General features: G+C 59.8%; 53 protein-coding genes and 1 pseudogene (1 of these 54 running past the window's edge). 25 read left to right on the top strand and 29 right to left on the bottom strand.

What is annotated here, in order from left to right; all coding sequences use genetic code 11:
- Positions 1-1,058 carry the 5' portion of a C4-dicarboxylic acid transporter DauA gene (gene dauA, locus ABYA88_RS02930; protein WP_373185372.1) on the bottom strand. Its footprint begins 685 nt before the window's first position, so only the first 1,058 of its 1,743 coding nucleotides appear in the window; the start codon lies at positions 1,056-1,058; the stop codon falls past the left edge of the window.
- Between the two features lie 203 nt (positions 1,059-1,261).
- On the opposite strand from dauA, the gene ABYA88_RS02925 reads away from it, so the two are divergent.
- The 3 genes from ABYA88_RS02925 to ABYA88_RS02915 all read left to right on the top strand — a co-directional run bounded on the left by ABYA88_RS02925 (position 1,262) and on the right by ABYA88_RS02915 (position 3,097).
- Positions 1,262-1,552 carry a PA4642 family protein gene (locus ABYA88_RS02925; protein ID WP_373185370.1) on the top strand — a complete coding sequence of 97 codons (291 nt, stop codon included), beginning with the start codon at positions 1,262-1,264 and terminating at the stop codon, positions 1,550-1,552.
- 55 nt (positions 1,553-1,607) lie between these two features.
- Positions 1,608-2,192 (top strand): YajG family lipoprotein, encoded by a 585-nt coding sequence (locus tag ABYA88_RS02920; protein ID WP_373185368.1) that lies wholly within the window; start codon positions 1,608-1,610, stop codon positions 2,190-2,192.
- Positions 2,193-2,470: 278 nt separating this feature from the next.
- The gene (locus ABYA88_RS02915; protein WP_373185366.1) at positions 2,471-3,097 is read left to right on the top strand and encodes an alternative oxidase; all 627 of its coding nucleotides are present in this window, start codon (positions 2,471-2,473) and stop codon (positions 3,095-3,097) included.
- 62 nt (positions 3,098-3,159) lie between these two features.
- Here the strand turns inward: ABYA88_RS02915 and gatB are convergent, their stop codons facing one another.
- The 3 genes from gatB to gatC all read right to left on the bottom strand — a co-directional run bounded on the left by gatB (position 3,160) and on the right by gatC (position 6,444).
- A complete protein-coding gene (gene gatB / locus ABYA88_RS02910) occupies positions 3,160-4,605 on the bottom strand; it encodes an Asp-tRNA(Asn)/Glu-tRNA(Gln) amidotransferase subunit GatB (RefSeq protein WP_373185364.1) in 1,446 nt (481 codons plus the stop codon).
- Positions 4,606-4,623: 18 nt separating this feature from the next.
- Positions 4,624-6,075: an Asp-tRNA(Asn)/Glu-tRNA(Gln) amidotransferase subunit GatA gene (gene gatA, locus ABYA88_RS02905; RefSeq protein ID WP_373185362.1), complete on the bottom strand. Its 1,452-nt coding sequence runs from the start codon at positions 6,073-6,075 to the stop codon at positions 4,624-4,626.
- 81 nt (positions 6,076-6,156) lie between these two features.
- On the bottom strand, positions 6,157-6,444 hold the full coding sequence (gene gatC, locus ABYA88_RS02900) for an Asp-tRNA(Asn)/Glu-tRNA(Gln) amidotransferase subunit GatC (RefSeq protein WP_373185360.1): 288 nt from the start codon (positions 6,442-6,444) through the stop codon (positions 6,157-6,159).
- A gap of 322 nt (positions 6,445-6,766) precedes the next feature.
- Between gatC and mreB the strand changes: the two genes are divergently transcribed.
- From mreB to tldD, 8 genes are all read left to right on the top strand, one after another.
- The gene (gene mreB, locus ABYA88_RS02895; protein ID WP_096344701.1) at positions 6,767-7,804 is read left to right on the top strand and encodes a rod shape-determining protein MreB; all 1,038 of its coding nucleotides are present in this window, start codon (positions 6,767-6,769) and stop codon (positions 7,802-7,804) included.
- A 129-nt stretch (positions 7,805-7,933) separates the two neighbouring features.
- On the top strand, positions 7,934-8,866 hold the full coding sequence (gene mreC, locus ABYA88_RS02890; protein WP_373185358.1) for a rod shape-determining protein MreC: 933 nt from the start codon (positions 7,934-7,936) through the stop codon (positions 8,864-8,866).
- Entirely contained in the window at positions 8,856-9,329 is a 474-nt protein-coding gene (gene mreD, locus ABYA88_RS02885) for a rod shape-determining protein MreD (RefSeq protein ID WP_373185356.1), read from the top strand. The genes mreC and mreD overlap by 11 nt, the downstream gene beginning before the upstream one ends.
- Positions 9,319-9,951 carry a nucleoside triphosphate pyrophosphatase gene (locus tag ABYA88_RS02880; protein ID WP_373185354.1) on the top strand — a complete coding sequence of 211 codons (633 nt, stop codon included), beginning with the start codon at positions 9,319-9,321 and terminating at the stop codon, positions 9,949-9,951. Before mreD ends, ABYA88_RS02880 begins: the two co-directional genes overlap by 11 nt.
- 67 nt (positions 9,952-10,018) lie before the next feature.
- The gene (gene rng, locus ABYA88_RS02875) at positions 10,019-11,476 is read left to right on the top strand and encodes a ribonuclease G (protein WP_373185352.1); all 1,458 of its coding nucleotides are present in this window, start codon (positions 10,019-10,021) and stop codon (positions 11,474-11,476) included.
- 14 nt (positions 11,477-11,490) lie between these two features.
- The gene (locus ABYA88_RS02870) at positions 11,491-15,360 is read left to right on the top strand and encodes a YhdP family protein (RefSeq protein ID WP_373185350.1); all 3,870 of its coding nucleotides are present in this window, start codon (positions 11,491-11,493) and stop codon (positions 15,358-15,360) included.
- Positions 15,361-15,365: 5 nt separating this feature from the next.
- The gene (locus ABYA88_RS02865) at positions 15,366-16,217 is read left to right on the top strand and encodes a carbon-nitrogen hydrolase family protein (protein ID WP_373185348.1); all 852 of its coding nucleotides are present in this window, start codon (positions 15,366-15,368) and stop codon (positions 16,215-16,217) included.
- Positions 16,218-17,660: a metalloprotease TldD gene (gene tldD / locus ABYA88_RS02860; protein ID WP_373185346.1), complete on the top strand. Its 1,443-nt coding sequence runs from the start codon at positions 16,218-16,220 to the stop codon at positions 17,658-17,660.
- Positions 17,661-17,701: 41 nt separating this feature from the next.
- Here the strand turns inward: tldD and ABYA88_RS02855 are convergent, their stop codons facing one another.
- Positions 17,702-18,184 carry an asparaginase domain-containing protein gene (locus ABYA88_RS02855; protein ID WP_373185344.1) on the bottom strand — a complete coding sequence of 161 codons (483 nt, stop codon included), beginning with the start codon at positions 18,182-18,184 and terminating at the stop codon, positions 17,702-17,704.
- 29 nt (positions 18,185-18,213) lie between these two features.
- Between ABYA88_RS02855 and ABYA88_RS02850 the strand changes: the two genes are divergently transcribed.
- The 7 genes from ABYA88_RS02850 to ABYA88_RS02820 all read left to right on the top strand — a co-directional run bounded on the left by ABYA88_RS02850 (position 18,214) and on the right by ABYA88_RS02820 (position 24,270).
- On the top strand, positions 18,214-18,573 hold the full coding sequence (locus ABYA88_RS02850) for a GIY-YIG nuclease family protein (protein ID WP_373185342.1): 360 nt from the start codon (positions 18,214-18,216) through the stop codon (positions 18,571-18,573).
- Between the two features lie 13 nt (positions 18,574-18,586).
- Entirely contained in the window at positions 18,587-19,522 is a 936-nt protein-coding gene (locus ABYA88_RS02845; protein WP_373185340.1) for a glutathione S-transferase family protein, read from the top strand.
- A 246-nt stretch (positions 19,523-19,768) separates the two neighbouring features.
- Complete coding sequence (locus ABYA88_RS02840) at positions 19,769-20,320, top strand: hypothetical protein (RefSeq protein ID WP_373185338.1); 552 nt, start codon at positions 19,769-19,771, stop codon at positions 20,318-20,320.
- A 106-nt stretch (positions 20,321-20,426) separates the two neighbouring features.
- On the top strand, positions 20,427-21,395 hold the full coding sequence (locus ABYA88_RS02835) for an ABC transporter ATP-binding protein (protein ID WP_373185336.1): 969 nt from the start codon (positions 20,427-20,429) through the stop codon (positions 21,393-21,395).
- Positions 21,392-22,153: an ABC transporter permease gene (locus ABYA88_RS02830; protein WP_373185334.1), complete on the top strand. Its 762-nt coding sequence runs from the start codon at positions 21,392-21,394 to the stop codon at positions 22,151-22,153. Before ABYA88_RS02835 ends, ABYA88_RS02830 begins: the two co-directional genes overlap by 4 nt.
- Positions 22,154-22,256: 103 nt before the next feature.
- Positions 22,257-22,943, top strand: a complete 687-nt coding sequence (locus tag ABYA88_RS02825) for a phosphoribosyltransferase (RefSeq protein ID WP_373185332.1) — start codon at positions 22,257-22,259, stop codon at positions 22,941-22,943.
- Entirely contained in the window at positions 22,915-24,270 is a 1,356-nt protein-coding gene (locus ABYA88_RS02820) for an erythromycin esterase family protein (RefSeq protein ID WP_373185330.1), read from the top strand. Before ABYA88_RS02825 ends, ABYA88_RS02820 begins: the two co-directional genes overlap by 29 nt.
- On the opposite strand, the gene ABYA88_RS02815 is transcribed toward ABYA88_RS02820, so the two are convergent.
- The 6 genes from ABYA88_RS02815 to ABYA88_RS02790 form a co-directional block, all read right to left on the bottom strand.
- Complete coding sequence (locus tag ABYA88_RS02815; RefSeq protein WP_373185402.1) at positions 24,271-26,229, bottom strand: ATP-dependent DNA helicase RecQ; 1,959 nt, start codon at positions 26,227-26,229, stop codon at positions 24,271-24,273.
- A 74-nt stretch (positions 26,230-26,303) separates the two neighbouring features.
- Positions 26,304-27,314, bottom strand: a complete 1,011-nt coding sequence (gene yejK / locus ABYA88_RS02810; RefSeq protein WP_373185328.1) for a nucleoid-associated protein YejK — start codon at positions 27,312-27,314, stop codon at positions 26,304-26,306.
- A 59-nt stretch (positions 27,315-27,373) separates the two neighbouring features.
- Positions 27,374-30,238 (bottom strand): valine--tRNA ligase, encoded by a 2,865-nt coding sequence (locus ABYA88_RS02805; RefSeq protein WP_373185401.1) that lies wholly within the window; start codon positions 30,236-30,238, stop codon positions 27,374-27,376.
- A 129-nt stretch (positions 30,239-30,367) separates the two neighbouring features.
- Positions 30,368-30,991, bottom strand: a complete 624-nt coding sequence (locus ABYA88_RS02800; protein WP_373185326.1) for a hypothetical protein — start codon at positions 30,989-30,991, stop codon at positions 30,368-30,370.
- 3 nt (positions 30,992-30,994) lie between these two features.
- Positions 30,995-31,426: a DNA polymerase III subunit chi gene (locus ABYA88_RS02795; protein ID WP_373185324.1), complete on the bottom strand. Its 432-nt coding sequence runs from the start codon at positions 31,424-31,426 to the stop codon at positions 30,995-30,997.
- Positions 31,427-31,468: 42 nt separating this feature from the next.
- Positions 31,469-32,959 carry a leucyl aminopeptidase gene (locus ABYA88_RS02790; protein WP_373185322.1) on the bottom strand — a complete coding sequence of 497 codons (1,491 nt, stop codon included), beginning with the start codon at positions 32,957-32,959 and terminating at the stop codon, positions 31,469-31,471.
- A gap of 150 nt (positions 32,960-33,109) precedes the next feature.
- Here ABYA88_RS02790 and lptF point away from each other — a divergent pair, with 150 nt between their 5' ends.
- Positions 33,110-34,222, top strand: a complete 1,113-nt coding sequence (lptF, locus tag ABYA88_RS02785) for an LPS export ABC transporter permease LptF (protein ID WP_373185320.1) — start codon at positions 33,110-33,112, stop codon at positions 34,220-34,222.
- Positions 34,209-35,270 (top strand): LPS export ABC transporter permease LptG, encoded by a 1,062-nt coding sequence (gene lptG, locus ABYA88_RS02780; protein ID WP_373185318.1) that lies wholly within the window; start codon positions 34,209-34,211, stop codon positions 35,268-35,270. The genes lptF and lptG overlap by 14 nt, the downstream gene beginning before the upstream one ends.
- A 21-nt stretch (positions 35,271-35,291) precedes the next feature.
- On the opposite strand, the gene ABYA88_RS02775 is transcribed toward lptG, so the two are convergent.
- From ABYA88_RS02775 to folM, 6 genes are all read right to left on the bottom strand, one after another.
- On the bottom strand, positions 35,292-35,786 hold the full coding sequence (locus ABYA88_RS02775) for an RDD family protein (protein ID WP_373185316.1): 495 nt from the start codon (positions 35,784-35,786) through the stop codon (positions 35,292-35,294).
- A 32-nt stretch (positions 35,787-35,818) separates the two neighbouring features.
- Positions 35,819-36,154 carry a HopJ type III effector protein gene (locus tag ABYA88_RS02770; RefSeq protein WP_373185314.1) on the bottom strand — a complete coding sequence of 112 codons (336 nt, stop codon included), beginning with the start codon at positions 36,152-36,154 and terminating at the stop codon, positions 35,819-35,821.
- Positions 36,151-36,456 (bottom strand): DUF1244 domain-containing protein, encoded by a 306-nt coding sequence (locus ABYA88_RS02765; protein WP_373185312.1) that lies wholly within the window; start codon positions 36,454-36,456, stop codon positions 36,151-36,153. The genes ABYA88_RS02770 and ABYA88_RS02765 overlap by 4 nt, the downstream gene beginning before the upstream one ends.
- Positions 36,457-36,536: 80 nt before the next feature.
- Entirely contained in the window at positions 36,537-36,914 is a 378-nt protein-coding gene (folX, locus tag ABYA88_RS02760; RefSeq protein WP_373185310.1) for a dihydroneopterin triphosphate 2'-epimerase, read from the bottom strand.
- Between the two features lie 2 nt (positions 36,915-36,916).
- Positions 36,917-37,474, bottom strand: coding sequence for a GTP cyclohydrolase I FolE (gene folE, locus ABYA88_RS02755; protein ID WP_373185308.1), 558 nt, complete (start codon positions 37,472-37,474; stop codon positions 36,917-36,919).
- 19 nt (positions 37,475-37,493) lie between these two features.
- On the bottom strand, positions 37,494-38,195 hold the full coding sequence (gene folM, locus ABYA88_RS02750; RefSeq protein WP_373185306.1) for a dihydromonapterin reductase: 702 nt from the start codon (positions 38,193-38,195) through the stop codon (positions 37,494-37,496).
- A 187-nt stretch (positions 38,196-38,382) separates the two neighbouring features.
- Here folM and ABYA88_RS02745 point away from each other — a divergent pair, with 187 nt between their 5' ends.
- The gene (locus tag ABYA88_RS02745; protein ID WP_373185304.1) at positions 38,383-38,640 is read left to right on the top strand and encodes a hypothetical protein; all 258 of its coding nucleotides are present in this window, start codon (positions 38,383-38,385) and stop codon (positions 38,638-38,640) included.
- Here ABYA88_RS02745 and ABYA88_RS02740 read toward each other — a convergent pair.
- Positions 38,637-39,071: a thiol-disulfide oxidoreductase DCC family protein gene (locus ABYA88_RS02740; protein WP_373185302.1), complete on the bottom strand. Its 435-nt coding sequence runs from the start codon at positions 39,069-39,071 to the stop codon at positions 38,637-38,639. The genes ABYA88_RS02745 and ABYA88_RS02740 overlap by 4 nt on opposite strands.
- 145 nt (positions 39,072-39,216) lie before the next feature.
- Between ABYA88_RS02740 and ABYA88_RS02735 the strand changes: the two genes are divergently transcribed.
- Positions 39,217-40,185 (top strand): MerR family transcriptional regulator, encoded by a 969-nt coding sequence (locus ABYA88_RS02735; RefSeq protein WP_373185300.1) that lies wholly within the window; start codon positions 39,217-39,219, stop codon positions 40,183-40,185.
- 347 nt (positions 40,186-40,532) lie between these two features.
- Positions 40,533-41,768 (top strand): HD-GYP domain-containing protein, encoded by a 1,236-nt coding sequence (locus tag ABYA88_RS02730; protein WP_373185298.1) that lies wholly within the window; start codon positions 40,533-40,535, stop codon positions 41,766-41,768.
- Between the two features lie 11 nt (positions 41,769-41,779).
- On the opposite strand, the gene ABYA88_RS02725 is transcribed toward ABYA88_RS02730, so the two are convergent.
- Positions 41,780-42,226, bottom strand: a complete 447-nt coding sequence (locus ABYA88_RS02725) for a PAS domain S-box protein (RefSeq protein ID WP_373185296.1) — start codon at positions 42,224-42,226, stop codon at positions 41,780-41,782.
- Between the two features lie 122 nt (positions 42,227-42,348).
- Here ABYA88_RS02725 and ABYA88_RS02720 point away from each other — a divergent pair, with 122 nt between their 5' ends.
- Positions 42,349-42,807 carry a flavodoxin domain-containing protein gene (locus ABYA88_RS02720; protein WP_373185294.1) on the top strand — a complete coding sequence of 153 codons (459 nt, stop codon included), beginning with the start codon at positions 42,349-42,351 and terminating at the stop codon, positions 42,805-42,807.
- Here ABYA88_RS02720 and ABYA88_RS02715 read toward each other — a convergent pair.
- Entirely contained in the window at positions 42,804-43,502 is a 699-nt protein-coding gene (locus ABYA88_RS02715; RefSeq protein ID WP_373185292.1) for a Crp/Fnr family transcriptional regulator, read from the bottom strand. The two genes, ABYA88_RS02720 and ABYA88_RS02715, sit on opposite strands and share 4 nt — an antisense overlap.
- A 151-nt stretch (positions 43,503-43,653) precedes the next feature.
- Between ABYA88_RS02715 and ABYA88_RS02710 the strand changes: the two genes are divergently transcribed.
- On the top strand, positions 43,654-44,427 hold the full coding sequence (locus ABYA88_RS02710; protein ID WP_373185290.1) for a class II aldolase/adducin family protein: 774 nt from the start codon (positions 43,654-43,656) through the stop codon (positions 44,425-44,427).
- Positions 44,428-44,520: 93 nt separating this feature from the next.
- Here the strand turns inward: ABYA88_RS02710 and yaaA are convergent, their stop codons facing one another.
- The 9 genes and pseudogenes from yaaA to ABYA88_RS02665 form a co-directional block, all read right to left on the bottom strand.
- Entirely contained in the window at positions 44,521-45,303 is a 783-nt protein-coding gene (gene yaaA / locus ABYA88_RS02705) for a peroxide stress protein YaaA (RefSeq protein WP_373185288.1), read from the bottom strand.
- Between the two features lie 164 nt (positions 45,304-45,467).
- Positions 45,468-46,850: a PhoH family protein gene (locus tag ABYA88_RS02700; protein ID WP_373185287.1), complete on the bottom strand. Its 1,383-nt coding sequence runs from the start codon at positions 46,848-46,850 to the stop codon at positions 45,468-45,470.
- A 302-nt stretch (positions 46,851-47,152) separates the two neighbouring features.
- The gene (locus ABYA88_RS02695) at positions 47,153-47,518 is read right to left on the bottom strand and encodes a hypothetical protein (protein WP_373185285.1); all 366 of its coding nucleotides are present in this window, start codon (positions 47,516-47,518) and stop codon (positions 47,153-47,155) included.
- A gap of 332 nt (positions 47,519-47,850) precedes the next feature.
- A pseudogene (rhlB, locus tag ABYA88_RS02690) lies at positions 47,851-49,353 on the bottom strand (ATP-dependent RNA helicase RhlB); the annotation flags it as partial.
- A gap of 120 nt (positions 49,354-49,473) precedes the next feature.
- On the bottom strand, positions 49,474-50,130 hold the full coding sequence (locus ABYA88_RS02685) for an alpha/beta hydrolase (protein WP_373185283.1): 657 nt from the start codon (positions 50,128-50,130) through the stop codon (positions 49,474-49,476).
- Positions 50,131-50,151: 21 nt separating this feature from the next.
- The gene (yeiP, locus tag ABYA88_RS02680; protein WP_373185281.1) at positions 50,152-50,718 is read right to left on the bottom strand and encodes an elongation factor P-like protein YeiP; all 567 of its coding nucleotides are present in this window, start codon (positions 50,716-50,718) and stop codon (positions 50,152-50,154) included.
- 99 nt (positions 50,719-50,817) lie between these two features.
- Positions 50,818-54,252, bottom strand: coding sequence for a mechanosensitive channel MscK (mscK, locus tag ABYA88_RS02675; protein WP_373185279.1), 3,435 nt, complete (start codon positions 54,250-54,252; stop codon positions 50,818-50,820).
- Between the two features lie 151 nt (positions 54,253-54,403).
- Positions 54,404-56,206: an acyl-CoA dehydrogenase gene (locus tag ABYA88_RS02670; protein ID WP_373185277.1), complete on the bottom strand. Its 1,803-nt coding sequence runs from the start codon at positions 56,204-56,206 to the stop codon at positions 54,404-54,406.
- Between the two features lie 86 nt (positions 56,207-56,292).
- Positions 56,293-57,164, bottom strand: an 872-nt coding sequence (locus tag ABYA88_RS02665) for a serine/threonine protein kinase (RefSeq protein WP_373185275.1), incomplete at its 5' end; no start/stop codon positions are given.

Genomic DNA, 57,164 nt, shown 5'->3' with positions numbered 1-57,164 from the left:
GCGACTGGCGTGCGTGCACCGGAGCGCACGCTGGCCGCGGTACGCGCTATCGCCGCAGTGGCAGGTATGCCGCCAAAAAACGGCACCACGAGATTGCCCAGACCCTGACCCATCAACTCGACATTGGGATCATGCCGGGTGCTGGCCATCCCGTCTGCGACTACCGCGCACAGCAGGGACTCGATCGCACCAAGCATTGCCACCGCCAGGGCGAAGGGCAGAAGTTCGCGAAACAGATTGAAACTGATCATCAGCGGCTGCCCGTCAGCGCCGGGCAGCGTCCATGGGAGCAGCCACCGGGGGGCAAAGGGCGGAATGCCCCCGTGAGTTACGCCGTCCAGCTCATAGCTGAAGCGCGACCCCAGGGTACTAACCTGCATATCCATGTTGAGGAGGATAGCCGCCAGGAGGCTGCCCGCCAGTAGCGCGACGAGATGGCCGGGTATGCGCCGGGTCAGGTATGGCCAGGCTATCAGCACCCCCAGGGTCAGCGCACCGACCAATGTATCGCCGGCCTGGATGCCCGGCAGCGCGGTCGCAAGTGCCTGCAGCTGGTTCAGATAGCCCTCATGCTGCCCCACCCCATGCAAGCCGAAAAAGTCCTTTACCTGAAGCGTGGCGATGACTATTCCGATGCCTGCGGTAAACCCCAGGACCACCGGGTAAGGGACGAACTGAATGAGATTGCCCATCCGCGCGAAACCCAGTATCAGCAGAATAACACCGGACATCGCGGTTACCAGCAGGAGCCCGCCGATACCGTATTGCTGGGTAATGGGCAGCAGGATCACGACGAAGGCCGCAGTCGGCCCGGATATATTGAAACGCGAACCGCCGGTGAGTGCGATGATCAGGCCGCCAACGATCCCGGTATAGAGTCCGTGCTCGGGAGCCACACCTACGGCGATCGCCAGGGCCATCGCCAGCGGGATGGCGATAATGCCTACAGTGAGGCCGGCGACGAGATCGCCGCGCAGCATCTGCAGGCTATAGCCTTTTCCCAGGCTCTCGCGAAGGGCCGCGAAGAAGACCGGTCGGCGGTTTTTACCTGAAGCCACTTTGTATGTTCCCCGGAGAAAGCCCGATAGCTGCATCGGAACCCTTGATAGCATACTCCTGCAATCATGCGTATTGGACTTAACGCCAGCATGCAGGCTGGCGGCCTGGTCAGAGGAGCGAGCGTTAACCCCTAGTGAGGCGTGCCTCGGCTGGGTACAATGCGTCGATTCGAATTCAGCCTATGGCAGAGAAGGGGTAGCACGTGCGTAAAGACAAGCAGAAGGTAATCGGCGAGCCGATGACGGACGAACAGATCGCCGCGTTTTTGAGTGCACGGCCTTACGCCGGCGAATCGGTCGAACAGCATATTCTCACCCGGGCCTATCGCGGCCTGCGCGCCCACGATTTCGAGCGTTTTATCGACATGTTCCGGCAGGAGGGTTTCGATCTTGACGCGCGCGACGCGCAGGACAAAACTTTTCTGCAGAATATCCGCGAACACGCTCAGGCCGAGGATTATATTGCTGCGCTGGAGCGCGCGGGCGCACACTGACGCAAAGCCCGAAGCGGCTAATGCCTTCCCATCGCTTTCCTGCAGGAGTGTCAACATGATGAATCGTTTGTCCATGCTAATGGTCGCTGGCCTTGCGCTGGTTCTGGTGGGCTGCGCCCACAGTCCGCAGCAGCTCAGTGTGCAGCCGCAAGTGCAGGTTCCGCTGAATGCGGTGGCAAGTCGGCAGCCGGTGGTGGTCTCGGTGCGCGATACCCGTTCTTCCAAGATCCTCGGAACGAGGGGCGGTATCTACCCTGACTCCAGCAGTATTACTATCAGTGAGGAAACCCTGCCCAAGATTCGCCAGCAGGTGGAGCAGTCGCTGCGGCAGTTGGGCTTCGATATCGTGCCCGAGGGCACTCCCAACGCGAATAACCTGACTGTCAGCCTGGCCGAGCTCAAGTACCAGACGCCTTCGGTATCAACCTATGTTACCGAGGCGAATATTGCCGCCACCTTCGTCGCCGAGGCGCAGGCAGCCAATAATCGTTACCAGGGCCGCTACGGTGCATCCGCACAACATCGCTTTGGCTACGCGCCCAATCAGGCAACCAATACCCGACTGGTCAGCGAAGTAATGAGCGATGCGCTGACGCGCGTCTTCAAGGATGCAGAAATAATCCGCGTGCTGCAGCGCTGACCCCCGGCGGGCTGCAGAGCGCCTCCAGCGCTTCAGCCCTGCCATTTGCGCACTTTCAGGTCAGTCCTTGACCTCCTTCGAAGTTGAATCTCTGAGCATTGCATCACGCTCGGCTATCTCTGCTGTATCAGACTCTGCGCGTCTTTCGCCGCGTTTCATGGCGCCAACACCCAAGATGTCTTGAAGGGTCGGGCAGGGGCCTTGAGAGGTGCGACAATCGGTCTGTGTCTATTGTTTTGCCGGAAAGGGACAATGTGGTTCTAAGCAGAGGTGAATGAATGGCTGAGAAACAGAAGTTACTGCAACATCATGCGCCCGGGTGTCTATCCGATAGGATCGCCCTCGGGACGGTGAGATTCATGCGTTTCTTTGCCGATGCATTTTTCTCCAATCGGTATGGAAATCGGGCCGTCGTGCTGGAAACGATTGCCGCAGTGCCCGGAATGGTCGGCGGAGCGATCCAGCATCTGAATTCGCTGCGGCGGATGAAGGATGACGACGGCTGGATCCATCAACTGCTGGAGGAAGCGGAAAACGAACGGATGCACCTGCTGACGTTCGTGCAGATTGCCCAGCCATCACGGTTGGAGCGGGCGCTGGTGATTATCGCCCAGGGAGTTTTCTACAACCTGTTCTTCATCCTCTATCTGTGTTCTTCACGCACGGCGCACCGTATTGTCGGTTACCTCGAGGAGGAGGCTGTCTACAGCTATACGCAGTATCTGGAGGGGGTGGATAACGGCACCTACGAGAACATACCGGCACCGCAGCTGGCCATCGACTACTGGGATCTGCCAGCCGATGCGCGTTTGCGCGAGGTGATAGTGGCGGTGCGCGCAGACGAGGCTGGGCACCGCGATGTGAATCATGGTTTTGCCGACACTCTGCAGGCGAAAACAGCCTGACAGGCCGGCGTTAGCAGCGGGCTCCGGGCTTGCGCCCGCAACCCGCCCTTCCGGCAGTTGTTTCAGCCTTCGAGCTTCTTGCGTAGCAGTTCGTTGACCTGTTGCGGGTTGGCCTTGCCCTTCGATGCCTTCATCGCCTGGCCGACGAAGAAGCCGAACATCTTGCCACGCTTGTTCTCGTCGCTGGCGCGGTACTGTTCGACCTGTTCAGCATTGGCTGCCAGCACTTCGTCGAGCATCGCGTCGATCGCGCCCGTGTCGGTGACCTGCTTGAGACCGCGTTTCTCGATGATCTCGTCGGCGTCGCCTTCACCCGAAGCCATCGCCTCGAACACCGTCTTGGCGATCTTGCCGGATATGGTGTTGTCCTTGATCCGCGCGATCATGCCGCCCAGTTGGGAAGCGGTGACAGGTGACTGGCTGATATCCAGATCTTCGCGGTTGAGCAGACTGGACAGCTCGCCCATGACCCAGTTGGCGGCCAGCTTGGCATCGCCGCATGCCTGCTGGACCTGCTCGAAGTAATCGGCCAGCTCGCGCTGGGCCGACAGCACGCTGGCATCGTAGGCAGACAGATCAAACTGGCTTTCGAAGCGTTCGCGCTTCTGTTGCGGCAGTTCCGGCAATTCCGCGCGGATCTCCTCAAGAAATGCCGGCTCGATCACCACAGGCAGCAGATCGGGGTCGGGGAAGTAGCGGTAATCATTGGCTTCTTCCTTGCTGCGCATCGAACGGGTCTCGTCCTTGTTCGGGTCGTACAGGCGCGTTTCCTGAGTCACCGTGCCACCGTCCTCGATCAGCTCGATCTGGCGCTGGACCTCGGTGTTGATCGCCTTCTCGATAAAGCGGAAGGAGTTGACGTTCTTGATCTCGCAGCGTGTGCCGAAGGCCTCCTGACCCTTGGGCCTGATCGATACGTTACAGTCGCAGCGCAGCGAACCTTCGGCCATGTTGCCGTCACAGATGCCCAGGTAACGCACCAGCGAGTGCATGGTCTTGGCATAGGCCACCGCTTCCTTGGCGCTGCGCATGTCCGGCTCGGACACGATTTCCAGTAGCGGCGTGCCCGCGCGGTTCAGATCGATACCGCTCATGCCGTGGTAGTCTTCGTGCAGACTCTTGCCCGCATCTTCTTCCAGATGCGCGCGGGTGACCCCGACGCGCTTGATGGTGCCGTCGTCGAGGGTGATGTCGACAAACCCCTTGCCGACGATCGGCAGGTCCATCTGGCTGATCTGGTAACCCTTGGGCAGGTCGGGGTAAAAGTAGTTCTTGCGCGCAAACACGTTGGTCGGCGCAATCTCGGCGTTGATCGCCAGGCCGAACTTGACCGCATTACGTACCGCCTGGGCATTGAGCACCGGCAGCGTGCCCGGCATGCCCAGGTCAATCAGGCTGGCCTGGGTGTTGGGCTCGGCGCCAAAGGCGGTTGCGCTGCCGGAAAAGATCTTCGAAGCGGTGGTGAGCTGGGCATGGATTTCCAGGCCGATAACAATTTCCCATTGCATAGTCTGTTCTCGATCCTCTCAGTAGCCGGCCGGAGCGCGGCTGTGCCAGTCAGTCACTTGCTGGTATTGGTGTGCGATATTCAGCAGGCGTGCTTCGCTGAAATAGTTGCCCAGCAACTGCATGCCCAAAGGCAGCCCGTTGGCGAAGCCGGCTGGCAATGCGACGCCTGGCACGCCGGCCAGGTTGGCGGTGATGGTGTAGATATCGGTCAGATACAGGCTGACAGGGTCGTCGATCTTCTCGCCGATCTTGAACGGGGGCGTTGGCGAAGTCGGGCAGAGGATGACATCGACCTCTTCATAGGCTGCCATGAAGTCATTCTTGATCAGACGACGGATCTTTTGTGCCTGCAGGTAGTAGGCATCGTAATAACCGGCCGACAGCGCATAGGCGCCAACCATGATGCGCCGCTTCACCTCCGGCCCGAAGCCCTCGCCACGCGAGCGCTTGTACAGGTCGGTCAGGTCCGCCGGATCTTCACAGCGGTAGCCGAAGCGCACGCCATCAAAGCGTGACAGGTTGGAGGAAGCTTCAGCGGGCGCGATAACGTAGTAGGCCGGAATCGCCAGTTCGGCATTGGGCAGGCTGATCTCTTTGACCTCAGCGCCCAGGGACTGGAACTGTTTGACCGCAGCATGGATTGCGTCGGCGGTCTCGGCGTCCAGACCATCGCTGAAATATTCCTTGGGCAAGCCGATGCGAAGGCCCTTCAGCGAGTCGTTCAGCCCTGCGCTGTAATCGGCCACCGGCACGTCGACGCTGGTCGAATCACGCTCGTCGAAGCCGGCCATCACCTGCATCATCAGGGCGCAGTCCTCGGCGGTACGTGCCATCGGGCCGGCCTGGTCGAGGCTGGAGGCATAGGCGATCATGCCCCAGCGAGACACCCGGCCATAGGTCGGCTTGAGGCCGGTCAGCGCAGTGAAGCCGGCGGGCTGGCGGATCGAACCGCCCGTATCGGTGCCGGTGGCGGCGGCGCACAGGCGAGCGGCAACAGCCGAGGCCGAGCCTCCGGAAGAGCCACCTGGCACATGCTCAGTATTCCAGGGGTTGCGTGTCGGGCCGTAAAAGCTCGACTCGGTGGAGGAGCCCATTGCGAACTCGTCCATGTTGGTCTTGCCCAGTGTCACTGCTCCAGCGTCGATAAAACGGGAAGTCACTGACGACTCATAGGGCGCGATAAAATTGTCGAGCATCTTCGAGCCGCAGCTGGTGCGCAGGCCCGTGGTGCAGAACAAATCCTTGTGCGCCAGCGGGATACCCGTCAGCGCGGTGGCTGTGCCGCCGGCGATGCGCGCGTCTGCCGCCTTGGCCTGGGCCAGAGCCAGCTCGGGGGCCACGGTGATAAAACTGTTGAGTAGTGGGTCCAGTTGCTCGATGCGCTTGAGGTAGTGCTCGGTTAGTTCGACACTGGACAGTGTCTTGCTCTGCAAGGCCCGGGAGAGCTGGGCCAGGGTGTGCTCATGCATGGGATTGTCTCATTGCTGGGCGCAGCCGGGTGCGCAATGGCATGGTGCCGCTGACTGGGGCTCGATATGGTTTGGGACGTTTCACTCTATGACGCGGGGCACAAGATAGAGCCCATCCTCTGTAGCGGGCGCGATAGCCTGCAGTGCGTCGCGCTGGTTGGTCTCGGTGACCTGGTCGGCGCGCAGACGCTGTGTCGTTTCCAGGGGGTGCGCGAGTGGTGCAACACCAGCGGTGTCGACCGCCTGCATGCGGTCGATCAGGTCGAGAATGCCGGAGAGTTTGGCCGTGGTGGCAGGAATGTCATCCTCGTTCAGGGCTATCCGGGCCAGGTGGGCGATATCTTCCACCGCCTTGCGGTCTAATGCCATGGTGCTGTTCTCCGTGAAACAGGGCTGAGCCGGCTGAATTTACCTGATGTGCTCAACATATGGTGGTTTTGTCGCATAAAACCGGACAAAGGGACGAATTTACCACAGTCTCGCCTTGCCCAAAAACCCCGCCGTTGTTAGAGTTGCGACACTTCTGGAAGTACCGATCAGCTACCTGCGAGCGCAACCATTATCGCCGCCCTGCCAGTTAGGCCGCTCGTCCCCTGCGAATGCATTCTCGGGGTGGCCAGGCTCAGCCGACAGATAGCTTATCAGTGTTTCTATTACGATTAACCCACGCGTCCTAGGGTGTACTCAACGCATGTTCAAAAAAATCCGCGGCATGTTTTCCAGTGATTTGTCCATCGACCTGGGCACTGCCAATACGCTTATCTATGTCCGCGACCGCGGCATTGTACTCAACGAACCCTCCGTAGTGGCTATTCGCACTCACGGCAACCAGAAAAGTGTAGTGGCGGTCGGTACCGACGCCAAGCGCATGCTCGGCCGAACGCCAGGAAATATCCAGGCGATCCGACCGATGAAGGACGGCGTGATTGCCGACTTCAGCGTATGCGAAAAGATGTTGCAGTACTTCATCAACAAGGTGCACGAAAACAGCTTTATCCAGCCAAGTCCGCGGGTGCTGATCTGCGTGCCGTGCAAGTCTACCCAAGTCGAGCGTCGTGCAATTCGCGAATCTGCGCTGGGAGCCGGTGCCCGCGAAGTGTTTTTGATCGAGGAACCGATGGCAGCTGCAATCGGTGCCGGACTGCCGGTTGAAGAAGCCCGTGGCTCGATGGTTGTGGATATCGGTGGCGGTACAACCGAGATCGCGCTGATTTCACTCAACGGCGTGGTCTATGCCGAGTCGGTCAGAGTCGGTGGTGACCGCTTCGACGAAGCGATCGTGACCTATGTGCGTCGCAACTATGGCAGCCTGATCGGCGAATCGACGGCTGAACGCATCAAGCAAGAAATCGGTGTCGCCTTCCCTGGTGGTGAAGTGCTTGAAGTCGACGTTCGCGGCCGCAACCTGGCCGAAGGCGTGCCGCGTGCCTTCACGCTGAATTCCAACGAAGTTCTCGAGGCGCTGCAGGAGTCGCTGGCGACCATCGTCCAGGCGGTCAAGAGCGCCCTGGAACAGTCTCCGCCGGAGCTGGCTTCGGATATCGCCGAACGCGGCCTGATCCTGACCGGCGGCGGTGCGTTGCTGCGTGACCTGGACAAGCTCCTGACCCAGGAAACCGGCTTGCCGGTGATCGTGGCAGAAGAGCCGCTCACCTGTGTCGCCCGCGGTGGCGGCAAGGCATTGGAAATGATGGATCAGCACACCATGGATCTGCTCTCTACCGAGTGACCAGATGCCGGCCAGCGCATCCGCAGGCGGTCAGCCGCTGCCTGGCAGGATTTCCGCTGACAGGCCGAGGCTTGCAGCTGAGAGGAGCTCGCCATCAAACCGCTGTTTATCAAAGGTCCTTCGCTGGGCGTGAGGGTATTGGTCCTGTCGGTGCTTTCCATAGCGCTGATGGTGGTCGATGCCCGGGTTGCCGCGTTGCAGCCGTTGCGCTCGCACTTGAATCTGCTATTGACCCCGGTCTATTACGCGGCGGATTTCCCCGTGCGGGCCTGGAACACTGGCTACCAACTGCTGGCCAGCAGGGTTGATCTGCTCGCCGAGAACGAACGGTTGCGCGCCGAGGCTCTGCTCACCAAGCGCAAGCTGCAGAAGCTCGCAGCGCTGACAGAACAGAACGTGCGTCTGCGCGAACTGCTCAATTCCTCCTCACTGGTCGACGAAAGAGTGCTGGTTTCCGAACTGGTCGGTGTCGACCCGAACCCCTTTACCCAGCGTATTCTGATCAACAAGGGGGAACGTGATGGCGTGTTTCTCGGGCAGCCGGTGCTTGATGCCACCGGCCTGATGGGTCAGGTGGTGGAGGTCATGCCATACACCGCACGGATTCTGCTGATCACCGACGCTACCCACAGCTTACCGGTCCAGGTGAACCGCAATGGCCTGCGCGCGATTGCCAGCGGGACAGGTAACAACGAATGGCTGGAGTTGCGTTTCATTGGCGACACCGCGGACATCCGGGTGGGCGACATCCTGGTCAGTTCGGGCCTGGGGCAGCGCTTTCCCGCAGGATATCCGGTGGGTCGGGTGATCTCGGTCAGTCAGGATCCCGCTCAACCGTTCGCCGATGTGCGTGTAGCGCCCACCGCGCAGCTTAATCGCAGCCGATACATGCTGCTGGTCTTCAGCGCCGAGTCCGGCTATGGGGAAGTGGTGCCCGCGCTTGATCTGGATCCACCGGTACCCCAATCGGAGTTACCAGATTCTGCGGTGAATAATGAGTCGGATGGTGCCGACGCAGAACCGACCACTCAGGGCGAGCAGGAGAGCAGTGATGCGCAGTAGCCTGATCATCGGCCTGACCTTTGTCGTGGCACTGCTTCTGAGCGTGATGCCGATGCCTGCAATGCTGGAGATGGGAAGGCCGATGTGGCTGGCGATGGTGCTGGCATACTGGGTCATGGCATTGCCCCACCGTGTCGGTCTGCTGACGGCCTGGGTAACGGGTCTGGCCACCGACGTACTCTATGGCCAGCTGTTTGGCCAGCATGCGCTGGTGATGACGCTGGTCGCATGGATGATTCTTCTGCTACACCAGCGGATACGGCGTTTCCCGCTCTGGCAGCAGAGCCTGGTGATGCTGCCGGTGCTGGGGATCGCGCAGATGCTGCTGCTGTGGCTCAACAGTCTGACCGGAAATCGCCCGCCAACGTTGCTGTTTCTTTTTCCGGCCGTGGTCAGCGCCATCCTGTGGCCTTGGGTATATTCGGTACTCCACGTTGTTCGCAAGCGCTTTCATGTACTCTGATACCGGTTGCTCGCCATTGTATCTCGCTTCCGCATCACCGCGACGCAGTGCGCTGTTGACCCAGGTCGGTATCGTGCATCAGCAGTTTGGCTGCAGCATTGATGAAAGCGTGCTTGCCGGCGAAGCCGCCGAACACTATGTGGCGCGGGTTACCCGGGCCAAGGCCGTGGCAGGTCAGGCACAGGTGCCGCATGGCGCCGTGGTGCTGGCAGCCGATACAGTGGTAGTCGTTGATGGCCGGATTCTCGGCAAGCCCCTGGATGAGGGGCACGCGGCTACAATGCTGCGTGCATTGTCCGGCCGTGTACACAGGGTCATGACCGCGGTTGCGGTAGCAAGCGCGGAGCGAATGAAAGTGGTCAGGGTGGATACGCAGGTCTTTTTTCGCCCGATTGAAGAGCCAGAGATAACAGCCTATTGGGCCACCGGGGAGCCAGCGGATAAGGCCGGCGGTTATGCCATCCAGGGTCTGGGTGCGGTTTTCGTCAGTGCGATAGAGGGGAGTTACAGCGCAGTAGTCGGGCTGCCGCTGCCAGAGACGGTGCAGTTGTTGGCCGAGTATGGTATCGGTTATTGGCAAGGCCTCGAGGCGGAAAACGCATCCGGATCATCGCAAGCATAATATCCAGGTCGCCAGAGTATCGCGATCGACGCCGCTTCCTGGTGATCTGGTGTGGAGAGCAGAGCCTGTGAGCGAAGAAATACTGATCAATATCACGCCGATGGAAACCCGGGTTGCCCTGGTGGAGAACGGCGTGCTGCAGGAAGTGCATATCGAGCGCACCATGCGCCGCGGCATTGTGGGCAATATCTACAAGGGCAAGGTAGTGCGTGTGCTGCCGGGGATGCAGGCGGCTTTTGTCGACATCGGCCTGGAACGTGCCGCTTTCATACATGCCTCGGAAGTCTCGGATCGGGAAGGGCAGGCGGTCGAGGCAATCAATGCACTGTTGCACGAGGGCCAGGCTCTGGTCGTCCAGGTAACCAAGGATCCGATCGGCACCAAGGGTGCGCGTCTGACCACGCACCTGTCGATACCCTCGCGTTTTCTCGTTTACATGCCACGCACCTCCCATGTCGGTATTTCTCTGAAAATCGAGGATGAAGACGAGCGCGAGCGCCTCAAGCAGGTGGTGGCCGCGTGCGTCGAAACCGAAGGGATCGACGAGGCGGGCGGCTTCATTCTGCGCACTGCTGCCGAAGCTGCCCGGGAAGAAGAGATACTCGCCGATATCCGCTATGTGCGCCGCCTCTGGTTGCAGATTTCGCAACAGACCAAGGTCGCAGCGTCGCCATCTGTGATTTACGAGGACCTGCCGCTGGCCCTGCGCACGTTGCGCGATCTGGTCAGCCCGCGCACGGAAAAGATTCGTGTCGACTCACGCGAGACCTTTCAGAAAGTCGAGGTTTTCGTCCAGGAGCTGATGCCGGCGGTACAGAAATACCTGGAACATTACCCGGGCGAGCGACCGATCTTTGATCTATACGGAATCGAGGACGAGATCCAGAGGGCACTGGAGCGGCGTGTCATGCTCAAATCCGGCGGCCATCTGGTGATCGACCAGACCGAAGCCATGGCAACCATCGATGTGAATACCGGTGCATTCGTCGGCCACCGCAATCTCGAGGAAACCATCTTCAAGACCAACCTGGAAGCCGCGATGGCGATTGCCCGGCAGCTGCGACTGCGCAACCTGGGTGGCATCATCATTATCGACTTCATCGATATGGTCGACGAAGAGCACCAGCGCCAGGTATTGCGGACGCTGGAAAAACAACTGGAGCGCGATCACGCCAAGACCAACATCATCGGCATCACCGAGCTCGGCCTGGTGCAGATGACCCGCAAACGCACCCGTGAAAGTCTCGAGCAGATACTCTGCGAGGCCTGCCCCTGCTGTACCGGGCGCGGCATACAGAAGACGCCGGAAAGTGTCTGTTACGAGATTTTCCGCGAGATCCTCCGTGAGGCTCGTGCCTATCAGGCCGGAGCCTACACGGTTCTCGCGTCGCAGGCAGTTATCGACCGTCTGCTGGACGAGGAGTCGGGCAATGTAGCCGAGCTGGAAATCTTCATCGAACGCCCCATTCGCTTCCAGGTGGAAACCGTCTACACCCAGGAACAGTACGATGTGGTGCTGATGTGATGTCGGCCTGATCCATGCCCAGTCAACGCTGGTTGATCCGTATCCTCGATGGGTTGATCGTCATGCTGGTGGTCTGGCTGCTGGCGGCTGCCGCTTACGTGAGTCTGGGCCGGCAGTTCGTTCCGGCAATCGCTGACTACCGCGAAGAACTGCTGACCTGGGCACAGGAGAATACCGGCCGATTCATCTCCCTGGATGAGTTGCGTGGCGAGATGCAGGGTTGGCAGCCGGTACTGGAGATGCGCGGTTTGCGCGTCCACGAGCAGCACGATCCAGCCAGTCCTACGCTCCTGGCCCTGGATAACGTCACGGCCCGTATCGATGTCTGGACCAGCCTCTGGCAGCGTCAGCTGGTCATGGATGCGCTGCAGATCGAAGGGCTAGAGCTGGAATTGATCGAGGATGCGCGGGGACGGTGGCGGCTGCATGGCCTGGGCGCCCGCCCGGCGGGTGATTACGACCTGGATGCCGGATTGAAGATGCTGTTCGAGCAGCGGCGAATAACCCTGCTCGATACACGCATCGTGATCAGTCCCGAGGACCGGCCCCAATGGGTTTTTCGAGAAGGCCAGATAACCCTGCTCAACGGTCCCGGCTGGCACCGACTGGATGGCAGGGTGGACCTGCCTGAGGGACGTAGCGTCAGCTGGCAGTTCAGCGCCCTACCGGACGGAGACCGTTGGCAGGACATGTCAGTGGGTTTCTATATCGATCTGCCGCCGATTGACTGGGCGGAACAGCTGCCGCAGTCCTGGCTGGAGCTGGTCCGGCTGGACCAGATCGTAGCTGGCGGGCAGTTCTGGGGCGGCTGGCAGGGACAGCAATTGCAGTACCTGCGCGGCCGGCTCGACGCACCGCTGGTGCGGTTGGAGCAAGAACCGGGCATGCCGGGATTGCGCGATCTGGTCGCCGAATTTGCATTGGATCTGGGAGAGCGTCAGCGGCTCCGGGTGCAGGGGCTGAGCTTCGATCTGGGTGAGCAGCAGTGGCCAGTCAGCCGCATGACGTTCCAGCGCGATACCACCAGTAAGCAATGGCAATTCCAGGCTGACCGGTTGTCGCTCGGTCTGTTGGCACAGATGGTTCCCACACAGCGCCTACCCGAACGCGCTTCAGCCGCTCTCGCCAGTCTGGCGCCAAGCGGTGCGCTGACGGCGGTTTCGCTGCAGGGCAGCGGGTCGGCAAGCGATTGGCAGAGCATAAGCCTGAGTACGATGCTCGACGATGTCAGCGTAGCCGCCTGGCAGGGAGCTCCTGCAGTCCAGGGAATCAGTGGCAGCCTGATCGGCAGCCCGGCGCGAGGTGAGCTGAGAGTGTCCAGTGATGACTGGACGATACATCTGCCCCGACTGTTTCCCGATAAATGGGCTTACCAAGAGTTGGTGGGCCGCATGAACTGGCAGTGGTCGGACTCGGACGGTTTGCGGTTGCATGCGCCCGGCATGCGCATACGGGGTGAAGAGGGCATGGCAGCAGCTGCACTTCGGTTGCACCTCCCACTGAGCGACGTGGCGCCGACGATGGAGCTCAGGGTTGCGCTGAATGATTCGCTGGCAAGATTCAGTCAGCGTTACCTGCCCACCCTGTCGCCAGCCTTCAATCCGAGGCTGGCCCGATGGTTGGATCAGGCCGAAATTGATGGCAACGTGCCGTTGGCCATCTTCGAGTATCGTGGCTCGCTCGGACGCAAGGCGACAGCCGATGAGCGAAAACTGTCCCTGTTTGCGCAATTCGATTCGGGTAGCCTGGAATTCGATCCCCGCTGGCCTCGGCTCGAGCAGGTCAGTGGGATCCTGCGGCTGAACAATCAGCACCTGCTGGTCGATCAGGCCGCTGCGCGGCTGTGGAACACGGAGCTTGCCGATGTCAGGGTAAATACGGACCCCGAACTACCTGGCGGCTTGCAGTTGAGTGTGGAGAGCGATTTTTCCGGCCCGTTACAGGACGCGCTGCGTTTGATGCAGGAGACGCCGCTGGCCGCCGCGACAGATGACAACCTGCAGGGCTGGACCGGTGAGGGCCAGGTTCAAGGCCGGTTAGAGCTGCAATTTCCGTTGCAGGCCGGCGGTGTGCCCGCGGTTGACAGCAGCTGGAGACTCGACGCGCAGAGCCTTTCCATTCCGTTGCTGCAGGCATCCCTGCACGATCTTTCCGGGCGGTTTGCCTATACATCCTCGACTGGCTTGCAAGCCGCTGATCTCGGCGGCCGGTTTCTTGGCCGCACTGTCTCGGGCGCCATAGACCGTCAGGATGGCGCACAGATAGCGACAATCAGTGGTCTTCACAGCATTGAGGAACTGAAAGGGTGGCCGGTGCTTGCTGATCTTCCGTCGGGGCTCATCAGCGGCGAGCTTCCCTGGCGGGCGCGGGGCAGAGTTGGGGCGGGTATCACATCACTGCAGATCGACAGTGACCTGCAGGGCACGACTATCAGTCTGCCAGGCTCCCTGGTCAAGCCGGCAGAGCAATTACTGCCCAGCAGGTTGTTGCTGACCCTGGAGGGCGAACGCGGTAACTGGGAATTCAACCTCGGACCGGATCTTCGCGGTCTGGTGCAGACAGGCGCCACGCAGCTGGGTGGCGACATTCGTTATCGCAGTGGTGTCCCGGCCCTTGGTACGGAGTCTGGCCTGAGTCTGCAAGCGCGTTTCCAGCAGCTTGACCTGGCCGTATGGCAGCAATGGTTCGAGGAGCACCGCGCTCTGTGGGCAATTGACAGCCAGGATGTGGCGTCAACGGAGTCGGGTGAGCGGGTCAGCGCAGCAGTAAAGCAGGTACGGACGCTGGATTTGCGCGCGGAAAACTTTACCGGGCTCGGTCAGAGCCTGGATAGTTTGGCCGTCAGCGGGGTTAGAGGCGATCAGGGGTGGATTTTCGATATCGATCAGTCGCGCGTGCGCGGACAGATTACGCTGCCGGATTTGCGCGCAGAGCCGATTGTAGTAAATATGCAGCGGCTGAATATCGCCCGGGGCGATGCGCAACCCAGAGTCGATGCGCTGGCCAGCCCGCTGGTCGCCGAGGATCCCTTGCTCGGCGCGGACCCGCAGGCATTGCCGCTCATGGATGTGAACGTAGATACGCTGTTCTGGGGATCTGAGCCGGTGGGTCAGTTGCGGTTCCAGATGCGGCCTGCCGACGCGGGTGCCAGAATCACCGGACTGGACATCAATTTGCGCGGGCTGAAGCTTGCCGGTGACCTGGACTGGTACTCTGCAGGCCCTTCGAGTCGGTTCCGCGGCACACTGGAAACGGGTGATATAGGCGAGGTATTGCAGGCCTGGGGATACGCACCTACCGTCACGAGCCGGCGATTCTCCACCACCGCAGATCTGAGTTGGCCTGGCTCGCCGGCGTTTTTTGCGCTAAATCGCAGCAGCGGTAGCCTGCAGCTTGATGCACGCAACGGCACGCTGCAAAGCGGTGAGGGTTCGGTCGGTGCATTACGGGTATTCGGCCTGCTCAACTTCAATGCGTTGACGCGTCGTCTGCGCCTGGATTTCAGTGACCTGTTCGGTCGCGGCACCGCCTACGACACGCTGATTGCTGACCTGGCTCTGACCGACGGCGTCATGCGTACCCGCAGCCCACTGGTGATGGACGGCCCAGGCGCAAAAATGCAACTCGACGGCCAGATTGATTTGCCGGCGCGCAGCATTGACATGGGGATGCTGGTAACCTTGCCGGTAACCAATAATCTGCCGCTGGCAGCTATTATTGCCGGCGCGCCCTATATCGGCGGGGTACTGTTCCTGGCAGATAAGATATTCGGTGACAGTGTGGCGCGCTTCGCTTCGGTCAAGTACCGCGTTAGCGGTGACTGGCAGCAGCCCACTGTCGAATTCGACCGAGCCTTTGATAACGAGGCGGCCCTCGAGGAGTGATCAGCATGCATCAGGTAGCAGCGATACAGATGATCAGTGGCCCCGACGTCCAGGCTAATCTGGACCAGGCGGCACCCCTGATCGCCGAGGCCGCAGAAGCGGGCGCGAAGCTGGTGCTGCTGCCCGAGTGTTTTGCCGCATTCGGTAACCGCAGCCTGCAGGGAATTGCCGAACAAGAGTTTTCCGGGCAGCAGCCGATTACCCGCTTTCTGGCCGACCAGGCAAGCCTGCACGGGATCTGGCTGATTGGCGGCAGCATTCCACTGCCCCGTGCCCGCGGAGAGAAGCCGATGGCCTGTTGCCTGGTGTTCGACGACCAGGGCGAGGAGGTTGCGCGGTATGACAAGCTGCACCTGTTCGACGTCGACGTGGCCGACAATCATCGTAGCTATCGCGAGTCCCGGGATTATGATTATGGCGACTCGGTGGTGTGCGTCGATACACCTGTCGGTCGGGTGGGGCTGAGTATCTGTTACGACCTGCGCTTCGCCGAACTCTACCTTGCGTTGAGCCGCGCCGGAGCCGAGTTGATAGTGGTACCCTCGGCCTTCACTGCGGTCACCGGCGCGGCGCATTGGGAGGTATTGCTGCGCGCCCGGGCGATCGAAACCCAGTGTTACATTCTGGCGGCCAACCAGGGTGGGCGCCACCCGGGCGGCCGTGAGACCTTTGGCCATAGCTGCCTTATCGATCCCTGGGGTAATGTTCAGGCTTCGTTGACCGAAGGCGAAGCGGTGCTCTGCTCGAGCATTGATCCCGATCACCTCAATACTATTCGTACGCGGATGCCGGTTGCCCGGCATCGGCGGTTCGTGCCCGCGGACACCATTGCCGCGGCCGCCAAGGAGTCAGACTGAATGAGTAATGTACTAGCCCAAGTGGAAAGTCGCCTGCTGATGCCGGCCGAGCTCGACCCTGACAGCGTTGCAGGCGTGCTCGGTCAACTGGTATCCGCGCCAGGCGTGGATGCTGCGGACCTGTATTTTCAGCATCAGATCAGCGAGTCCTGGGTGCTGGAAGACGGCATCGTCAAGGACGGCAGCTTCAATGTCGATCAGGGTGTCGGTGTGCGCGCGCAATCGGGTGAGAAAACCGGTTTTGCCTACAGTAACGATATTCGACTCCCGGCATTGAGCCAGGCAGTCGGCGCGGCACGCTCGATCGCCCGGTCGGGGCAGACCGGAACCGTCAAGGCCTGGGACCGGGGCAATAGCACTGCTCTGTATGCGGCAGACAATCCGCTTGATGTCATGGCCCAGGCCGACAAGGTGGCTTTTCTGCAGCGGCTCGATGCTTATACCCGTAGTCTTGACTCGCGCATAACCCAGGTCTCAGTGAGCATGGGTGGCGTGCACGATACCGTGTTGGTTGCCTGCAGTGATGGCACCTGGGCCGGTGATATCCGGCCGTTGGTACGGCTGAATGTCAGCGTGATCATCGAAAACAACGGTCGACGCGAGCGTGGCAGTTCCGGCGGTGGCGGACGCACCGATTATCGCTTCTTTGCCGCCGAAGAACGCGCCATGGGTTATGCGCGTGAGGCGGTACGCCAGGCTGTGGTCAACCTCGACGCGATACCGGCCCCGGCCGGCAGCATGCCGGTAGTCATGGCCCCCGGCTGGTCAGGCGTGTTGCTGCATGAAGCTGTCGGCCACGGCCTGGAGGGCGATTTCAACCGCAAGGGCAGTTCGGCATACAGTGGGCGGGTCGGCGAGAAGGTCGCCTCCAGCCTGTGCACCATCGTCGATGACGGCACTTTACCGGGTCGGCGTGGCTCGCTGAGCATGGACGACGAGGGCAATCAGACCAACTGCACCACGCTGATCGAGAACGGCATTCTCAAGGGTTACATGCAGGACAAGCTCAATGCCCGCCTGATGGGCGTGCCGGCAACCGGCAATGGCCGCCGTGAATCCTACGCGCACTTGCCGATGCCGCGGATGACCAACACCTACATGCTGGCCGGCGAGAGCGATCCGCAGGACATCATCAGGTCGGTGAAGAAGGGTATTTACTGCGCCAATCTCGGTGGCGGCCAGGTCGACATTACCAGCGGCAAGTTCGTTTTTTCGACCAGCGAAGCCTATCTGATCGAGGATGGCAAGATCACCGCGCCGGTCAAGGGCGCAACGCTGATCGGTAATGGCCCGGAAGTAATGAACCGGGTCTCTATGGTGGGGCATGACCTGGCGCTGGACAGCGGCGTTGGCACCTGCGGCAAGGACGGCCAGTCCCTGCCCGTGGGAGTGGGCCAGCCCACTGTCAAGATTGATCAGATCACTGTGGGTGGCACTGGCTAGAAAGCCACCGCCTGCAACCGGCAGGGGCTCAAAACGGCGCTTCAGGAGCTTTCGAAACGACCGGCCAAGCGGTTCTTTTTTACCTGACCGGCCGGGAATACCCTGCCGCTCATGGCTATGTATACGCCGTGTCCCAGGGTGTTGAGCGCTCCTACGGCCAGCCCCAGGTTGAACAGCGCGTCCGAGTCCCGGAAACGTGCCGGCTGCATGGCGCCAGTCAGAACGATCACTTTGTCCGGGATGTCCGCCAGACAGGCACCAGTGACTGTCATGGTGTCGGTCCCGTGGGTGATCAGTACATGCTCATAGGGACACGCGGCGACCTTGTCATGGATCAACTGCCGGTCCGTGTCATCCAGTTCGAGGCTGTCCTTGCGGGTCAGCGACTCTACCGCATAGCCCACGGAAACCCGTCCCTGTTCCAGTAATTCGCCAGCCATCGGCTCGCCGATCTGGTAATCACTGAGCGCATCGTAATAGAGCTTGTCGAGAGTGCCACCGGTACCGAAAATCTGTATAAACATGAATTGCTCCAACTTTGACGGAAACCAGTATGCCTGCAGATCGGCCTGAAAACAGCCCAGCGCCTGCCCCAGCGCAAACCTGGTGGGTGTACATGGTCCGCGCCGAGAACGGCCATTTGTATACAGGTATCAGTACAGACCCGCTGCGGCGCTTTGCCCAGCATCAGAAAGGCAGGGGCGCACGATTTTTCAATCGAAGCCCCGCCCAAGCGCTGGTATGGACCGAGGTCTGCGCGGATCACACCAGTGCATTACGTCGCGAAATAGCCATCAAGGCTTTAAACAAGCTGAGCAAGGAGCGACTGATCAGTCAGATCAATGATTCATCATCAACGCTGCACAGTGGTTGTGCAGCGCTCGAAACACCAGCTAAGCTGAGCTCCCCCTGACTGGAGACTGTTCATGAGCGATTTGATTCTGCACCATTACCCACAATCACCCTTTGCCGAGAAGGCCCGGCTGATGCTGGGATTCAAGGGGCTTGCCTGGCAGTCGGTGATGATTCCCGCAGCCATGCCGAAACCGGACCTGACAGCCCTGACCGGTGGCTATAGACGCACGCCGGTCATGCAGGTGGGCGCAGATATCTATTGTGATACGGCGTTGATTGCACGTCTGCTGGAGCAGACCAAGAGCGCCCCGGCCCTTTTCCCCGAGGGTCGCGAAGCCGCAGCCAGCGCGTTGGCGCAGTTCGCCGATCAGGTCCTGTTCCAGCACGCCGTTGCCATCAACTTCCAACCCCATGGCCTGGCCGCTCGCTTTGCTGGCGCCCCCGAAGCCATGGTCAAGGGCTTCATGGCTGACCGGCAGAAACTGTTCCAGGGTGGCAGTGCGAGTCGGCTGGAAGCACCGGTGGCGCTGTCGCAATGGCCAACGCTGTTGAGCCGGCTGGAGACCCAGTTGCAGCGCGACGGCGAGTACCTGCTGGGCAGCCAAGCCTGCATTGCGGACTTTGCCTATTATCATCCGCTGTGGTTCGTGGCTGGCAACAAGGCGGTAGCGGGTATGCTTGATGGTTACCCGGCGGTGGCCGAGTGGATGGCACGTATTGCGGATTTCGGCCACGGCTCGCATACCGATCTGGACGCCGCCGACGCCGTGCAACTGGCCCGTGAAGCAACGCCGCGGACCTACAGCGCAAGTGATTTTGTCAGTCCCGATGGCCTCAAGATCGGCCAGGCGGTGCACGTCAGCGCAGTCGATTATGGTACCGACCCGGTCGCTGGGGAGCTGGTCTACGAAGATGCGGAAGAACTCGTGATAGCGCGCACAGATGACCGGGCCGGCCAGGTCCAGGTGCATTTTCCGCGCTTCGGATTCCGCATTCAGGCGCAGTAGAGCAAGCGTTGAGCTTCTGCCTGGTTAACCAGGCAGAGGCAGAATGATGTGCGTACCGGACCTGGGCATCACTGGCCAGTCGCCCGGAGGACTGCGAGCTGGCTGACTGGTCGGTCAGTGGTCCACATGTAGCGCCTCCGCGCGGCATTAGCCGATCGGTTAACAAACCAGTCAGCAGGCCGAACAGGCGAAATGGTTCCAAACACGTACAGACTTTTTCTTTCCCTGCTCCCAGCAGTAGCAATCATGTTGCTCGGCTTTTCCTGGCTGGCGCTGGCAGAACCGGATAATTCCTCTGCTGATGCGCCGGTGGCACCGGCACTTTTGGTGGCGGGTCCTGCGGACGGGCAGAGCTATTGCGCCGAACCGGCATATCAGTTTTCTATTGCGTTGAGCGCGGCGGTGTCAGCGCATGGCGTGGATGAAGAGCTGCGCGCCCGTTTTTTGTCGCACCTGGAGACGTGCCGGGCAGTCTATCGCTACCATCTGCAGCGTCTGGCCAGCGAATTTGATGATCTTCCCCCCGGTGCTTATTGTCATTCCGTACGTCGGGAGTTTATCGAGGCGGAGGAGCTGTTTGATATTGCCGCTATACGGGGCATGCAGCTGCCCTTGGACAGCGACGAGGCGCGCAGGGCGGCAGCAGATTTTTTCCGGCATGCCAGCCCGGCGTTGGTACGTGCGGTGAACGGCCTGTTTTTGCTGCGTCATGGTATCTGCGTGGAAGAGCGCATCGCCCCGTTTGACCATCCTCCTTTCCAGAGCAGGATAAATCGGACATATCCCCACATCGAATAGGCTGTTGCCAGCTCTGCGGTTTCTCAACGCGCGTGCGATGATACCTGGATACCGCGGCTTTGTTCGTGACTGATAGCTGCGTCTTTATTGCGGTAATGGAGGGAATGTGGACGATATTATCCAGGTGACAGGTCTGACCAAGACATACGCATCGGGTTTTCAGGCGCTCGATAGCGTCGACCTGAATATACGGCGGGGCGAGATCTTCGCTCTGCTCGGGCCCAACGGTGCGGGCAAGACCACACTCATCAGCATCATTTGCGGGATCGTCAATGCCACTAGCGGACAGGTGCTGGTGGACGGTCACGACATCATTCGTGATTACCGCGCTGCGCGCAAGACCATAGGTCTGGTGCCGCAGGAGCTGACCAATAACATGTTCGATACCGTATGGGCCACTCTGAAACTCAGTCGTGGCCTGTTTGGCAAGCCAGCCGACCCCGATCATCTGGAAAAGGTACTGCGCGACCTGTCCCTTTGGGACAAGCGCGATGAGAAGATCATGAGTCTGTCTGGCGGGATGAAGCGGCGCGTGCTGATAGCCAAGGCGCTTTCACACGAGCCCGACGTTCTGTTTCTCGACGAACCTACCGCGGGTGTCGACGTGGAGCTGCGCCGCGACATGTGGGAAATGGTCCGTAAGCTTCGGGCCAGCGGTGTCACCATCATCCTGACCACCCATTACATCGAAGAGGCCGAAGAGATGGCAGATCGAATCGGCGTGATCAACGGCGGGCGATTGATCCTGGTCGAAGAGAAAGCAGCGCTGATGCGCAAACTCGGTACCAAACAACTCAGCATTCACCTGCAGCAGCCTTTGGAACTGATACCCGAAGCGGTGGCGGACTATCAGCTCGCGCTGGAGCAGGATGGGCATGTTCTGGTGTATACCTTCGACGCGCTTAATGAGCAGACCGGCATTGCCGAACTCTTGCGGTCGCTGGCTCGCGAGGGGGTCGAGTTCAAGGATCTGCATTCGAGTCAGAGTTCGCTCGAGGATATCTTCGTCGGGCTGGTCAACAACCCACCGGTAGAGCCTTTAGCCGCGTCGACGACGGCCCGGGAGGCATTATGAATCTGTATGGCATCAAGGCGATCTATCAGTTCGAGATGAACCGCATGCGCCGCACTCTGTTGCAGAGTCTGGTTTCGCCGGTAATCTCGACCTCGCTGTACTTCGTGGTGTTTGGCGCGGCGATTGGCTCGCGCATGGCCGAGATTGACGGCGTCGGATATGGCGCGTTCATCATTCCCGGTCTGATCATGCTGATGCTGCTCAATGAGAGTATCTCCAATGCCTCATTCGGCATTTATATGCCCAAGTTTACCGGCACGATCTACGAGGTGCTTTCGGCACCGGTCTCGCCCACCGAGATCGTTATCGGCTACGTGGGCGCGGCAGCCACCAAGTCGGTTATTCTCGGGCTGCTTATTCTGGCGACCGCGAAAATCTTCGTCCCCTACGAGATACAGCACCCGGTCTGGATGTTCGGCTTTCTGGTGCTTACCGCGGTCACCTTCAGCCTGTTCGGCTTCATCATCGGCATCTGGGCCGACGGCTTTGAAAAGTTGCAGATCATTCCGCTGATGATAGTCACGCCGCTGGCCTTCCTTGGCGGCAGTTTTTACTCGATCAGCATGCTGCCGCCGCTCTGGCAGAACGTGACGCTGTTCAATCCCGTGGTTTATCTGATCAGCGGCTTCCGCTGGAGTTTCTATGGCGTTGCCGATGTGCATATTGCCGTCAGCCTGGCAATGACCAGCCTGTTTCTCCTCGTCTGCATCGGCCTTGTCTGGTGGATATTCAAGACGGGTTATCGCCTCAAGCCGTGAGCCCGGCTAAACCCTGAACCCCCGGGGCCCGTGTCTGTCCAACGAAAAACGCGCACATTACGCGATTTGTTTCTCGATAACCTGTACAGACATGGGAGGCAGCATGCATTTCACCGACCGTATCCATGCCGGCAGTGAACTGGCTGCGGCGCTGGCCGATTACTCAGTCAGGGAAGAAGCGCTGAATGGCAAGATCATCGTTCTCGCGTTGCCGCGCGGCGGCGTACCCGTCGCTGCTGAAATAGCCGACAAACTGGCGTTGCCAATGGATGTCCTGCTGGTGCGCAAACTGGGTGTGCCCGGGCATGAGGAGTATGCGATGGGCGCCATCGCGGCTGGCGGACTGATTTATATCAATCAGGACGTCGTCGATATGCTGCGCGTCAGTCAGGCGCAGATCGACAAGGTGATCGAGCGCGAGGAGGCCGAGTTGGGGCGGCGCAACGAGCTTTATCGCTCCGGCCGGCCGGCGCTGGAGCTTGAGGGCAAGACTGTAATCCTGGTCGACGATGGCCTGGCGACAGGCGCAACGATGCAGGTAGCCGTCTCTGCGCTGCGTAGCGCTGGCGTCGCTCGCGTAGTAGCCGCTGTGCCTGTTGGCGCCCCTGACAGTTGCAACAGATTGCGTGCTCAGGTGGACGAGCTGGTATGTCTGCATCAACCCGAGGGTTTTGGTGGCGTAGGTCGCTGGTATCGGAACTTCGACCAGGTATCGGATTCCGAAGTCATAGATCTTTTGAGCCAGCACCGTGGAGGCCGTCATGAACAACACTCCGAATCGTATCACTGATGCCATAGAACGACAGGCAGTCGCGCTGACCGGAGCAGGCACCGATTTCGATGCGATCATCGAAGCGGCCCGTGGAAAGTCGGTTGTGCTGATCGGCGAAGCATCGCACGGAACCAGAGAGTTTTATGGATCACGTGCAGAAATTACCAGGCGGCTGATAACCGAGTTGAGTTTCGCGGCTGTGGCTGTCGAGGGCGACTGGCCGGATGTCTACGCGATCAATCGATATGTCTGGAATGCCAATACGGAGCGAACGGCCGAGGAGACGCTGCAGGTATTCAAGCGGTTTCCAACGTGGATGTGGGCCAATACCGAGGTGCTGGACTTCATGCGCTGGCTAGCGGTACATAACCGGGACGTCGTGGCCAGTGGTGCCGCCGAACGGCCGGTGGGATTCTACGGCCTGGATCTTTACAGCATGGGGCGCTCGGCCGAGGCGGTGATCGAGTATCTGGAAAAGCATGACCCTGACGCGGCCGACCTGGCCCGGGAGCGGTATGCCTGTCTGGACAAGTTTGCCGATGAGCCCCACCTCTATGGCCAGGCGGTGGATTACGGTCTGAGCCAGTCATGCGAGCAAGCTATTACCGCGCAGCTGATGGACATGCTCGCCAAGGGTGACCAGACGCCGGATAAAGACGGCGTGATGAAGGACGAAGACGCTTTCGGTGCCGCACAGAACGCCAAGCTGGTGCGCGACGCCGAAGAATACTATCGCACCATGTTCCGTGGCCGACCCAGTTCCTGGAATCTGCGCGATCGTCACATGTTCGAAACGCTCGAGGCCTTGCGGGCTTATCTTGCCAGGCAGCTTGGACGACCCGCGGGCGTCGTGGTCTGGGCGCACAACTCGCATATTGGCAATGCTGCGGCGACGGACATGAGCCGGCGAGGCGAATTCAATATTGGCCAGCTGGCCAGGGAAAGATATGCGCAGGACGCATTGCTGGTTGGCTTCTCCACGGCGGTTGGCGAAGTGACCGCGGCCTCGGATTGGGATGCCCCCGCTGAGCGCAAACGGGTCCGGCCGCCGCTGGAAGGCAGCTATGAAAAGCTTTTCCATGACGTCAGTCACGCCGATTTCCTGCTCGATCTGCGCGGCCGCAACCAGATAACCGAGCTGCTGATGGAGCCGCGCATCCAGCGCGCGATCGGGGTTATCTACCGGCCCGAAACCGAGCGCCAGAGCCATTACTTCTACAGCAGCCTGCCCAAGCAGTATGACTTTATCATCCATTACGATGAAACCAGCGCCCTGGAACCCCTTGATGTGGCTGCGGAGATACCCGCAGGCGAGACTGACGATACCTATCCCAGCGGGTTCTAGTTATTTCCCCGGCTGCTGAGCGGTCTGCCTGGCCAGCTCCCTGGCCTGGGCATACGGGTGCTCCTGGAGCGCAGCAAAGCCCGGTATCTGCCGGGCTTTTATTCGGGTGAACAACGGCGTGGTGACGCCACAGAGAAAGCGGGTCAGGCACTCGTTACCCGGGCTGAATCCGGTGAGCGCCTGGTGTCGCTCGATAAAAGGTGTGGCCGCGGCGAATACCTGACGCGCCTCCGGCAAGGGTAGCCGGGGTGGCTCCGGCAGGGGCTGATGGTCGCCGTCGCAAACCGAGCAATGTCCGCAATGTGTTGGGGCGTTGTCATCACCGAAATGCAGGGCCAGCCGATGGCTCAGGCACTGGTTGGCGGCAAAAAGCGCGAGCATCGCATGAATTCGGCGTATCTCGTTCTGCTCCTGCGCCTGGAAATAGGCGTGTAACCCTTCAGCCAGCGCCTGCGCGTCGAAATTGCGATCGAGCAATGCATACACTTCCGTCATCTGCTTGCTTTCCATCTCGATCCAGCCCTGCTCCTGGAAGTAGTCCAGGGCCTTGATCACACGGCCGCGCTCGGCGCTGTGCTGATGCCACAGCGCATCAAAATCGACTGTGCACCAGGTGCGTGCGATTTTTGAGGTGCTGACAATCGCCTTGACGAACTGTTGGCGCTCCCCCTGAAAGCGCTCAACCAGTTGCTCCGGTGTGAGCAGATACTTGAAACGGTATTCGGCAAAATAGGCATAACGTGGAGCGATGATCCCGCGCAGCTCGAGCTGTACCAGCAATGTCTTGAGCGGCAGTTGACGGATATTGCTCTCTGAGGACAAGGCATTGAGCATGATCTCCCACTGATCCGGGCCGCCCGGCCCGGAGCCCGGGATCGCCAGCAAGTCATCCAGTACCGCACGGATACCGTTCAGTTCGGGCGTATCGCCATAGACAAAGTTTTCCAGCACATTCAGGTTGTCCCGGTTGGCCAGAATCAAGCAGTGTGACGGCTGGCCATCGCGACCGGCACGGCCGATTTCCTGGCTGTAATTCTCGATCGATTTAGGCAAATCGTAGTGCACCACATTACGGATATCGCTTTTGTCGATACCCATGCCAAAGGCAATCGTGGCGACGATGCAGTTGATCTGCCCGATCATGAACTGCTGCTGGATCGCTTCCCGCCGCTCGTGGGCCAGTCCGGCATGGTAGGCGCTGGCGATAATGCCCTGATCGCTCAGGCGGCTTGCCACCTCCTCGGCGGTCTTCTGCTGGGTCACATAGACGATGGAAGCTTCGCCTGGCCGCGCGCCAAGCCACTGTGCCAGCCGGCCAGGCTTATCACCGGAGGCAACCGGTTCGACGCCCAGATGCAGATTGGGGCGGTAGAAACCGGTTCTCACCACATCACTTGCGGCAATGGCGAAACGGGCCTGCATATCGGCAATCACCGGGGGCGTGGCGGTGGCTGTCAGCAGCAGCGCCTGCGGTATGTTCAGCTCCTTCTGGTAGGCCGGCAGCTTCAGATAGTCGGGACGAAAGTTATGCCCCCATTCTGAAATGCAGTGTGCTTCGTCGATCACCAGCAATGAGATCGGTACCTGCTGGATGAAATTGCGGAAACGTTCGTTCTTCAGCCGCTCGACGGAAATCATCAGGATTTTCAATTCGCCGTTGCGCGCCTGTGCCATGACCCGGTTGGCCTCATCGCGCCCCTGGGCTGAATCGATACTGCCGGCGGCGATACCGTGGCGCTCGAGAAACGCCAACTGGTCCTGCATCAGTGCCAGCAATGGAGAGACAACCAGGGTCAGGTGCGGCAGATGCATTGCCGCGAGCTGGTAACACAGGGATTTACCCGAGCCAGTGGGGAAGATGGCGGCGGTGGAACGGCCGGCCAGTACCGAGGCGATGGCCGGCTCCTGGCCGGGGCGAAACTGGTCGAAGCCGAAGGTGTCCAGCAGGGTTTGTCTGATCATGCGCCCATGGTGCTCAATTTATGCCGTGCTGTCTGCGACTTGCTGCACAATCGATCAAACCCGCTGCTCTGTCAGCGGCCTTTCTTGTTGCGCAGCTGCTGCACCAGCCCCTTGGGTGGATGCTTGATTACCAGGGAGTCCTGCCCTTCGTCGTACTCCACCTGCTCGCCGAGCAGATGCGCTTCGAAGCTGATCGACAGGCCATTGGCCTTGCCATAAAAGCGCATGAAGTTGCTCAGGGTGCGCTTGTCTGCCGGTATCTCTGGCGAGAGGCCGTAGTCCTTGTTGCGGATATAGTCATAGAACGCGCGTGGCTGTTCTTCGTCGATTACCCCGGAGAGCTCTTCCAGCGCCACCTGCTCGCCCTGGCGGGCCTGGCTGTTGACGTAGCCGCTCATGGCCTTGGTTTTATCGCGCAGGGTATCGGGCTGGAAATCCGCCTCGCCGACATAGTCGCTGAAGGCCTGGAGCAGGGTGGTGGTCTCTTCCTCGGGGTTGGCGCCTTCGATGCAACCGATAAAATCGCGGAAGTAGTCCGAGACCCGCTTGCCACTGCGACCCCTGATGAAGGAAATATACTTGGTCGACTGGGCGTTCTGCTTCCACTCGGTCAGGTTGATCCGCGCGGCCATGTTCAGGCTCGACAGATCCAGATGGCGCGCCTGGGCAACCTCCAGGTTATCGGTGACGGTGACGCCTTCGGTGTGGTGCAACAGCGCAATGATCAGGAATGCAGTCATGCCCTGCCGGTAGCGGATGTACAGCACATGGCCGCCGAGCGCCAGGTTGGAGCCTTCCATCAACGTCTTCAGCTGCTCGGTCGCCTGACGCGAAAAGCCGATGAAGTCCTGCTCGCCGTCGACCAATTGCTGCAGCCAGCCGCTGAACGGGTAGGCACCGCTTTCTGGCTGGAAGTACCCCCAGGCCTTGTTCGGCTTGCTGTTGTAGGCCTCGATCAGGCCGGCCAGCAGTTGCTCCAGCGCCTCGGAGTTGGCCAGCTCGCTGTCGCGCAGGCTCAGGCTGGCGGGCTGGCCGTCAGGCTTCTTGTGGATCTGATGAACGATGCTGTTATCGATGGGCATGGTATCTCTTCTGTTGCGAAGGTCGGCCGGGCCGGTTTCAAATCCGGTCCGCTTCGAGCCTAGAGGCTGGCTATATGGCTGCGTTGTTCGCTGAGTTGGCAAAGCGCCTTCTCGGCGTCGGCGAGCTTGCCGCGCTCCTTGTCGATGACCGCTGGCGGCGCCTTGTCGACGAAGCCGGCGTTGCTCAGCTTGCCGCCGATGCGCTTGATCTCTCCCTCAAGACGCTGGATTTCCTTGTCCAGCCGGGCCAGTTCGGCGGTCTTGTCGATCAGGCCGGCCATGGGTACCAACACTTCCAGCTCGCCGACCAGCGCGGTGGCAGACAGTGGCGCTTCATCGCCCGCTGCAAGCACGGTGACCGATGACAGTTTGGCCAGCTTTTTCAGGAAGGCTTCGTTTTCCTGCAGGCGGCGGCGGTCTTCGTCGCCGGCATTGCGCAGCAGCAGCTCAAGCTCCTTGCCGGGGGCTACATTCATCTCGCCGCGGATGTTGCGCACACCCAGGATCAGGCCCTTGAGCCATTCGATGTCCTGCTCGGCGGTTTCGTCCAGTCGGCTGTCGTCGGCCTTCGGCCAGGGCTGCAGCATGATGGTTGCGCCTTTCTCTCCACCTTGAATGCATCCAGCCATTGGCGCAATCCGTTGCCAGATCTCTTCGGTAATGTAGGGCATGAACGGATGGGCCAGACGCAGCGCGGCTTCCAGTACGCGCACCAGGGTGCGGCGGGTGCCGCGCTGGCGTTCGGTCGGCGCATTCTCATCCCAGAGTACCGGCTTGGACAGTTCCAGATACCAGTCGCAGTACTGGTTCCAGATGAACTCGTAGAGTGCCTGCGCGGCCAGGTCAAAACGGAACTGGTCGAGCTGGCGAGTGACCTCACTCTCGGTGCGCTGCAGCGCGGAGATGATCCAGCGGTCGGCCAGGGTCAGGTCCACGGGACTGCCATCGACGCCTGTGTCCTTGTCTTCGCACTGCATCATCACATAGCGTGCGGCGTTCCAGATCTTGTTGCAGAAGTTGCGATAGCCTTCCACCCGGCCCATGTCGAATTTGATGTCGCGACCGGTGGAGGCCAGCGAGCAGTTGGTGAAGCGCAAGGCATCGGTGCCGTAGGCGGCGATGCCGTCGGGAAATTCGTCGCGGGTCTGTTTTTCGATCTTCGCGGCCATCTTCGGCTGCATCATGCCACTGGTACGTTTGGCAACCAGGGACTCCAGGTCAATACCGTCGATGATGTCCAGCGGGTCGAGGACATTGCCCTTGGATTTGGACATCTTCTGGCCCTGGCCGTCACGGACCAGACCGTGCACATAGACGGTCTTGAACGGTACCTGCGCGCTGCCATCGTCGTTCTTCATCAGATGCATGGTCAGCATGATCATGCGGGCGACCCAGAAGAAGATGATGTCGAAGCCGGTCACCAGCACGTCTGTCGGATGAAAGGTTTTCAGCGCCTGGGTCTGTTCTGGCCATCCGAGCGTCGAGAAGGTCCAGAGTCCGGAGCTGAACCAGGTATCGAGCACGTCTTCATCCTGGCGCAATGTGGCGTCGCCGAGATTGTGCTTGGCGCGCACTTCTGCTTCATCGCGGCCAACATAGACATTGCCTGCCTCGTCGTACCAGGCCGGGATGCGGTGGCCCCACCACAGCTGACGTGAGATGCACCAGTCCTGGATATCGCGCATCCAGCTGAAATACATGTTCTCGTACTGCTTGGGCACGAACTGGATGCGGCCGTCTTCGACTGCGGCAATGGCTGGCTCGGCCAGCGGCTTGGTTGATACATACCACTGGTCGGTCAGCCAGGGTTCGATCACCACGCCTGAGCGGTCGCCCTTGGGCACCTTGAGCGCGTGTGGCTCGATCTTTTCCAGCAGGCCGGCGGACTCGAAGTCGGCGACGATGCGCTTGCGCGCCTCAAAGCGGTCCAGGCCGGCATAAGCAGCGGGCAGACTGGCGTCCACCTCATTGTTCACACTGCCATCGATATTGAAGACCTGGGCGCGGGCGAGGATCACCGCGTTCTGGTCGAGTATATTGATCAACGGCATCGCGTGGCGCTTGCCGACTTCATAGTCGTTGAAGTCGTGGGCCGGGGTGATCTTCACGCAACCCGTGCCGAATTCGGGATCGCAGTAGTCATCGGCGACAATCGGGATGCGCCGACCGACCAGGGGCAGTTCGATGAACTTGCCGATCAGCGCCTGATAGCGCTCGTCCTCTGGATTCACCGCCACCGCGGTATCGCCGAGCATGGTCTCCGGCCGCGTGGTCGCAACGATCAGGTAATTCTTGCCGTCTGCGGTGGTGGCGCCATCGGCCAGCGGATAACGCAGATTCCATAGTGAGCCGGTTTCGTCATGATTCTCGACTTCCAGATCGGAGATTGCGGTATGCAGCGCCGGATCCCAGTTCACCAGGCGTTTGCCGCGATAGATCAGGCCATCTTCGTGCAACCGTACAAAGGCCTCCTTGACCGCTTCGCACATGCTCGGGTCCATGGTGAAGCGCTCGCGGCTCCAGTCCACCGAGCTGCCCAGGCGGCGGATCTGCCGAGTAATATTACCGCCTGACTCTTCTTTCCATTCCCAGACCTTGTCCAGGAATTGTTCGCGACCCAGATCATGCCGGGACTGACCCTGCGCGGCGAGCTGACGCTCGACCACCATTTGGGTGGCGATGCCAGCATGGTCGGTACCCGGTTGCCAAAGGGTATTGCGACCCTGCATGCGGCGGAAACGGATCAATGCATCCATGATCGAGTTGTTGAAACCGTGCCCCATGTGCAGGCTGCCGGTCACGTTCGGCGGCGGCAGCGCTATGGTGTAGGACTCGCCCGAGCCCTGGGGCGCGAAGTAGTTGTTCTGCTCCCAGGTCTGGTACCAGGAAGATTCGATGGCGTGGGGCTGGTAGGTCTTGTCCATGGGTATGCTGGGTATCCGATTGGTCAGTCGGCGACGGGTCATGCCGGTTGCTGCGGGGCAGGCCAGGATCATCGCGCAAAAGCGGCCATTATAGCGGGCAGGTGGCATTGAGTCCCAGCCCGACGGCGCTTATTTAAGTTGTTCGCGCACCATCTGTTGCAGCTTGTCCTGCAGCCGGTCGCGCAGTTCGGCCTCGATGGTCGGCATCAGGTCGTCGATCACTTCCTGCAGGATCAGCTGCGCTTCGGCCTGCAGGCGCGCCTCCATGCGGACTTCCCGGGCACCAGTATGGGCGCCGTCGCGGCGGGTAGTCTGCCGCATCGTAGAGTGGTTTGACGGAGGCGGAACGTGCCCGGCCATCAAACGGTCAAGCTGCACGCGTTCTTCGGCCAGTCGGGCCAGTTGGTCATAGGGCAGGAACGGGTTGGGTTTGGGTGCGGCGGGCCGGGCGGGCAGGGACGGTGCTGGTTCGGCAGTGGAGGAAGACTGCAGCGCTGGTGGCTGGTCCCCCCGGGGTTCGATCGGAATCAGCGGCTTGCTCAGATCCAGTCCCGGCGCATCGGAAATGATGTCCTGCAACAGCGGGATATCCAGCTGCGCATCTGCGTTCGCCGTATCCGCATCGGTCGATTCATGGCCGGTGGCGTCAGATGCAGTGCTTTCTGCCGTTTCGGAGGGCTCGTCCAACAGGGTCCGGATGGATTCCAGGTCCTTGAGCAGACGTGATGGTTCCGAGGGGTCGCGCTGCGCCATGATTCATCCCGCTGTCCGTATCTGATGAGTCTGCAGAGGATAGCCCCGTTCGCGGTAAAAGCGAAATCGCTCGCGCGCGGGCAGGCGTACCGGGTCATGTTCGATTACGATCTCGGCCATCCGGGTAAAGCGGCTGAAGGAATCGGCAGTGCTGTCCGCCAGGTTTATCAGCAGATCGTGGTGCTCTGCGGGGGGTTCGCCGCTGCCACAGACAACCGCTTCGCCAGCATCTTCCTTGGCCAGGCTATGCGGTATGAAAGCGTCGGCCCGAAAACCCCAGAGCAGGCTATCCAGCGTCTCCGCCTGCCCTTCATCAGCGCAGTTGAGGTAGACCCGATGGCCCTTGCTCCAGGCCTTGTGAGCAAGCCTGCAGGCGTAGTCCAGCCGGAGATCCGGGCTGGCGCTGGTTAGCAGATAAAAATCGATACGAGTCATAAAAACCCCGAGCGGCAAGCCTCAGGCCTGCCGCTGTTTTCTTCAGCCGACCTGATTCAGCAGGTACTGCATCAAGAGCGGTACCGGGCGCCCGGTTGCGCCCTTGTCCTTGCCGCCGCTGGTCCAGGCCGTGCCAGCGATGTCCAGGTGCGCCCAGGGATAAGCCTTGGCATAACGCGAGAGGAAGCAGCCGGCGGTGATGCTGCCCGCCTTGGGACCACCTATGTTGCCCATATCGGCAAAGGGGCTGTCCAGTTGCTCCTGGTATTCCTCGAACAGCGGAAGCTCCCAGGCGCGATCGTCCGCCTGTTTGCCGGCATCCAGCAGCTGCTGTACCAGGGCATCGTTGTTACCCATTACCGCCGAGGTATTGCTGCCCAGCGCGACGATACAGGCGCCCGTAAGTGTGGCGATATCCACGACGCTGGCAGGCTTGAACTTTTCGGCATAAGTCAGCGCGTCACAGAGCACCAGTCGGCCTTCGGCGTCGGTATTGAGAATCTCGATGGTCTGGCCTGACATGCTGGTGACAATGTCGCCAGGTTTGGTGGCTGTCCCGCTCGGCATGTTCTCGGCCGAGGCGACCAGACATACCAGGTTGATCGGCAATTGCAGTTCGACCACTGCCTTGATAACGCCAAATACCGTGGCTGCACCGCACATGTCATATTTCATTTCGTCCATGTTGGGCGAAGGCTTGATGCTGATGCCGCCAGTATCAAAGGTAATGCCCTTGCCCACCAGTACGTGTGGCTTGTCCTTGGCCTTGCCGCCCTTATAGCTCATGCGGATCAGCTTGGCTGGCTCGGCGCTGCCAGCGCTGACGGAAAGCAGGGCGCCCATGCCCAGCGCTTTCATGTCTTTTTCTTCGAGTATCTCGACTTCCAGTTCCTTGTGGGACTTGCCTAGCGCCTTGGCCTGATTGGCCAGGTAGGTGGGGGTACACACGTTGCCGGGCAGATTGCCCAGGGTCCGGGTCAGATCGATGCCGTCGCTGATAGCCTGGGCATGCTCGATAGCCTGCTTGAGGTGTGGCGCGTCGACCTTGTCAGCGGACCATACAAGGCATTTTTTCAGGCGCGGCTTGCTCGCCTTCTGTGTCTTGAACTGATCAAACTGATAGAGGTTTTCACGAATGGTCTCCACCATCAGGCGGGTGCGGGAATACAGATCGCGACCTGTTACTGGCAGTTCAGCCAGGGTCAGCAGGGCGTCGGTCGCGCCACCGTCTTTCAGGGTGGCGATAACCTTCTGTACCAGCTTGCGGAACTGCCGATCGCTGAGTTCGGCGTCCTTGCCGCGGCCGATCAGCAACACACGCTGCGCAGTCACGCCGGGCAAGCCGAAGAGCATCAGCGTCTGGCCACTCTTGCCAGTGATGTCGCCATGCTTGATTGCAGCACTGATCTGGCCGCTGGTGGCGCGGTCGAGTTCGGCGGCAGGACCCTCAAGCGAGGCCGCCTCGCTGATGGCAACGACCAGACAGCCGCTCTTGATGGTTTCCAGTGTGCCGTGCTTGACGTTGAAGTCCATTGGTACTCCCCAAGACAAATGATGTTGATTGACTGATAATACAGCCCGCGAGCCGGATGGCCATGCGCCGAAACCGGAGCTGCGCTTGCAACCAGACTCGATATCCCCTCATTCTGGCTCATTCAAGTGCCTGGGGCCAAGGAAGTTATTGTGATTGTGTTTCGTTATCTCAGCCGTGAAGTGTTGGTGACTCTGACTGCCGTCAGCGGGGTATTGCTGCTCATCATCATGAGCGGGCGCTTCATCAAGTATCTGGCGCAGGCGGCTGCCGGCCAGCTCGATCCCGGCGTGCTGTTCATGATCATGGGCTATCGTCTGCCCGGTTTCATGGTGCTGATCCTGCCTCTGGGCATGTTTCTCGGGATCCTGCTGGCCTACGGGCGTATGTACCTGGACAGCGAGATGACGGTCCTTTCAGCCAATGGTTTCAGCGATCGACGGGTGCTCTGGTATACCCAGGGCTCGGCGCTTGTGGTGGCCGTGATTGTGGCGACCCTGAGTCTGTGGGTGGCGCCGGCGGGGGTGCTCAAGACCCAGCAGCTGTTCAACGAACAGGCCGCGATGACAGAGTTCGATACGCTTTCGGCCGGGCGTTTCCAGTCGCTGGGCAGTGGCCAGCGGGTGACCTATGCCGGTGGGCTGTCGGAGGATCGCACGCAGTTGCAGGATCTGTTCATTACCGAGCGCGCCGGAGGTGGCGGCGATACCGTCGATTCCGGTGTCGGCGTGCTCGTGGCCGAGACCGGGCGTCAGCAGATGAATGCTGATGGCAGCCGTTATCTGGTGCTGTATGACGGCTACCGGTACGACGGTACGCCAGGATCCGCGGATTTCCGGGTGATCAGTTACGATACCTACGGTGTGCTGCTGCCCAAGCCCGAGATCGCCACCGAGGTGACCGACCACGAGGCCATTCCGACACTGGCACTGTTCGGTCAGGCCGACATTGATCTGCAGGCCGAGCTGCAATGGCGCCTGGCGCTACCGCTGCTGGTGTTCGTGGTTGCCTTCTTTGCAGTACCGCTGTCGAGGGTCAATCCGCGGCAGGGGCGGTTTCTCAAACTGCTCCCGGCGGTCATGCTGTATATGGCCTATCTGGCCTTGCTGATCAGCGCCCGCGGCTGGATGGAGTCCGGCAAGCTGCCGGCGGCACTGGGTTTATGGTGGGTGCATCTGCTGTTTCTGGCTATCGGCATGGTGCTCAATCGTCATGCGCTTGCGCGCGCACCCACTCCACGGGAGATGAGCCATGCGCATTCTTGATCGGCATATCGGCTCCAGCGTCCTGTTCAGTATTCTGGTTGTGGCGCTGATCGTGCTCGGCCTCGACCTGCTGTTTGCCTTCATCGGCGAGCTGGACGATGTTGAAGGCAGCTACGGCGCACTGGATGCGCTGGTCTACACACTTTTCACGCTGCCACGACGACTTTACGAGATGCTGCCGCTGGCTGCCCTGATCGGTTGTCTGATCGGTCTGGGTACACTTGCGAGCAATTCCGAACTGACCATCATGCGCGCGGCGGGCGTCTCTATTCCCCGTATCGTCGCGGCGGTATTCAAGCCATTGCTGGTAGTGCTGCTGGCCGGGGTGCTGCTGGGTGAATACGCTGCGCCCTACAGCGAGAACATCGCCGAGAGCCGGCGGGCGATCGCCCAGGGTACCGAGCAGGCGTTCAAGTCACGTGGGTTCTGGCATCGTGAGGGTAATGACTTCCTGCATATCAATGCGCTGCAGCCTGATGGCGCGCTGCGCGGCGTTACCCGTTATCGTTTTGACGACGAACGCCAGTTGCTCGAAGCCAGCTTCGCCAGTCGCGCGGTGGTCGGGGATGACAGCTGGTTGATGAGTGATGTGCAGACCACGCGCTTCCCCGAGCCGGATCGCAGCGAAGTGGAATCCAGTGCGCAGCAACGCTGGGATGTGCTGCTATCGCCGGAGCTGCTTAGGGTGATGGTGCTCGATCCCGAGGTACTTTCGCTGTCGGGTATCTGGCACTACCAGGGCTATCTGGCGGAGCAGGGCCTGAGCAACGCCCAGTACCGCCTGGCCTTCTGGAAAAAGCTCCTGCAGCCACTGGCGACGCTGGCGTTGGTGTTCGTCGCGATTTCCTTCGTATTCGGGCCGCTGCGCTCGGTCACTCTTGGCCAGCGCGTGTTCACCGGGGTGCTCGTGGGCTTTAGCTTCCGCATCATTCAGGACCTGCTCGGGCCATCGAGTCTGGTATTCGGTTTCTCGCCCTTGTTCGCGGTGCTGGCGCCGATTCTGGTGCTGTTCGTGCTGGGCGGGTTATTACTGAAACGGGCAGGCTAGAGAGGGCCTGCTCGCCAAGGTTTATTTTTTGAACGTGCCCTTGGGCAGCGTCACCAGCTCCGTTCCCGAGGCCATATCGTGCCAGGTGCGCGACCTTGGCTCCCACAGAGCCCATAGAAATCCCAGCCCCAGGCAGAGCCAGGCGGGTTGTGCGACCAGAAAGCGGATCACTGCCTGCCGACGGGTGATCGCCAGGCCCTCGGGTTGCTGGACCCGGATACGCCAGACCTGCATTCCCAGCGTCTGGCCCTTGAGCGTCCAGAAGCTCAGGTAGAACAGCAGGCTCACGACGAAGATGATTATCGTCAGCAGCCAGTCTCCAATAAAGCCGCCAGCTTCCGCCTGCTCCTGGGCTAACTGCTCGCCTGTGAACAGGATGTGCACGCCCAGATAGGCGAAGGTGACGACCATCCAGGCAGCAATGAGCAGGAACAGGTCATAGCTGGCGACTATCAGTCGCCGGCCTAATGTGGTGGCCGGGAAGTCTCCGGCAGGATCGAGTTGTCGTGTGGCCATTGAGGCTCCGCAGGGTTTGGAACGAACGGCGGCTAGCGCCGGGTCAGCGGGGGTGCGTCGAAGCTTACCGCAGCCAGGCCATGTTCGCGTAGTGCACGGATATTGGCGTGGTCGCTGCCTTTCGGGTTTTCCAGTACGGCCTGATAATGTTCGGCAAAACACTGCAGCGCCTGCGAGTCATCCAGGTCCAGATCCAATGCCATTGCGAGTACCTTGCAGGAGCCCTGATTTTCCCCGGCACTGTTGCGCATAGGGCCGTTGTCGAAGCCGCTGGGTTGATACAGGTAATGTGCGTCGATAAAGTCCAGAGTATCGGCAAAACGATGGTCTGCCGTGCCAAGTGAGTCGATGAATTGTTGCCTGTTCACGGCTTGTCTTCTCCCTGCTGGGTCCTGGCGAAAGCGGCCTGCTGGGCAGGACTGGCTTCTTTCTGATATCTGGCCTTCCACTCGGCATAGGGCATGCCGTAGATGGCTTCGCGCGCCTGATCCATGCTCAGTTTGATATCCATGTCATCGGCCGCGGCCTTGTACCACTTGGACAAACAGTTGCGGCAGAAGCCGGCAAGGGTCATCAGGTCGATGTTCTGCACATCCTTGCGGCTGTTCAGATGGGCTAGCAGGTCGCGAAATGCGGCAGCTTCCAGTTCGATACGCTCTTGCTTGGTCATTGTTGGCTCCGGGTCAGGCGGCTGAGTGGCGCTGGCTGCGATCATACTGGCACCGCCCATCCGCAGCAATAATCCCCGAATCAGACCTGTCTTGCGGCGCTGAGACTCACCGAGACGGACTCGGCAAAGCGCAGGGCGTGGGGTTTGTCGACCTCGACTTCGGCATACTCCACCTCGGGATGGGCCATCACCAGGTCAAGCAGCTCCTGGGTGAGGCGCTCGAGAAGCGCGAAACGATTCTCCTCTACGTGACGTATCACGGCCTTGGTAATGGTGCGGTAGTTGAGAGCCTGGTCGATCTGGTTGACTTCCACGGCCTCCGCAGCAGGATAGAGGATAGTCAGGTTTATCATTACGTCCTGACGATTGAGGATCTCTTCTTCCTTGATGCCGATGAAGGTGCGCAGGCGCAGGTCCTTGACCCGGATGCGCGCCATACCTGGAGTGAGTCTGTGCATGTTCAGCGTCCGATCAGCTGCAGGAATTCCTGCCGGGTATTGAATGACTCTCGAAAGGCTCCCAGCATCACCGAGCTGTGCATCGACGAGTTCTGCTTTTCCACCCCGCGCATCATCATGCACATGTGCTTGGCCTCGATGACAACCGCCACCCCCTTGGCGTTGGTGACCGATTGCAGGGCCTCGGCGATTTCCCGTGTCAGGTTTTCCTGGATCTGCAGACGACGAGCGTACATGTCGACTATCCGCGCGACCTTTGACAGGCCGATCACCTGGCCGGTTGGAATGTAGGCGACGTGGGCCTTGCCGATGAATGGCAGCAGATGGTGTTCGCACAGAGAGTAAAGCTCGATGTCCTTGACGATGACCATTTCGTCATTGGTCGAGTCGAACAGTGCACCGTTTACGATCTCCTCAAGGGATTGATCGTAGCCGCGGCAAAGAAACTGCATGGCCTTGGCGGCTCTCTGCGGAGTGCCCTTGAGCCCGTCGCGGTCTGGATCCTCGCCCAGGTTGGTGATGATGTCTTGGTAATTGCGTGTAAGGTTTTCTAGGCTCATCTGGGCGTTTCTCCGGGGATCATTTCAGGTGCCTGCCGCCATTCAGGGTCAGACTGGTACCGGTCACATAAGGGTTGTCCATCAGGTAGCGGATGGACTGGTAAACAACTTCGGGGCCGGGCTCGATGCCCAGTGCCGATTTCGCCAGCGTCTTGCGGCGGTATTCTGCGTTATCCCCGGTATTGAACATGATCAACGCGGGGGCGATTGAATTGACCTTCACCTGCGGCGCCAGTTGGGCGGCAAACGACAGAGTCAGGTTTTCCAGTCCAGCCTTGCTGGCGCAATAAGCCGCATGTTTCCTGCTTCCGCGTTGGGCTACATGATCGGTCAGATGGATGATGTCGGTTACCCGTTGCGCATCCAGCAGATCCGCGCACCCGCGGTTGATCAGGTAGGGCGCCTGGACATGCACCATGAACATCTGCTGCATCGCATCGGCGCCGTCGCGATCATCCAGCCACAGCGACGCATTGTGCACTATGGCTCTCAGGGTCGGGGCCTGGCGCTGCAGGCGCTGAATAAAGTCCTCGATACCTGCCACTGTGGAAAAATCCGCGAGCATGACCTCGATTCCGCTCAGGGGCTGCTCCTGCCACTCCGGGCGCAAGGTCCTGCAGGTAATGATCACCCGGTAGCCGTCTTCGACCAGACGTCGCGCGCAGTGCAGTCCTACCCGCTGGGCGCCGCCGGTAATCAGTATGGTTTCGCTGACGGTCATAGGGCTCTCTTGTTCAGGGGTAGGATCCGACCGTTCAGACCGGGGGTACAGCGGCAACGGTCCGAACGGCCAAATCCTTTGCCAAACCTATACGAGATATATAATCTGTACAGTATATTAGTATTGCCAGTTGCTTCGTGTACAGCGCGAAGTCGAATTACCGCCTGTCATTGCCTGGAGTTCTCTTGTGAATATCAAACAGCTCGGCGCTGCGTTGGAGAGCGGTGAGGTAGTCGACGTCAATATTATCACGCATAGCGGGCTGAATCGTTACGCTGTGCAGGTGGTGATGGGCGGCGCGGAGCCCCGCACCCTGGTCGACAATCGGCGACAGCCGCGATTCTGGTCGTCACTTGCGCAGGTGCAGGCTTCGCTGCGTCGGCATCGCATTGCGCCGCCTGCGTTGCGTGTGATCGTTGCACAGGATGAGGTGATCGGTCGTTAGTCGTTCGGCTTAGGTGGCCGGCAGCGATCGCTTTCACAGCTGACGCCAGCGTCGGAACCCGGCATCGGGACAATCCGTGCAATGGCCGGGCGTAACCGGCAGAACTGTCTATAGCCCCATTTCCACAATGGCCGCGCCCAGTGCCAGCCAAGCGGTGCGACCACCCAGCCAAGACCCACTGCACGATAGCTCCAGTAGGTTGCGTCGATGCCGGTAACCAGCTGACCGTCGCGAAAGTGCGCATGCAGGCAGTCCAGCATGTCCTGGCGCGAGAGGCCGGGCAACGGATCGGCGGCGGAATTGGCAATATCGATCAGTTCCAGTCGACCCCGGTCATTGCGGCGCTGGAACATGCGGATCTCGCGGAGGCAAAGCGGACATTCGCCATCGTAAAACAATGTCAGCGGCCAGTCGGGGGTGGTGGTGTGCACGGGGATTCTCCGTTCAGGGGAAGTCAGGTGATGTACAGGCTTTTGCTGTTGCGCAAGTTCTGTACAATAGGTTGCAATCTAACGGGCCAGACGCGGTTTCCGCAAACGCTAACGGCTGTGACCTCGACTTCCTCTGTAAACAGATATGACCGATACCACCGATCCGATATATGCAGCTCTTGATCCGGAGCTGGAAGGCGAAGACCTTTACCCCATCCGGGAAGTTTCGCGGCTCACCGGCGTCAATCCGGTCACCCTGCGCGCGTGGGAGCGGCGTTACGGGCTCCTGGTCCCGCATCGTACAGAGAGCGGTCACCGACTGTATTCGATGGCTGACATCGAACGGGTACGCAAGGTCACCGCCTGGATCGATCGCGGCGTTGCGGTGAGCAAGGTGGCTTCGATAATCGACCGTGAGGTTGCCACCAGTCCGGCGCCTGTTGCCGGGCACGACAACCAAGTATCTCAGGCTCCGGTTGATTTCCGGGACTGGCAGGCGCGACTGGTGGAGGCGGTCAACAGTAGCGACCTGGCGCGTCTGGATCGCACCTACGGACAGATTCATTCCACATTTCCGGTAGCCACTGTGCTGCGAGATATCGCCATGCCGGTATGGAAGCTGTTTCGCGACAAGGCTGGTCCGGAAAGTCTCTCCGGTGAGTGGTCCTTTCTCGATGCCTTCCTGCGCGGGAGGCTGTTCCAGCGTATTGGCTACCTGCGGCCGGGCTTGCCTACAGTATTGCTGGCGGCGATGCCCGGCAGTGGGTCGGAATTCGAGATACTTTCTGCAGCTGCCCTGGTCGCCGAGGCTGAGGCCAATATCACCTACGTCCCTACAGTTTCTTCCTATGCTGAGCTGACAGCCATGGCCGAGCGTTCGAGCTGTGATGTGCTGATGCTTTACGGTGATCACGCCCTCGAGGCGCAAGGGTTCAGCAGGGCGTTGCCACGTCTGGAGCAGTCCCTTATCTGCCCGGTAGTCGCAGTAGGGCCGGTTTGCGAAGTGCAGCCTGCCGAGCTCAAGCGCGCGGGGATCACTGTGTTGGGCCTGCCCGGCCCGGATCTGGTGACCAAAGTGCGTAACCTGCTGATCGGCCGACTGGACACGCGATAACCGGTCTGGCTGGAACATCTGGTTACGCGGCAAGCTGTACAAAATTGTTATTGCTGTATAACTTGTGTGCATGCTTCGCGGTAACACGAAGCAGTCTGATCAAAAGCTGCGCACTCCGGTAGCCATCTTCCCCTTTCGGCTACCGGGGCTTTTTGTTCTTCCTTCCTGCACTTTATCCAGCGTCGCCGCCATAAGAAAATGGCACATTAATATCACCTTTCGTCCGGCGTCTCGTCGCTACTGGTGTTGTTCGTGCTAATATTTGCTGGTCCCTGTCAACAGAACACCGTTCCGGAACGCCTGCCTGTTTTCTCGCTCCATCATCGAATCGGAAGTAGATGAGCCGCATGAGAAAAAAAATTACTAGCGACCTTCACCAGGTCAGGATTCATCCGAGCCAACTGCAGATGGGTATGTACGTCTGCATGCTTGATCGTCCGTGGCTGGATACCCCGTTTTTATTTCAGGGTTTCCTGTTGTCCCATGAAGATGATCTTTTCGCGTTGCGCAACCTCTGCGAATACCTGTATATCGATCTCTCGCTTACTCGCGTGGATGTTTCCACACTGGAGCCGCTCAAGGCTATCTCCCGTCCCGGTCCGCAGGCCCACCCGATCTCGGTTGATATCGAGCAGGAGATTGGTCGAGCGGGACGGGCTTATCGCCGTTCCCTTTCAGAGATCAAGGCACTGCTGCAATGTGTTCACGATGATCAGAACATCGACGTCGAGGCGATGATTCTGGCGGTACGTGAATGTCTTGACTCGATTATTCGTAACCCGTCCGCATTATTGTGGTTATCGCGTATCAAGCACGTGGACCAGTACACCGCCGAGCATTGCGTCAATGTGGGCATTCAGGCGATGGCGCTTGGGCGGCATCTTGGCATTGGTATCAAGCACATAGAATTGCTTGGAATCTGCGGCATGCTGCACGACGTCGGCAAGATGGGGCTGGATCAGGATGTTCTCAACAAGGCTGGTCGGCTCACCAGTGAAGAGGTGGCTCACCTGCGATTGCACCCGGTGTTCGGTCGCGACCAGCTCTCAAAGGATCCGAAGGTGCCGCAGGAGGTCATCAAAGTTGCCTACTCCCACCATGAACGGATGGACGGCCGGGGCTACCCGGAAAAGCGCCCGGGGCACAGTCTGGATTTTTATGTGCGGGCGATAACCATCGTTGATGCCTACGATGCAATGACCAGCAAGCGCTGTTACAGCGCGGGCAAGAGTCCGGCCGCTGCCCTGAAGGTTCTCTACAGTAATATTGGCACTCAATTCGATGGGAATCTGGTGATCAAGTTCATCGAATGTATAGGTCTGTATCCGCCAGGCTCCCTGGTGGAAATGTCTAGCGGAGAGGTGGGTGTCGTGTTGTCGGTGGATCCGCGGCACAGGCTCGCGCCCAAGGTGAGTCTTCTGCTTGATGGTCAGAAGCGATCGATGCAGCAGGTGATAGTTGATCTCAGGTTTGAACCGCCTGCTTCCGCTGGCGGCATGACGGTTGCCAGCGTGCTGCCAGACGGATCACATGGCATTGAGCTGGAAACCTTCTCATTGGCCAACATCAACATGGTCCAATAGCGCGCTTCACTCTAGTCGGCCCGATTTGCCAGCTGCTTGCGCAGCTCCAACAGTTCTCTTTCCAGTTCCTCGACACGCTGTTGTGCCTGCACCTGTTCGGTGACGTCCTTCTGTATGCCGATGAAGTAGGTGAGCTGGTCTGCTTCGTTGTAGACGGGGGTAATGGACAGCTCGTTCCAGAACATGCTGCCGTCCTTGCGGTAATTACGCAGGATGTGACGGCAGGGTTCACCGCTTTTTACCGCATCGCGTATTGCGCGAAGGCCCGGCTGGTCACGGTCTTCCTTCTGCAGGAAACGGCAGTCCTGATAGAGAATCTCATCGTTACTGTAACCCGTGAGACGCTCGAAAGCCTTGTTGACGTAAATCAGGATATTGTCGTCACCTTCCTGCTCGGCAACCACGATTCCGTCATTGGAGGCGTCAACCACAAGCTGCAGTAGTTTGGCATTGATCATTGCAACAGCATTCCCCGTATGTGTGTTCACATTCTATAGCAACATCCAGCCCTGTCCACCGCGCCGACGGGTAAAGAGTGCGGCATAATGGGTGTCTTTACCCGGCAATCGTGGAGGTAATGATGCATCTGGCTGTTCTGAGTGGTTCGGTTTATGGCACCGCCGATCTGGTCGCGGACGAGGCTGTCGAGCGGTGTCGGCAGGCGGGTCTGGAGGTTTCCAGAATCAGGCCGGCAAGCGTCGATGCCTTGCTCGAAGCCGCCCCAGACGCGATTCTGGGCTGCGTTTCGACTACCGGTATGGGAGAGCTTCCGGACGCATTCGTTCCCTTCTTCGTCAGTTTGCAGGAGCGGTTTCCGCTGCTGACCGACAAACCTTTTGCGGTCATTGCCCTGGGCGATGCGGCATACGGCGATACCTTCTGTCAGGGCGGCGAACAGCTTCGCGAGCTTCTGCTGGAATTACAGGCAGTTGAAGCGCTGCCCATGCTGCGCCTGGACGCCAGCGAAACGGTGTCGCCTGAGGTGGAAGCCGAACCCTGGATCGACCGTTTTATTGCGGCGCTGGAGACCCGTACCTAGATATCTGCGGTCATCTCTCCGCGGGCGAGGCGGGCCAGCGCAGCTTCATCCAGAATCACTATCTGGCCGTAATGAATGCGCAGCCAGCCGGCCTGCTCAAGGCGTTTGAGCAGCTTGTTGATGCTCTGACGCGAGCTATTGAGCATCAGCCCCAGCGACTCCTGGGACAGCTGGATGGTCGCCTGGCTGCTGCCCTGGTCCGTTTGCTCGTAGTTGTGCGCGTGCATCAGCAGCCGTTTGGCCAGCCGCGACGACAGTGGCAGCAGCGCGCTGTCCTCCAGCATGGCGAAGGAGAGGCGGATACGTCGGCATAGCAGGCGCATGAAATGCGGATACAGCTCGGGGCGGTGGTCGAGCAATTCCTGGAAACCACGACGCGGAATCATCACCAGTTCAGTAGCCCCGGTGGCGTGGGCATCGTGGGTTCGCGGCAAGCCATCGAATAGCGAGATCTCGCCAAACCAGCTGCCCGGACTCAGAACAGTCAATACCGCCTCGCGGCCGTCCAGGCCGGTGCTGCTGACCTTGATGGCACCGCTGACCACGCCGTAGAGTCCGTCTGCCGGGTCATCCTTGGCATGCAGCAACTGCCCGTCCTCCAGGCGAAGCAGGCGCGCCAGTGCTGTCATCTCGTTCAGGCAATCCACGGGCAGATCCCGCAGCCAGCGATTGCGCAGCAACAGCCCGCGGAACATGGCGGCATCCGGCGCTGGCGACACTGTAAAGTGTTTGACAGTCCTTTTTTCCGTCACGCACTACACTCCTACTTTAATGGGTGTGTTCAAGTATGCCGCAAGTTGGCTTGCATGTGCGTAGCCCTTACCCAACAGAATGAGGATTGACACGATGAATGCAGTACAAGCCTTGCCGGTAGTGGACGTGAAAGATCAGGTCAGTGCCGAGGAGTGGCAGACCCGTGTCGACCTGGCCGCCTGTTACCGCCTGATCGCAATGTACGGCTGGGACGATGTGGTCTTTACCCATGTGTCGGCCAAGATCCCCGGCACCGAGCATTTCCTGATCAACCCCTATGGCCTGATGTTCGAGGAAATGACTGCTTCCAACCTGGTCAAGATTGATCTGCAGGGCAACAAGTTGATGGAAACGCCCTACGATATCAACCCGGCGGGGTTCACCATCCACAGTGCGGTGCATGACGTTCGTCACGATGCCGCCTGCGTGTTGCATACCCATACCGCTGCCGGCGTTGGCGTTTCGGCCCAGAAGGAAGGCATTCTGCCCATCTCGCAGCAGTCCATCTTCGTGCTGAGCAATCTGTCGTATCACGACTATGAGGGCGTTGCCCTCAACGAGGATGAAAAGGCAAGGCTGCAGGCGGACTTGGGCAAGACCAATGCAATGGTGCTGCGCAACCACGGTCTGATGACCTGCGGCAAGTCGGTCGCCGAAGCCTTTCTCGGCATGTACACACTGCAGCGTTGCTGCGAAATACAGATCGCCGCCCAGGCAGCGGGGGGCGAGCTGATTACCATCTCGCAGGACATTCTGGACGGAGCGAAGGAAAGCATGCGCAAGGTCACCCGTGGCGCCGGTGGCAATATTGCCTGGCCGGCTCTGCTGCGCAAGCTGCAGAGGGTCAATCCGGGTTTCGATAGCTGAGTAGCGAGACGCCGACAGGAATGGAAAAAAGGCCCGTCCGGGTTACCGGCGGGCCTTTTCAGTTGATGATGCCAAGCCGCGGTGCTGCCGGTATCACTTGGGCTTTGTTTCTTCGCGCAGGAATACCAGCTTGTCTGTGCCCGAACTGGCCTCATGGTAATAATAACCGTCGAGGTCGAACGCCTTCAGTTGTTCCGGGCTCGTTATGCGCTCCTTGATCACGTATCGCGCCATCAGGCCGCGGGCCTTCTTGGCGTAAAAGCTGATGATCTTGTACTGACCGTTTTTCTGATCCTTGAAGACGGTGTCGATCACGCGTGCGTTCAGCACCCGGGGTTTTACCGCGCCAAAATATTCCTGGGATGCCAGGTTAAGAAGCACCTGATCTCCTTGGGCAGCCAGATCCTCGTTGAGCCACTGGCTGATACGCTCGCCCCAGAAGCTGTACAGATCTTTGCCGCGCGAGTTAGGCAGCCGCGTGCCCATCTCCAGCCGGTAGGGTTGCATCAGGTCCAGCGGGCGCAGCACGCCATAGAGACCGGACAACATGCGCAAGTGCTGCTGGGCGAAGGCAAAATCATCGGCGTCGAAATCTTCGGCATTGAGTCCGGTATAAACATCGCCCTTGAATGCCAGCAGAGCCTGCTTGCTGTTGCGTGGGGTGCTCTCGTGTTCCCAGCTGCCGTACCGGGCGACGTTCAGGCTGGCCAGCTTGTCCGATAGTGACATCAGCTCGGCAATCTCCTGCGGGCTCTTTTCACGCAACACTTCGATCAGCTCGGCGCTGTGCTCGACGAAGCGCGGCTGGCTGGCCTGATCGGTCACCGCCGGCGTGTCGTAGTCGAGTGTCTTGGCGGGAGAAATTACCATTAGCATAGAAACCTCCATATATGTCTGGAAGAGATTATGCCGGATTGATTGGCGGCTTGCTCTGTATCGGGGTGATAGCAGGGTTTAATAGCGAGAGACTGGAAGCCCGAAGCCAGAAGCAGTTACGGCTTCGGGCTTCGGGCTTCGGGCTTCCAGCTTATCGTATCAGTTTAAAGATGCGTTTCAGCATACTCCGCCAGAATCGAGCGGGGTACGCCCTGCAGGTGGATATGCACACCGTGGGGGAAGTCCTTGAAACACTCGGTGAGGTAGGTCAGGCCCGAGCTTGTGGCGTTGAGGTAGGGCGTGTCGATCTGCGCCAGATTGCCCAGACAGACCACCTTGGAGCCGGCACCCGCGCGGGTGATGATGGTCTTGATCTGATGCGGCGTCAGGTTCTGGCTCTCGTCGATCAGAATGAAGCTCTGCTGGAAGCTGCGACCGCGGATGTAGTTCAAGGATTTGAACTGCAAAGGTACGCGGTCAAGGATGTATTCCACGCTGCCATGGGTGCTTTCATCATCCATATGCAGGGCTTCGAGGTTGTCGGTGATGGCGCCCAGCCAGGGCTCCATTTTCTCTGCTTCGGTGCCGGGGAGAAAGCCGATGTCCTCATCCAGCCCCTGGGTGCTGCGCGTGGCAATGATGCGGCGGTAGGTCTTGCTCACCATCGTCTGCTCGATCGCTGCTGCCAGGGCGAGTATGGTCTTGCCCGAGCCCGCGGCCCCGGTCAGGTTGACCAGATGGATGTCCGGGTCCAGTAGTGCATACATAGCCAGCGCCTGAAACACATCCCGCGGCCTCAGACCCCATGCTTCCTGGTGCATCAGGGGCTCCTGATGCAGATCGCGCAGCACCACCCGATCGCCGTCGATCGAGGACACCCAGCCGATAAAGCCCTGGCCGTCGATGATGAAGTCATTGATGTGCAAGCCCGGCATTTTCTCCGTCAGCTGCACTTCATGCACGGTCTTGCCCATACGCTGCTGGGTCTCCACGCGATTGACCCTGTCCCAGAACGAGCCCTCGATTTCGTGATAGCCGCGTGCCAACAGCGAGATGTCATCAACCAGTTGATCGGTGTGGTAGTCCTCGGCGTCTATTCCACAGCCGCGCGCCTTGAGCCGCATATTGATGTCCTTGGACACCAGCGCAACGCGGACGTCGGGATAGCGGCTTTGCAGGTGGAAGAGCTGATTGATGATCTTGTTGTCGTTCAGATCATTCGGCAGGCAGTGGGCCGGAAGGATAGTGCGGTCCATCAGGATCGCCAGGCTGCCGTTGTTGCCGAGTTTGCCGCGCTGGATCGGCACGCCCTGTTCCACCAGTTCCGGCGGTGCATCGGCCAGTGTACGGTCGATCAGCCGTATGGCCTGGCGACAGTCGGCGGCGATGCTGGTCTTGCCGGATTTGAGTTTGTCGAGTTCTTCAAGGACGGTCATCGGAATGATGACGTGGTGCTCTTCAAAGTTGAGGATTGCATTGGGATCGTGGATCAGGACGTTGGTATCGAGGACGTAGAAGGTGTGTCGGGTGGGTCCGCACGCTTCCATAAGCTGTCACCTCGCAAAGGCCGTGTATACGAGACTGTATCATCTGCTGGGCGGCATCTGGCAGTCCGCAGGACCGGCTCGACAGGGCCCGCGGGTATCAGGGGATCACTCGCTGCAATCGGCCGGTTATCAGATATATAGCCTAGTTGGCGTGACATTAACAACCGTGTTGGCGGCAAATTCGGGATATCTTATCAACAGACCAACGGCCATATTCAATGCCGGAATAAACCCGTTATATTAGTGGGCCAGCTTGAGATCACGCAGCTTCCTCAAGCGTAACCACAGCGGCTAACTCCCGTTCAGTTGGCCAGGGTGCTATCAGGGAATTGGGCGCGGAACTTGCGCTCACTGCTGGCCTTGAGCTTCTGTCCCTGGGCCATCTCCCGCTTGCCCTTCTCTAGCTCCTTGCGCGCATCCCGCAGTTGTTTCTCTGCCTGACGAATGTCTTTTTCCGCTCGTTCGACTCTTTTCTCCCCGGTATCGACCAGTTGGGTACCCTTGTCCCAGTCCTTGGCCAAGTTCTTCTTCAGGGATACTTCGACACTTTGTTCGGACGCATAGTTGCGCATCAGGTCGGCGGTGGTGGGTTGATTGGTGCTGCAGCCTGCGCCGACCAGCACAATACTGCTTAAAGCGACGATGTTAAGGATTCTGTTCTTATGCATGCATGACTCCTGTAAAGCGGGCCACGTGCTGCACTGGTTAAAAGCAGAAATGCCTGACAGCAGCGTGGAATAGAAAGCAGACCGCCACAGCTTTGAGAACGGGTATCGGTAAGCGGGGCCGCGGGGATCAATTCAAGGCGGGACCTTAATTGCTGGAGCGATGCACTGCAAGGAACGTCCCCTTTCCCGGGCGTTCCTTTTGCTACGAAATATTGCTTTGCTCAGCGGCGCCTGGAACGATCGCTAGTGCTCGCACGCTTGCGATTGGCCGCCGCTGCTGCAGCCTGTTCAGCCTCGTTGGCGTCGCTCGCCGCCCTCTCGGCGTCGGTCTGGTTGCGGGCCGGGACTTTGCGCAGCATGTGGGTCTCTGGCGGGATGCATGCCAGCTTATTGCCGAGCAGGTCCTCGATAGGCGGGATCTGGAACGCATCATCTTCGCAGGCGAAGCTGATGGAGGTGCCCTTGGCACCGGCTCGGCCCGTGCGGCCGATACGGTGGATGTAATCTTCAGGATCGTCCGGCAGCGTGTAGTTGATCACATGGCTGATGCCTTCTACGTGAATACCCCGGCCGGCTACGTCGGTGGCCACGAGTACCCGCAGAGTGCCGTCACGGAAATTATCCAGGGTGCGTACGCGCTTGTTCTGGGGTACGTCGCCGGACAGTTGCGCGGCATTGATGCCATCGCGCACCAGGCGTTCCTGAATGCGTCTGACCTGATCCTTGCGGTTGGCGAAGACCATGACCCGGGTGAGATCCAGCTGGGTAATCAGGTTGTAGAGCAGGACGTATTTGTCGTCGCTACTGACCGCGTACACCTGCTGGTCGACGTTGGCCGAGGCTGCGCGTTCGGGTTCGATTTCGACGATCGCCGGATCCTGCGTCCACTGCTTTGACAGGTTCATCACGTCATCGCTGAAGGTGGCGGAAAACAGCAAGGTCTGACGGTCGCCCTTGCGCGGTGTCTGGCGGATGATCTGGCGTACCTGAGGGATGAATCCCATATCCAGCATCCGATCAGCTTCGTCGAGAATCAGTACCTCGATCAGGTCCAGGTGTACTTCGCCGCGGTTGCAGAAATCCAGCAGGCGCCCTGGCGTGGCGACCAGAATGTCACAATGGCGCTTTTCCAATTGCTTGATCTGCTTGTCCAGATCCATCCCGCCGACAAAGGACATCACATTCAGACCGCAGTGCTTGGTCAGGCCAATGGCATCGTTGGCAATCTGCATGACCAGCTCACGGGTCGGGGCGATGATCAGCGCCCGCGGCTCACCCATGAAGCGTTCATCCGGTGGCGGCGTCTCCAGCAACTGGGTGATGGTCGAAATCAGGAAAGCTGCGGTCTTGCCGGTGCCGGTCTGGGCGCGCCCGATCGCATCGTGCCCCTTGAGAGTATTGCCCAGAACCTGGGCCTGGATAGGCGTGCAGTAGCTGAAGCCCTGATCGTGGATAGCCTGCATCAGGCTGTCGGGTAGCGGAAAGTCGTGGAAGCGGGTCTTGCCCTCGGCAGGCTCGACTAAGAAGTCGGAGCGGGACCAGGCTTTCTTCGCTGGTTGAACCCTTTCTTCCGCCTGAGCTGTGTCTTGGCGCCGGGCTTCCGGGCGCCGGGCATCCGGATTTGTGCCCTGGTGCGAAGTTTCTTCGCGCGCTGGAGCGGGCCTGCGAGGTCTGGAAGCTGCAGACTGGCGTGTTGGCGCAGCGCTGTTGGCTCGTTTGGCCTGGTCGCCGAGCTGGCTGTTGGCGGCAGCGCGCGAATGGTCGCGGGTGGGGGTCTGGTCGTTCTCGGCGGGGGCATCTCCGGCCCCGAACAGCTTTTTCAGTGCTTTCAGCACAGGCGTCTCTCTACATGGCATAGGAATGATCACCGGCCAGTGTAAAGCAAGGGGAACTTTTCGCGAAGCCCTGACAGGTTATTTTTTGATCAATACCTGCCGGGCCGACGAGGGTGATTATCAGAAGCTAAGGCGCTGTTGCAGCCAGGCGTTGATATCGGCGATTTCCTCCGGGCAGACCTCATGGCCCATGTTGTAATCGTGCCACTGGGGCCTGTGTCCGGCCTGCTGTACCAAATCATGGGCAAGGCGGCCCATCGCATGCGGCACCATTGGATCCTGGCGGCCGTGGGCAAAGAACATGTCGAGCTTTGCGTCGCTTTTGCCGAGCAGATCCTCAATGGTGGGTCCGTAGGTCGATAGCGCCATGACGCCCGCCAGCGGCAACCCTGACTGCAGGGCAGAGTGCAATACCACCGCGCCACCCTGGGAGAAGCCGGCGAGAATGATGCGCTCGACCTTGATGCCCTGGGCGATTTGCTGATCAATGATCTCGCGCACCGTGTCAGCTGATTCCTGTAGCTGCTCCTGGCTGATCGCACGTGCCGGGGACATACCGATGATGTCGTACCAGCTGGGCATCGGCATGCCGCCATTGATTGTGACTGGCCGCGTCGGCGCCTGCGGGAAGATGAAACGCAGGCCGTGGCTGGCGGGCAGATCAAGCGCATCGACGACAGGAACGAAATCGTAACGATCAGCGCCCAGGCCGTGCAGCCAGATAATACAAGCGTCGGCTGTGCTGGGCGGATCAATAATCAGTGGTGCTTGACTCATTAGGTAGCTCCTGTTGCCGCGTCAGGCGCGGGACATGAATTTTCCGGATTCGGTATTGATGCGCACCACCTCGCCTGTTTCCAGGTATTCGGGTATCTGGATTTCCAGGCCGGTGGCAAAGCGTGCGGTCTTGGTGCGGGCGCTGGCAGATGAGCCCTTGATCGCCGGCGGCGTTTCCTCGATCGGCATTTCGACCACGGCAGGCAGCTCGACACCGACCAGATTGCCTTCGACTATGAGTCCATACAGGCCGGCGACGCCGTCGTGGATGTATTCGATCTGGTCCTCAATCTGCTCGGCGCTGAGGGTAAACTGCGCAAAATCTTCACTATCCATGAAGGTATAGCCCTCGGCATCCTGATACAGGTACTGGATGGCCCGCTTCTGAAAATCGATGGGCGCGAGCATGTCATCGCCGGTCAGGCTCTGATCAAGCTTCTGCTTGGTCTGCACATGGTTGAAGCGCACCTTGTACAGCGTGGTACCGCTGCGCGAGGAGGGGCTCTTTACGTCAATCTGCGACACAATATAGGGCTGACCATTGATCTGGACGATCTGGCCTTTTTTCAGTTCAGCGGCTCTGGGCATGACTCAACATACTCGGTAGAGAGGAAGCGTCTATTGTGCTTGCTCGGGCGTGCCTGCTTCAAGCCGCGATGTGCATCGCGGCTTGAAGCAGGCGCAGGCTCACACGGTCGGGCCGTCCGCACTTGTGCCCAGCGCCGCTTCACTGTCCGGTGATGGCGGCTTCGCTTCTGCTCCAGCATCGCTGGTCGGCGCCTTGCGGTTGTCTGGATCCGGGTCAGTCAATGGCCTGTCGTACTCTGCGCGCTGAGTGCTGATCAGTTTTTCCAGGCCAGCACTGGTGCGCAGATTGACGTCCAGCTGACGGAACGCGATTTCGATTCCGTTCTCGGCGAACAGGCGATCAATATCGCGATTGATTTCGTCGATTGCCAGGTTGCGGTCAATCAGTTCCCGCACATGCACGCGCAGCTCGTGATCGAGTGTGCTCTCGCTGTAGCTGAGGAACAGTACCAGGGGCTCCGGATCATCCAGTACCCGGGCATTGTTGCTGGCTGCCTGGAGCAATAGCTCGCGGGTTTTTGCCAGGTCCGAACCGTAGGCGACGCCGACCTTGATAATCACCCGGGTGACGGTATCCGACAGTGACCAGTTGATCAGGTGGCTGGTGACGAACGTCTTGTTCGGGACAATGATTTCCTTGCGGTCGAAGTCGGTAATGGTGGTGGCGCGGATGCGTATACGATTTACCGTGCCGGACAGATCTCCGATAGTAACCACGTCGCCGATGCGGATCGGTCGCTCGAACAGGATGATCAGACCGGACACGAAGTTGGCGAAGATCTCCTGCAGACCGAAGCCCAGGCCGACGCTCAGCGCCGCGACCAGCCATTGCAACTTGTTCCAGCTGACCCCCAGCGCCGATAGTCCGTACACCACGCCGACACTGACGATGACGTAGCTGAGCAGGGTGGTGATAGCGTAGCTGCTGCCCTGACGCAAGTTCAGCCGTGACAGCACAAGGATTTCCAGCAGGCCCGGCAGGTTTCTTGCCAGGGTCACGGTCAGAACCACGATCACCAGGGCGCCGAGCACGTCACCGGCGCTGATTGGCGCCATCATCGGATTGTCGGAGGTGCCCTTGTTGTACTCCCAGAGTGTCACCGATTCCAGATAGGACGCGGCGCTCAGCAGGTCGGCCCAGGTCAGGTAGACCAGTACCGCAAAGATGATCGACAGGATCAGCCGCGCCAGTCGCAACGATTGCTGGTTGATCTGCCGAATATCCATTTCCGGCACCTCGACGCCCATCTCGGCGTCCTGGGTTTCCCGTGGCGTGGCTGCCTGGCGCTTGGTTAGCGCGCGTTGATAGGCCAGGCGGCGACCGGCTACGTTGAGATTGCGTGACACTGTGCCCTGAAGCACCATCCAGCCTGCGATCAGATACAGCGTAATAAAAAAGCGGTCAGCCAGCCGGGTGGCGGTGTAGTGGTAGCCCCAGAACGACATCCCTGCCAGCGCCAGCGGTGCCAGCACCAGCAGCAGCGTAGCGCCCATATGCAGCACCCGCGAATGATAGAGCGGCTCAGTGTGCCACATCATGTGACCCAGCAGCACGCTCAGCAGCAGCATGCCGATCAGCATGGTCAGCCGGCCGATAACGTCATCGCCGAGATGTCCGGAAGTGGCTGCATTCAATGCGATCACCAGCACCAGCGGTAGCAACACCCAGGAGACATTGCGAATCAGGTGATGCAGACGCTCTACCAGCTTTTCATCCCAGCGAAAATGCCGGATGGCTATGCCCCTGGGCTCAAGCACGCGGTAGAGAAAATGCAACACGAACCAGGCGATAGCCACTTTCAGCAGCGCCGCGCCCAGTGCGGGCAGTGTCGCCGGTTCGCCGAGCATCAACAGGAGCCCGGTGGCAGACAGCGCCACCGGCATGGGCAAGACAATAAGTGCGGTGAGCCCCAGTGCTTTGGGTGTATGACGGGCGCTGTCGTGACGGAAATGTCCAACATCGGCGTTGAGGTCGCGCAGTCGGGCGCGCCAGCGGCGACGACGCCAGGCGTAAAGTAGCAGCAGCAGGCCAAGCAGGGCCGGTCCCGGCCAGCGGGTGGCGATGGTGGCGACCAGCGTTTTTGCCTGTTTCTGGAGTTGCAGGTCACTGAACTGATCGGTCAGCTGTGCCGGCAGCGCCAGTACCCAGGCCTTGTCAATCGGCCGGCTGCTGGCCACCCAGAACAGCTGGTCGTCGATAGTACGGCGCAATTGACTGCTCAGCTGCTGTAGCTGCCTCTGATTGATCTGCAGCGTTATGGCAAGGCTTAGCAGCGTGCTGATGTTGTTGCTCAGCTGTTCGGTCAATACCGAGCGGCTGGCAATTACTTCACGGATGTCGTCGCGCAACAGCTCGCGCTGGGCCTCCGGTAGCGGGGCGAGAAGTTGTGTCAGATAGGCCTCGGGACTGGCCAGCTTTTCTCGCAGCTGATTGAGCTCGAATTCGCGCAGGCGTAGATCGGCCACCCGGTCGGCGATCCGCGTATCCGTGCGCACCGTTGGCAGGGCCTGCTTCTGTTGGTGCAGGATGCGGGACAGTAAGGCGCTACCTTCAAGCACATTGATTTGTTGCTCGAGGGCGTTCTCGATTTGTGTGGCGCTGTCGATCTGCTGTTTGGTGGTGATGTTCTTGCGGGTCAGCTCACCCACTTCGCTGGTCGCGGCCAGCAGTTCTTCGCTTAGGCGCCGGTTAAGGCTGCCCTGGGTCTTCAGCAGCTCATGATTGCTGGCGCCGAGTAGCGCCTTGGCGGTGGTGTCGCTGACAGTCTGTTCGGACTGGCTCAGCCGTTTTTCGTTGATCACGTCCTGCAATGCCTGGATCTCGAACTCGATATCAGCTATCTGCTGACTCATCAGGCTGCGGCGCTGGCTGGCCAGATCCTGCAGTACGCTGTTGACCGCCAGCTGCTGGCGCAACAGGCTGCTGCTGTCCTGAAGGCTTTGCTGCTCGGCCTTGAGCATGGCCATGCGGGCGGCTTTCTGCGGACCGTCGGCCTGCCGCTGCAACAGGCGTACCTGTTCGGCGATCGCCTGGCTGCGGGCCTGGTTGGCCGTCACCTGAGCCTGGGTACGTTCCGGGCGCGTCTGCGCAGCTATCAGGTTGCTGTTGATCGCCGTCAACTGGTTCTGCCAGTCGAACATGGTGGTGACTTTCTCGGTCAGTCTGGCCTCAAGCACCTCCAGGTTCTGGTTTTCAAGGCTGCTGCGCAGACTGGCAATCTCCCGCGGTTGAATAGCATCCACCCGCTGTCTGACTCGCCGAATTTCCTCGGGAGCGCTGTCCAGCAATGTCTGCAGTTCTTCCAGCTCTTTCGCGGTGGCCTTGCTTTTTTGCAGATAATCGATCGTGTTCTGGTAGATCTCCTGCAGTTCCTGCTTTTCGGTGTCAGGCATGCTGCTGGCGGCAAGGGCTTCGAGCTTCGCCTGTGTTGCCTCAATGGCTTCGTTTAACTCGATGGCCGCCACTGCGATACCGGAAAACAATAATTGCGCGATCAGGACGATAGTCAGCAGGGGACGAAAACAATGCAGCATGGGGATCTTTCCGACAGGGATCTGGGAGCAGCCTAGTCTTCCTGCGCAGGCTTGGGAAGCGGCCACAAAAAAGACCGCACGAATGGCGGCCTTTTCTGATGTCGATAATGCGCTGTTGGTCACACTGCCTGAACGCGTTTCCGACGGTCGGTCAGAACCAGCTGTCCTGCATCTCCAGACAGGTGTTATCCCGCTTTTCCAGAATATCCAGGGCGTGATGACAACCGGGTACTTCCCAGGTCAGGAAGAAGCGTGCGGCCTGCAGTTTACCCTGGTAGAAGTCGGCATCGGCCGCTTTACCGTTGTCGAGCCCGCGCTGGGCATGTACCGCCTGTTCCAGCCAGCGCCAACCGATGACCATGTGGCCAAAGGTATTCAGGTACAGGGCCGAGTTGGCCAGTGCCTGGTTGATCTTGCCCTGCATCATGTCGCCAAGCAGCGCCTGGGTCACCTTGCCGAGATGGGCGTGGAGCTTTTCCAGCGGCTCGCGCAGCTCGTTCAAGGAGTCATGTTCGCGCGCCTTGTTGCAGGTCTCCTGGATCAACGCGGACAGCTGCTTGAGGGCAGCGCCCTTGTTCATCGCCACCTTGCGGCCCAGCAGATCCAGCGACTGGATGCCGTGGGTACCTTCATGGATCGGGTTCAGGCGGTTATCGCGGTAGTATTGCTCCACCGGATATTCCCGCGTGTAGCCAGCGCCACCGAGGATCTGGATCGCATGCTCGTTGGCCTTGAGGCAGAATTCGGACGGCCAGGACTTGACGATCGGCGTGAGCAGATCGAGCAGTTCCAGCGCGGTCTTGCGCTCCTCTTCGGTTTCCAGGGTCTCGGTATCGTCGAAAAGCCGTGCGGCATAGAGGCCCAGATCGAAAGCGCCTTCGACATAGGCCTTCTGGGTCAGCAGCAGGCGTTTGATGTCGGTATGCTGGATGATCGAGACCTGCGGCGAGGATGGATCCTTGCCATCGGGCAGGCGGCCCTGGGGCCGGTCGCGGGCGTATTCCAGCGAATACAGGTAGCCCGCGTAGCCGAGCATGACTGCGCCCATGCCGACACCGATGCGCGCCTCGTTCATCATCTGGAACATGTAGGACAAGCCATTGTGCGGTTTGCCGACCAGGTAGCCGACGCACTCGCCTTTTTCGCCAAAGTTGAGGGCGGTGGAGGTGGTGCCACGCCAGCCCATCTTGTGGAACAGACCGGCCAGGGCCACATCGTTGCGCTCGCCGACGGTGCCGTCATCGTTGACCAGGAACTTGGGCACGATAAACAGCGAAATGCCTTTCACGCCGGGTGGAGCGTCGGGCAGTTTGGCCAGCACCATGTGCACAATGTTCTCCGATAGCGGATGGTCGCCACCGGAAATATAGATCTTGCTGCCCTTGAGGCGATAGCTGCCATCTTCGGCAGGCTCTGCCTTTGTGCGGATATCCGACAGCGAAGAACCGGCATCCGGCTCGGTCAGCGCCATGGTGCCGAAGAAGCGGCCTTCGATCATTGGCTGCAGGAAGCGTTCCTTCTGTTCTTCGCTGCCAAAGGCTTCGATCAGATTGGAGGCACCCATGGTCAGCATGGCATAGGACGAGGTCGCGGCGTTGGCCGACTGGAAGTGCGCAAAGCAGGCCTGGGAGAGCAGGTTGGGCATCTGCATGCCGCCCTGCTCGAACGTCCGGGTGGCATTCAGGAAGCCGGCTTCGAGGAAAGCATCGACCGCCGGTTTCACTTCCGGGATCAGCACCGCGGCGCCATCCACGTACTGTGGCTCGTTTTCGTCGCTCTTGCGGTTGTGTGGAGCAAAGTACTTGTCGGCGATGGTGCGCGCGGTGTTGATCGCCGCATCGAAGGTTTCACGGTTGTGTTCGGCGAAGCGCGGACGCTGGGTCAGGCCTTCGGCATCCAGCACTTCATAGAGTTCGAAGGCCAGGTTGCGGGAATCAAGTAGAGTGTCGGACATGCTCGGTGCCTCTGTGAAAAGTGCGTGCAGTGTATGCAGTCAAAAGGTGACTGGAAACGGCCATTGATATCTCTTATGCCGCCTGATCAGAACAGCCGAAGCAACGGCTCATCCAGCGCCGCGCGCTGTTCTCGCAGCGTCAGTACCTGGTCTGCCCAGTAGCGTTCGCTGGCAAACCAGGGGAAGTGCCGCGGGAACGCCGGGTCATCCCAGCGTCGGGCCAGCCAGGCGCTGTAATGGATCAGGCGCAATGTTCTGAGCGATTCTATCAGAGCCAGCTGGCGCGGATCGAAGTCGTGAAACTCGTTGTAACCTTCTACCAGTTCAGCCAACTGGCCCTGGCGCTGGTTGTGATCGCCCGAGAGCATCATCCACAGATCCTGGATCGCAGGGCCCTGGCGGCAGTCGTCCATGTCGACCATATATAGGCTCTCGTCGCGCCACAGCAGGTTGCCTACGTGCAGGTCGCCGTGCAGCCGGATGGTCTGGAACGGTACCGCCTGCATGCGCTGGTCGATCACCTGCATCAGATCATCGGCTACGGAAAAATACGCAGGTCGCAGATTCTCCGGCACGACGCCCGAGTCACGCAGCCAGGCCAGGCTGTCATGGCCGAAACTCTGCACCGTCAGCGAGGGCCGGTGCTCGAAGGGGCGCATGGCACCGACCGCGTGCAATCTACCCACCAGGCGTCCGAGCATCAGCAGGTGGTCGGGATTGTCCAGTTCGGGTGCCCGGCCGCCAAACCGCTTGAACAGGGTGAAGCGAAAGCCGGCAAACTCGAACAGGGTGCGGCCATCCACCTGCATCGGCGGAATCACCGGTATGTCGCGGTCGGCCAGCTCCAGCGAGTAGGCATGCTCTTCGAGAATGGCCGCGTCGGTCCAGCGGTTCGGCCGGTAGAACTTGGCGATCAGCGGCTGAGCGCCCTCGATACCAATCTGAAAAACCCGGTTCT

Origin of the sequence: Halopseudomonas sp., assembly GCF_041579695.1 — a bacterium.
GTDB lineage: Bacteria > Pseudomonadota > Gammaproteobacteria > Pseudomonadales > Pseudomonadaceae > Halopseudomonas.
The sequence above is the reverse complement of the archived record's forward strand: the minus strand, read 5'-3'. Positions and strand labels throughout refer to the sequence as shown.

Excerpts from the sequence above, each read along its gene's own strand:
- ABYA88_RS02920 (WP_373185368.1), top strand. The coding sequence starts at position 1,608 with ATGATGAATCGTTTGTCCATGCTAATGGTCGCTGGCCTTGCGCTGGTT.
- ABYA88_RS02915 (WP_373185366.1), top strand. The coding sequence starts at position 2,471 with ATGGCTGAGAAACAGAAGTTACTGCAACATCATGCGCCCGGGTGTCTA.
- gatB (WP_373185364.1), bottom strand. The coding sequence starts at position 4,605 with ATGCAATGGGAAATTGTTATCGGCCTGGAAATCCATGCCCAGCTCACC.
- gatA (WP_373185362.1), bottom strand. The coding sequence starts at position 6,075 with ATGCATGAGCACACCCTGGCCCAGCTCTCCCGGGCCTTGCAGAGCAAG.
- gatC (WP_373185360.1), bottom strand. The coding sequence starts at position 6,444 with ATGGCATTAGACCGCAAGGCGGTGGAAGATATCGCCCACCTGGCCCGG.
- mreB (WP_096344701.1), top strand. The coding sequence starts at position 6,767 with ATGTTCAAAAAAATCCGCGGCATGTTTTCCAGTGATTTGTCCATCGAC.
- mreD (WP_373185356.1), top strand. The coding sequence starts at position 8,856 with ATGCGCAGTAGCCTGATCATCGGCCTGACCTTTGTCGTGGCACTGCTT.
- ABYA88_RS02880 (WP_373185354.1), top strand. The coding sequence starts at position 9,319 with ATGTACTCTGATACCGGTTGCTCGCCATTGTATCTCGCTTCCGCATCA.
- ABYA88_RS02870 (WP_373185350.1), top strand. The coding sequence starts at position 11,491 with ATGCCCAGTCAACGCTGGTTGATCCGTATCCTCGATGGGTTGATCGTC.
- ABYA88_RS02865 (WP_373185348.1), top strand. The coding sequence starts at position 15,366 with ATGCATCAGGTAGCAGCGATACAGATGATCAGTGGCCCCGACGTCCAG.
- tldD (WP_373185346.1), top strand. The coding sequence starts at position 16,218 with ATGAGTAATGTACTAGCCCAAGTGGAAAGTCGCCTGCTGATGCCGGCC.
- ABYA88_RS02855 (WP_373185344.1), bottom strand. The coding sequence starts at position 18,184 with ATGTTTATACAGATTTTCGGTACCGGTGGCACTCTCGACAAGCTCTAT.
- ABYA88_RS02850 (WP_373185342.1), top strand. The coding sequence starts at position 18,214 with ATGCCTGCAGATCGGCCTGAAAACAGCCCAGCGCCTGCCCCAGCGCAA.
- ABYA88_RS02845 (WP_373185340.1), top strand. The coding sequence starts at position 18,587 with ATGAGCGATTTGATTCTGCACCATTACCCACAATCACCCTTTGCCGAG.
- ABYA88_RS02840 (WP_373185338.1), top strand. The coding sequence starts at position 19,769 with ATGTTGCTCGGCTTTTCCTGGCTGGCGCTGGCAGAACCGGATAATTCC.
- ABYA88_RS02830 (WP_373185334.1), top strand. The coding sequence starts at position 21,392 with ATGAATCTGTATGGCATCAAGGCGATCTATCAGTTCGAGATGAACCGC.
- ABYA88_RS02825 (WP_373185332.1), top strand. The coding sequence starts at position 22,257 with ATGCATTTCACCGACCGTATCCATGCCGGCAGTGAACTGGCTGCGGCG.
- ABYA88_RS02820 (WP_373185330.1), top strand. The coding sequence starts at position 22,915 with ATGAACAACACTCCGAATCGTATCACTGATGCCATAGAACGACAGGCA.
- yejK (WP_373185328.1), bottom strand. The coding sequence starts at position 27,314 with ATGCCCATCGATAACAGCATCGTTCATCAGATCCACAAGAAGCCTGAC.
- ABYA88_RS02805 (WP_373185401.1), bottom strand. The coding sequence starts at position 30,238 with ATGGACAAGACCTACCAGCCCCACGCCATCGAATCTTCCTGGTACCAG.
- ABYA88_RS02800 (WP_373185326.1), bottom strand. The coding sequence starts at position 30,991 with ATGGCGCAGCGCGACCCCTCGGAACCATCACGTCTGCTCAAGGACCTG.
- ABYA88_RS02795 (WP_373185324.1), bottom strand. The coding sequence starts at position 31,426 with ATGACTCGTATCGATTTTTATCTGCTAACCAGCGCCAGCCCGGATCTC.
- ABYA88_RS02790 (WP_373185322.1), bottom strand. The coding sequence starts at position 32,959 with ATGGACTTCAACGTCAAGCACGGCACACTGGAAACCATCAAGAGCGGC.
- lptG (WP_373185318.1), top strand. The coding sequence starts at position 34,209 with ATGCGCATTCTTGATCGGCATATCGGCTCCAGCGTCCTGTTCAGTATT.
- ABYA88_RS02775 (WP_373185316.1), bottom strand. The coding sequence starts at position 35,786 with ATGGCCACACGACAACTCGATCCTGCCGGAGACTTCCCGGCCACCACA.
- ABYA88_RS02765 (WP_373185312.1), bottom strand. The coding sequence starts at position 36,456 with ATGACCAAGCAAGAGCGTATCGAACTGGAAGCTGCCGCATTTCGCGAC.
- folX (WP_373185310.1), bottom strand. The coding sequence starts at position 36,914 with ATGCACAGACTCACTCCAGGTATGGCGCGCATCCGGGTCAAGGACCTG.
- folE (WP_373185308.1), bottom strand. The coding sequence starts at position 37,474 with ATGAGCCTAGAAAACCTTACACGCAATTACCAAGACATCATCACCAAC.
- folM (WP_373185306.1), bottom strand. The coding sequence starts at position 38,195 with ATGACCGTCAGCGAAACCATACTGATTACCGGCGGCGCCCAGCGGGTA.
- ABYA88_RS02735 (WP_373185300.1), top strand. The coding sequence starts at position 39,217 with ATGACCGATACCACCGATCCGATATATGCAGCTCTTGATCCGGAGCTG.
- ABYA88_RS02730 (WP_373185298.1), top strand. The coding sequence starts at position 40,533 with ATGAGAAAAAAAATTACTAGCGACCTTCACCAGGTCAGGATTCATCCG.
- ABYA88_RS02725 (WP_373185296.1), bottom strand. The coding sequence starts at position 42,226 with ATGATCAATGCCAAACTACTGCAGCTTGTGGTTGACGCCTCCAATGAC.
- ABYA88_RS02720 (WP_373185294.1), top strand. The coding sequence starts at position 42,349 with ATGCATCTGGCTGTTCTGAGTGGTTCGGTTTATGGCACCGCCGATCTG.
- ABYA88_RS02715 (WP_373185292.1), bottom strand. The coding sequence starts at position 43,502 with ATGTTCCGCGGGCTGTTGCTGCGCAATCGCTGGCTGCGGGATCTGCCC.
- ABYA88_RS02710 (WP_373185290.1), top strand. The coding sequence starts at position 43,654 with ATGAATGCAGTACAAGCCTTGCCGGTAGTGGACGTGAAAGATCAGGTC.
- yaaA (WP_373185288.1), bottom strand. The coding sequence starts at position 45,303 with ATGCTAATGGTAATTTCTCCCGCCAAGACACTCGACTACGACACGCCG.
- ABYA88_RS02700 (WP_373185287.1), bottom strand. The coding sequence starts at position 46,850 with ATGGAAGCGTGCGGACCCACCCGACACACCTTCTACGTCCTCGATACC.
- ABYA88_RS02695 (WP_373185285.1), bottom strand. The coding sequence starts at position 47,518 with ATGCATAAGAACAGAATCCTTAACATCGTCGCTTTAAGCAGTATTGTG.
- ABYA88_RS02685 (WP_373185283.1), bottom strand. The coding sequence starts at position 50,130 with ATGAGTCAAGCACCACTGATTATTGATCCGCCCAGCACAGCCGACGCT.
- yeiP (WP_373185281.1), bottom strand. The coding sequence starts at position 50,718 with ATGCCCAGAGCCGCTGAACTGAAAAAAGGCCAGATCGTCCAGATCAAT.
- mscK (WP_373185279.1), bottom strand. The coding sequence starts at position 54,252 with ATGCTGCATTGTTTTCGTCCCCTGCTGACTATCGTCCTGATCGCGCAA.
- ABYA88_RS02670 (WP_373185277.1), bottom strand. The coding sequence starts at position 56,206 with ATGTCCGACACTCTACTTGATTCCCGCAACCTGGCCTTCGAACTCTAT.